Annotated in this window: 41 protein-coding genes, 1 tRNA gene and 2 pseudogenes (2 of these 44 only partly in view); 22 read left to right on the forward strand and 22 right to left on the reverse strand. The window is 62.5% G+C overall.

The genetic code is table 11. From position 1 onward, the window contains the following. Nucleotides 1-760, forward strand: the 3' end of a protein-coding gene (locus tag PV375_RS09325; RefSeq protein WP_332107060.1) for an AMP-dependent synthetase/ligase. Its footprint begins 1,106 nt before the window's first position; only the last 760 of its 1,866 coding nucleotides appear in the window; its start codon lies beyond the left edge, outside the window; the stop codon is at nucleotides 758-760. Nucleotides 761-851: 91 nt separating this feature from the next. On the opposite strand, the gene def is transcribed toward PV375_RS09325, so the two are convergent. The 5 genes from def to PV375_RS09350 form a co-directional block, all read right to left on the reverse strand. Then, complete coding sequence (gene def, locus PV375_RS09330; protein WP_201518671.1) at nucleotides 852-1,343, reverse strand: peptide deformylase; 492 nt, start codon at nucleotides 1,341-1,343, stop codon at nucleotides 852-854. A gap of 34 nt (nucleotides 1,344-1,377) precedes the next feature. Continuing rightward, on the reverse strand, nucleotides 1,378-2,805 hold the full coding sequence (locus PV375_RS09335; RefSeq protein ID WP_332107061.1) for a mycothione reductase: 1,428 nt from the start codon (nucleotides 2,803-2,805) through the stop codon (nucleotides 1,378-1,380). A gap of 5 nt (nucleotides 2,806-2,810) precedes the next feature. Continuing rightward, the gene (locus tag PV375_RS09340) at nucleotides 2,811-3,359 is read right to left on the reverse strand and encodes a MerR family transcriptional regulator (protein WP_201518669.1); all 549 of its coding nucleotides are present in this window, start codon (nucleotides 3,357-3,359) and stop codon (nucleotides 2,811-2,813) included. A gap of 284 nt (nucleotides 3,360-3,643) precedes the next feature. Further along, nucleotides 3,644-4,345 carry a transcriptional regulator FtsR gene (gene ftsR, locus PV375_RS09345; protein WP_332107062.1) on the reverse strand — a complete coding sequence of 234 codons (702 nt, stop codon included), beginning with the start codon at nucleotides 4,343-4,345 and terminating at the stop codon, nucleotides 3,644-3,646. Beyond that, complete coding sequence (locus tag PV375_RS09350) at nucleotides 4,342-4,845, reverse strand: FHA domain-containing protein (RefSeq protein ID WP_442903946.1); 504 nt, start codon at nucleotides 4,843-4,845, stop codon at nucleotides 4,342-4,344. The genes ftsR and PV375_RS09350 overlap by 4 nt, the downstream gene beginning before the upstream one ends. Nucleotides 4,846-5,000: 155 nt before the next feature. On the opposite strand from PV375_RS09350, the gene PV375_RS09355 reads away from it, so the two are divergent. From PV375_RS09355 to hrpB, 5 genes are all read left to right on the forward strand, one after another. Then, complete coding sequence (locus PV375_RS09355) at nucleotides 5,001-5,840, forward strand: DUF3097 family protein (protein WP_332107063.1); 840 nt, start codon at nucleotides 5,001-5,003, stop codon at nucleotides 5,838-5,840. Between the two features lie 26 nt (nucleotides 5,841-5,866). After that, on the forward strand, nucleotides 5,867-7,036 hold the full coding sequence (locus PV375_RS09360) for an exonuclease SbcCD subunit D (RefSeq protein ID WP_332107064.1): 1,170 nt from the start codon (nucleotides 5,867-5,869) through the stop codon (nucleotides 7,034-7,036). Next, nucleotides 7,033-10,161 carry an SMC family ATPase gene (locus PV375_RS09365; RefSeq protein ID WP_332107065.1) on the forward strand — a complete coding sequence of 1,043 codons (3,129 nt, stop codon included), beginning with the start codon at nucleotides 7,033-7,035 and terminating at the stop codon, nucleotides 10,159-10,161. Before PV375_RS09360 ends, PV375_RS09365 begins: the two co-directional genes overlap by 4 nt. 18 nt (nucleotides 10,162-10,179) lie before the next feature. Beyond that, complete coding sequence (locus PV375_RS09370) at nucleotides 10,180-12,966, forward strand: cation-translocating P-type ATPase (RefSeq protein ID WP_332107066.1); 2,787 nt, start codon at nucleotides 10,180-10,182, stop codon at nucleotides 12,964-12,966. Nucleotides 12,967-13,084: 118 nt separating this feature from the next. Continuing rightward, the gene (gene hrpB / locus PV375_RS09375; protein WP_332107067.1) at nucleotides 13,085-15,613 is read left to right on the forward strand and encodes an ATP-dependent helicase HrpB; all 2,529 of its coding nucleotides are present in this window, start codon (nucleotides 13,085-13,087) and stop codon (nucleotides 15,611-15,613) included. 106 nt (nucleotides 15,614-15,719) lie between these two features. Here the strand turns inward: hrpB and PV375_RS09380 are convergent. Beyond that, nucleotides 15,720-17,296 (reverse strand): annotated as a pseudogene (locus tag PV375_RS09380) (OFA family MFS transporter). A gap of 252 nt (nucleotides 17,297-17,548) precedes the next feature. Continuing rightward, a complete protein-coding gene (locus PV375_RS09385; protein WP_332107068.1) occupies nucleotides 17,549-18,169 on the reverse strand; it encodes a hypothetical protein in 621 nt (206 codons plus the stop codon). A gap of 82 nt (nucleotides 18,170-18,251) precedes the next feature. Between PV375_RS09385 and amrB the strand changes: the two genes are divergently transcribed. The 6 genes from amrB to PV375_RS09415 all read left to right on the forward strand — a co-directional run bounded on the left by amrB (nucleotide 18,252) and on the right by PV375_RS09415 (nucleotide 24,518). Further along, nucleotides 18,252-19,091 carry an AmmeMemoRadiSam system protein B gene (gene amrB / locus PV375_RS09390; protein WP_332107069.1) on the forward strand — a complete coding sequence of 280 codons (840 nt, stop codon included), beginning with the start codon at nucleotides 18,252-18,254 and terminating at the stop codon, nucleotides 19,089-19,091. Next, the gene (gene amrA, locus PV375_RS09395) at nucleotides 19,088-19,645 is read left to right on the forward strand and encodes an AmmeMemoRadiSam system protein A (RefSeq protein WP_201615159.1); all 558 of its coding nucleotides are present in this window, start codon (nucleotides 19,088-19,090) and stop codon (nucleotides 19,643-19,645) included. The genes amrB and amrA overlap by 4 nt, the downstream gene beginning before the upstream one ends. Further along, a complete protein-coding gene (gene amrS, locus PV375_RS09400) occupies nucleotides 19,633-20,751 on the forward strand; it encodes an AmmeMemoRadiSam system radical SAM enzyme (protein ID WP_332107070.1) in 1,119 nt (372 codons plus the stop codon). The genes amrA and amrS overlap by 13 nt, the downstream gene beginning before the upstream one ends. Nucleotides 20,752-20,762: 11 nt before the next feature. Continuing rightward, nucleotides 20,763-21,659, forward strand: a complete 897-nt coding sequence (locus PV375_RS09405; RefSeq protein ID WP_332107071.1) for a patatin-like phospholipase family protein — start codon at nucleotides 20,763-20,765, stop codon at nucleotides 21,657-21,659. Nucleotides 21,660-21,749: 90 nt separating this feature from the next. Next, entirely contained in the window at nucleotides 21,750-22,901 is a 1,152-nt protein-coding gene (locus PV375_RS09410) for a pyridoxal phosphate-dependent aminotransferase (RefSeq protein ID WP_332107072.1), read from the forward strand. A gap of 87 nt (nucleotides 22,902-22,988) precedes the next feature. Continuing rightward, entirely contained in the window at nucleotides 22,989-24,518 is a 1,530-nt protein-coding gene (locus tag PV375_RS09415; RefSeq protein ID WP_332107073.1) for a deoxyguanosinetriphosphate triphosphohydrolase family protein, read from the forward strand. A 61-nt stretch (nucleotides 24,519-24,579) separates the two neighbouring features. On the opposite strand, the gene PV375_RS09420 is transcribed toward PV375_RS09415, so the two are convergent. Continuing rightward, nucleotides 24,580-25,275, reverse strand: a complete 696-nt coding sequence (locus PV375_RS09420) for an MOSC domain-containing protein (protein WP_201520866.1) — start codon at nucleotides 25,273-25,275, stop codon at nucleotides 24,580-24,582. 71 nt (nucleotides 25,276-25,346) lie between these two features. Between PV375_RS09420 and PV375_RS09425 the strand changes: the two genes are divergently transcribed. After that, nucleotides 25,347-26,006: a hypothetical protein gene (locus tag PV375_RS09425; protein ID WP_332107074.1), complete on the forward strand. Its 660-nt coding sequence runs from the start codon at nucleotides 25,347-25,349 to the stop codon at nucleotides 26,004-26,006. A 671-nt stretch (nucleotides 26,007-26,677) separates the two neighbouring features. On the opposite strand, the gene PV375_RS09430 is transcribed toward PV375_RS09425, so the two are convergent. Then, the gene (locus PV375_RS09430) at nucleotides 26,678-30,139 is read right to left on the reverse strand and encodes a Cna B-type domain-containing protein (protein ID WP_332107075.1); all 3,462 of its coding nucleotides are present in this window, start codon (nucleotides 30,137-30,139) and stop codon (nucleotides 26,678-26,680) included. A 430-nt stretch (nucleotides 30,140-30,569) separates the two neighbouring features. After that, nucleotides 30,570-34,781: a YPDG domain-containing protein gene (locus PV375_RS09435; RefSeq protein WP_332107076.1), complete on the reverse strand. Its 4,212-nt coding sequence runs from the start codon at nucleotides 34,779-34,781 to the stop codon at nucleotides 30,570-30,572. Nucleotides 34,782-35,252: 471 nt separating this feature from the next. On the opposite strand from PV375_RS09435, the gene PV375_RS09440 reads away from it, so the two are divergent. From PV375_RS09440 to PV375_RS09455, 4 genes are all read left to right on the forward strand, one after another. Then, on the forward strand, nucleotides 35,253-35,858 hold the full coding sequence (locus PV375_RS09440) for a DUF2510 domain-containing protein (RefSeq protein ID WP_332107077.1): 606 nt from the start codon (nucleotides 35,253-35,255) through the stop codon (nucleotides 35,856-35,858). 366 nt (nucleotides 35,859-36,224) lie between these two features. Further along, entirely contained in the window at nucleotides 36,225-36,674 is a 450-nt protein-coding gene (locus tag PV375_RS09445; RefSeq protein WP_332107078.1) for a DUF2871 domain-containing protein, read from the forward strand. Continuing rightward, a complete protein-coding gene (locus PV375_RS09450; RefSeq protein ID WP_332107079.1) occupies nucleotides 36,671-38,314 on the forward strand; it encodes a DHA2 family efflux MFS transporter permease subunit in 1,644 nt (547 codons plus the stop codon). The genes PV375_RS09445 and PV375_RS09450 overlap by 4 nt, the downstream gene beginning before the upstream one ends. Before the next feature lie 15 nt (nucleotides 38,315-38,329). Continuing rightward, a complete protein-coding gene (locus PV375_RS09455) occupies nucleotides 38,330-38,809 on the forward strand; it encodes a DUF3817 domain-containing protein (RefSeq protein WP_332107080.1) in 480 nt (159 codons plus the stop codon). A 107-nt stretch (nucleotides 38,810-38,916) separates the two neighbouring features. Here PV375_RS09455 and PV375_RS09460 read toward each other — a convergent pair. Continuing rightward, nucleotides 38,917-38,990, reverse strand: a tRNA-Pro gene (locus PV375_RS09460). Nucleotides 38,991-39,175: 185 nt separating this feature from the next. Between PV375_RS09460 and PV375_RS09465 the strand changes: the two genes are divergently transcribed. The 4 genes from PV375_RS09465 to PV375_RS09480 all read left to right on the forward strand — a co-directional run bounded on the left by PV375_RS09465 (nucleotide 39,176) and on the right by PV375_RS09480 (nucleotide 44,737). Beyond that, on the forward strand, nucleotides 39,176-39,973 hold the full coding sequence (locus PV375_RS09465; RefSeq protein WP_332107081.1) for an SDR family NAD(P)-dependent oxidoreductase: 798 nt from the start codon (nucleotides 39,176-39,178) through the stop codon (nucleotides 39,971-39,973). Between the two features lie 347 nt (nucleotides 39,974-40,320). After that, on the forward strand, nucleotides 40,321-42,561 hold the full coding sequence (locus PV375_RS09470) for a DEAD/DEAH box helicase (protein WP_332107082.1): 2,241 nt from the start codon (nucleotides 40,321-40,323) through the stop codon (nucleotides 42,559-42,561). A gap of 369 nt (nucleotides 42,562-42,930) precedes the next feature. Further along, a complete protein-coding gene (locus tag PV375_RS09475; RefSeq protein ID WP_332107083.1) occupies nucleotides 42,931-43,464 on the forward strand; it encodes a SixA phosphatase family protein in 534 nt (177 codons plus the stop codon). 367 nt (nucleotides 43,465-43,831) lie between these two features. After that, nucleotides 43,832-44,737, forward strand: a complete 906-nt coding sequence (locus PV375_RS09480) for a 3-methyladenine DNA glycosylase (RefSeq protein WP_332107084.1) — start codon at nucleotides 43,832-43,834, stop codon at nucleotides 44,735-44,737. 231 nt (nucleotides 44,738-44,968) lie between these two features. Here PV375_RS09480 and PV375_RS09485 read toward each other — a convergent pair whose 3' ends face one another. From PV375_RS09485 to PV375_RS09520, 8 genes and pseudogenes are all read right to left on the reverse strand, one after another. Continuing rightward, nucleotides 44,969-46,426, reverse strand: a complete 1,458-nt coding sequence (locus PV375_RS09485) for a glyceraldehyde-3-phosphate dehydrogenase (RefSeq protein ID WP_332107085.1) — start codon at nucleotides 46,424-46,426, stop codon at nucleotides 44,969-44,971. Between the two features lie 134 nt (nucleotides 46,427-46,560). Beyond that, on the reverse strand, nucleotides 46,561-48,162 hold the full coding sequence (der, locus tag PV375_RS09490) for a ribosome biogenesis GTPase Der (RefSeq protein WP_332107086.1): 1,602 nt from the start codon (nucleotides 48,160-48,162) through the stop codon (nucleotides 46,561-46,563). Further along, a complete protein-coding gene (gene cmk, locus PV375_RS09495; protein WP_332107087.1) occupies nucleotides 48,159-48,836 on the reverse strand; it encodes a (d)CMP kinase in 678 nt (225 codons plus the stop codon). Before cmk ends, der begins: the two co-directional genes overlap by 4 nt. 39 nt (nucleotides 48,837-48,875) lie before the next feature. After that, nucleotides 48,876-50,000 (reverse strand): prephenate dehydrogenase, encoded by a 1,125-nt coding sequence (locus PV375_RS09500; RefSeq protein ID WP_332107088.1) that lies wholly within the window; start codon nucleotides 49,998-50,000, stop codon nucleotides 48,876-48,878. Between the two features lie 233 nt (nucleotides 50,001-50,233). After that, nucleotides 50,234-50,983, reverse strand: a pseudogene (locus tag PV375_RS09505) (pseudouridine synthase); the annotation flags it as partial. A 211-nt stretch (nucleotides 50,984-51,194) separates the two neighbouring features. Continuing rightward, nucleotides 51,195-51,830, reverse strand: a complete 636-nt coding sequence (scpB, locus tag PV375_RS09510; protein WP_332107089.1) for an SMC-Scp complex subunit ScpB — start codon at nucleotides 51,828-51,830, stop codon at nucleotides 51,195-51,197. Continuing rightward, nucleotides 51,820-52,668, reverse strand: a complete 849-nt coding sequence (locus PV375_RS09515; RefSeq protein WP_332107090.1) for a segregation and condensation protein A — start codon at nucleotides 52,666-52,668, stop codon at nucleotides 51,820-51,822. The genes scpB and PV375_RS09515 overlap by 11 nt, the downstream gene beginning before the upstream one ends. Continuing rightward, nucleotides 52,655-53,593 (reverse strand): AAA family ATPase, encoded by a 939-nt coding sequence (locus PV375_RS09520; RefSeq protein ID WP_442903947.1) that lies wholly within the window; start codon nucleotides 53,591-53,593, stop codon nucleotides 52,655-52,657. Before PV375_RS09520 ends, PV375_RS09515 begins: the two co-directional genes overlap by 14 nt. A 357-nt stretch (nucleotides 53,594-53,950) precedes the next feature. Here PV375_RS09520 and PV375_RS09525 point away from each other — a divergent pair, with 357 nt between their 5' ends. Then, nucleotides 53,951-54,772, forward strand: coding sequence for a hypothetical protein (locus PV375_RS09525; RefSeq protein ID WP_332107092.1), 822 nt, complete (start codon nucleotides 53,951-53,953; stop codon nucleotides 54,770-54,772). 2 nt (nucleotides 54,773-54,774) lie between these two features. On the opposite strand, the gene xerD is transcribed toward PV375_RS09525, so the two are convergent. The 3 genes in view from xerD to PV375_RS09540 are tightly spaced (at most 11 nt apart) and all read right to left on the reverse strand, a layout consistent with a single transcriptional unit that may run on beyond the window. Next, nucleotides 54,775-55,692, reverse strand: coding sequence for a site-specific tyrosine recombinase XerD (gene xerD / locus PV375_RS09530; protein ID WP_332107113.1), 918 nt, complete (start codon nucleotides 55,690-55,692; stop codon nucleotides 54,775-54,777). Between the two features lie 11 nt (nucleotides 55,693-55,703). Further along, on the reverse strand, nucleotides 55,704-56,378 hold the full coding sequence (locus PV375_RS09535) for an NUDIX hydrolase (RefSeq protein ID WP_332107093.1): 675 nt from the start codon (nucleotides 56,376-56,378) through the stop codon (nucleotides 55,704-55,706). A gap of 2 nt (nucleotides 56,379-56,380) precedes the next feature. After that, nucleotides 56,381-57,671, reverse strand: partial view of a CTP synthase gene (locus PV375_RS09540; protein ID WP_332107114.1) — the 3' portion only. It continues 365 nt past the right edge of the window; 1,291 of the gene's 1,656 nt are visible here — the last part of the coding sequence; its start codon lies beyond the right edge, outside the window; the stop codon is at nucleotides 56,381-56,383.

Raw genomic sequence — 57,671 nt, forward strand, 5'->3', positions numbered from 1 at the left:
GCACTTTTATCGTGCGCTCGGGGTGCAGGTGCTTGAAGGTTATGGCCTCACCGAAACCACGGCGCCGGTGTCGGTCAACCTGGCCGATAGTTTCAAAATCGGCACGGTGGGCCCGCCCCTGCCGGGTTGTTCGGTACGCATCGACGATGATGGTGAAATTCTCGCCCGCGGCATCAATGTTTTTCGCGAATACTGGCGCAACCCCGAGGCAAATGCGGGTGCGTTCACCGAAGACGGCTGGTTCCGCACCGGCGATATCGGCCAGCTTGATGCCGATGGCTACCTGACTGTCACCGGCCGCAAAAAAGACCTCATCATCACGGCCGGTGGTAAAAACGTGGCGCCGGCAGTGCTCGAAGACCCGATTCGCGCCGATGTGCTCGTGGGCGAATGTGTGGTGGTGGGCGATGCGCAGCCGTTTGTTTCGGCAATCATCACCCTCGATCACGAAATGCTCGCGTCATGGCTCGAGGTCAACGGACTCGACCCAAAAATGTCGCTCGCGGATGCATCCCGTCACCCGCGCGTGCGTGAGCACGTGCAGGAAGTTATTGACCGCGCAAACCGGCAGGTGTCGCGCGCCGAGTCGATCCGCAAATTCGAAATTCTCGATCATGTGTTTTCAATTGACGAGGGCACGATGACGGCGAAACTTTCGATTCGTCGGCACGTGGTGCTGAAGCAGTACGCAGATGTGATTGACCGCATCTACGAGGGTGTTGAGCGCGCGTACGATCCCGAAAGTTCGAGCTCGCGCTAGGCTCTGCCCGGTCTCGAGGGAACTGCGCCGCCAACCTTGTTAGTGGGCTGGGATTGCTGGTGAGCGAAGCGCCGTGCCCGGCGCTTCGCTGCTAGAACCAGTCGGCGGCGCGGATCTGCCGCAGCGCTTCGCGGCGGTGCTCTTTTGCCAGCGTGTCAACGTACACGGTGCCGTCGAGGTGGTCGCACTCGTGTTGCAGCATCTGCGCCATCAGCCCTTCACCCTCGAGCACCACCTCGTTACCGTCGAGGTCAATACCGCGCACTTTGGCGTACGGGTAGCGCCGGGTGGGAAACCACAGTCCCGGAACCGACAGACAGCCCTCGTCAATTTCGCTGGGTTCTCCCCCGAGTTCGACGATTTCGGGGTTGATGATGTAACCGAGTTTGCCGTCGATATGCCAGCTGAATGCGCGCAGTCCAACACCGATCTGAGGTGCGGCGACTCCCGCCCGGCCGTCCATATCGGTGGTGTCGAGTAGGTCTTGGATGAGTGCCCGCACCTGATCGGTGATTTCGCCAATCGGGTCGGCGGGGGTGCGCAGTACCGGATCGCCGTAGTGGCGAATTTGCCGAACGGTCACGTCTTCCTTTCGCTGGGGTTGTGCGGCGCGCGGCTCAGTGAGCGGCCAGTTGTGCTTCGGCGCGCAGCAGGGCGTTTTCGATAATTTCGGTGGCTGCCGGATGCGGCCAATACTGTTGCCGCGCCAGCCCACGCACGCTCCGCCCCTGACTTGCGGCTTGGATGAGCGGCTGCAGCAAAATCGCCGCATCAGGACCAATGATCTGTGCGCCGAGCAGCCTGCCGCTTTCGCGGTCGACGACGAGCTTACAAAAACTCGTTTCGTCTTCGAGTGCCCAGCCCCAGGCGGTGGCGCCGTAGTCGTGCCGCACCGCGAATGCATCCGCGCCGCGCGCCAGCGCCTGCGAGATTGATTCGCCAAATGAGGCGACTTCGGGGTTCGAAAACACCGCTGTCGGCACCGGCCCGAGCGTATTGCGGCGCAGCTGCTCACCGCTGAGCTCGGCGGCAACATTGTGCGCAACCACTCGTGCCTCTTCGTTGGCGACGTGTTTGAGCTGGTGCGGCGAGCTGATATCGCCGAGCGCCCACACTCCGGGCACCGGTTCGCCATTGCGAAGCACCCGCTGGTAGTCATCCACGACGATGCGGCCGTCCTCGTGCAGGTCAAATTCGACGGCGGCCACTTCGAGGCGGTCGCTATTGGGGATGCGGCCGGCTGCCACCAGAACGAGGTCGGTAATCATTTGCGAGCCGTCGCTCAGCGTCAATTCGACGCCGGCTTCGGTTTCGTGCGCGGCGGTCACTTCGGTGCCGGTGCGCAGGTCCCAATCGGCCACCTGCGCGAACGTGGCCGCCACTTCGCTGTCGACCGATTTCAGCGGCATCGAGCGCACCAACTGCACTGTTTTGGCTCCGAAGCCGTGGAAAATATTCGCAAATTCACAGCCGATTGCGCCGCCGCCGATCACCGTGATGTGCTGCGGCAGCTGTTCGAGGCGCAGTGCCTCGGCGTTGGTAATCACCCGCTGCGACCACGGGAGCGGGTCGAGTTTGACGCTGCGCGACCCGGCCGCGATGATGATGCGTTCGGCTCGCAGCCGGCGCCCCGAGTCGGTTTCGAGTTCGTGGTCGGAAATAAACCGCACGCGTTCTCGGACGAGCTGAATGTTTGGTTCGCCGCTGCGCCGATATTCCTCACCCGAGTTGGATATTGCGTCGATGCGCGTGAAGATGCGGTCGCGCACTGCCGCCCAGTTGGCGCGCACATCGGGCGCGGTGACGCCGAGATGTCGCGCGCTGCGTGCTCCGTGAACAATTTCTGCGGGGCGCACGAACATCTTGGTGGGGATGCAGCCGACGTTGAGGCAGGTGCCACCAAAGTGTTCGCCATCGTCGATGATGGCGATTTTTAGATCGGCAAAACGTTCATCGGGAATGGTGTTTCCCGACCCCGCACCGATGATGATGAGGTCAAATTCGTTTTCGCCGGCGGTTTCGCTGGCTGTCGAGGATGCTTCCAATGCGACTAGCTGGCGCGGTGCTTGCGGCGGCGCGCGGCAAGTTCATCGTGCGGGTGCAGCTCGTCGCTGTCGACATCGACGAGGTTGTCTTCAACCTCACGCACAACCTGGCCGAGGAAGATGCCGAATACGCCCTGCCCGCGACGCACGAGGTCGATGATTTCGTCTTCTTTGGTGCACAGGTAGACGCTCGCGCCGTCTGAAAGCAGCGTGATCTGGGCGAGGTCGTTAATGCCAGCTTCGTGCAGCTGCTCGACCGCGACCCGGATCTGCTGCAGTGAAATACCGGTTTCGAGCAGGCGCTTCACCAGGCGCAGCACCAGGATGTCGCGGAATGAGTACAGGCGCTGCGAGCCCGAGCCCGCGGCGGTTTGGATCGAGGGTTCGACCAGTTCGGTGCGAGCCCAGTAGTCGAGCTGACGGTAGGTGATGCCGGCCACTCGCGCGGCCACAGCGCCGCGGTAGCCGATATTGGGGTCGAGATCGGGAAGGCCATCGGTGAACAGCAGTTCGGCGCGCGACTCCGTGTTGGGAGCGTGCTCACGTGCGCTCATGTTGCCACCTTTCTACGCGATGTGTGGTGTGGGTGAGTTGTGGATGCGCCGATTCGGCACACTCGAGTGCGACTCGCCCGATTCTCAGTGTAGGTGACGCCACCGCCAACTTCGAGGAGCAAAATCACATCGGTGTGATGGTTTCAGCATTCTGTTCACTTCAGCGGCGACGCGCCGCAAGCTTCAAGCAATACTTGAGACCGTAATCCGATTGTTACCGAGGCCGCTGTTGCAACGCCGCGGCGCCAATCAAATAGGGGCCAACTCACTAGAGAGCTAGCACGCTAGAGGCCAGAGTCGGCAACTCCCTGCTGGATGAGTCCACGACGCACGCACGCCAGCTGTTCGGCAACCTCGGTTGCCACCGTCTCAGCGCGCTTTCGTGAGGCAGCGTCATTACGACGTCCCAGCGATGAGACCACCTGCTCGATCAGCCCGAGCTCGTGCTGTACCGAGTTACGAAAAGCCCGCAGGTGACGCGGTTCAATCCCCCGCCGTTCAAGCAGCACCAGCGTCGCCAAAAGCTGCACGTGGGCCTGCGTGTAGTGCTGTTGCCGCGGCAGCAGCTGCGCCTGCAGCGCCTGATCGAGCAGCTCGCGGCTGGCTCCCGACTGGGTCAACAGTTGGTGGCGCGACACCAGTTCGTCTCCGAGCAGGATGCTTCGGGAGGGCGCGGCAGATTCCGCTCCGGGGAGCTTCGGCTGTTCGCCGCGGTCGAGAGCCTCGAGATACTCCCCGATAACGCGCAGCGGCAAATAGTGGTGGCGCTGCAGCTGCAGGATTGTGCGCACCCGTTCGACATCGCGCTCGGTGAACTTGCGATAGCCAGCCGGCGTGCGGTCGGGATTCAGCAGCCCCTGCTCTTCAAGAAACCGCAGCTTTGAGGGCGTAAGGTCGGGGAATTCCGCTCCCAATCTGAGCTGTACTTGCCCGATCGAAAGCGAAGCTGCCGGACGCGTCCGGCGGGCGGCGCTGCTGCCACTCATAGCTCGGGGGCGGCCGGGGTGTTGACGTCGATCGGCGAGGCGTAGAAGGTCAGCCGGTACTTGCCGATCTGCACCTCGCTACCGTTCGAGAGTTCAACCTGGTTGATGCGCTCACCGTTGTAGTAGGTGCCGTTCAGCGAGCCGAGATCGCGCAGCTGGAACGTTGTTCCCTGCCGGGTGAATTCGGCGTGACGACGCGACACGGTTACATCGTCGAGAAAAATTTCAGCATTGGGGTGACGGCCGGCAATTTGCAGGTCGGTGTCAAGCAGGTAGCGAGCGCCGATGTTGTTCCCGCGCCGAACAATGAGCAGCGCCGACCCCGAGGGCAGAGCGCTGATCGAGTCCATCTCTTCTTTTGAAACGCCGCCGGCGATGAGCGCCGCGAGCTGGGCGCTGAAATCGCCAGTAAATGACATGGTTGACGAATGATCCGCCGCTGCAGACGCCTGCGCGTTGTCCGGGCCGTCTGGGAGCAGCCCCTCGCCGCGACCATCCATGGTTGCCATTCGTTCCTCCTGCTAAATGTGAGCATCCAGTTTATCGCAAGCGGCGCATCCAAAAACTGATGATCTGCCCGGTACCGGGGAGTTTTTCAGGCTCTTCTCGGCGCTGCGCTGCGACAAACCTGCTTGCCCACCCTACGCTGACGCCTATGTTCGATGATCGGTACGACGACGACCCGGTCGCCCGCATGCGCGCGGCACGGGTGCCACGCGAGCCACAAAAGTTGCCGGCACAACGTGGGCTTTGGGTCGAAGACACCGTCACCGAGTTCTATGGCGAGCTCGTGCGCGCCGACCGCAACCAGGTAGAGCTGCGTGATGCCGACGGCGCTACCCGCCGCTTTCCGCGCGACACGATCTTTTTGGACGACGACGGCAACGCCGTACAGCTCGATTTCACCCGTCCGCAACCAACCGCTCCCGCCCGTAGCGCTTCTGGTTCGGTGTATGTCAAGGATGCACCGGCGCGGGTCGCGCGGGCCGGGCGCATCTTCGTTGAGGGTCGCCACGATGCCGAACTCGTCGAAAAGGTGTGGGGTCACGATCTGCGCGTCGAGGGTGTGGCGGTGATCTATCTCGAGGGTGCCGACCATCTCGATGAGGTGCTGCTCGAATTCCAGCCGTCGCGGCATCGCCGGGCCGGGGTGCTGCTTGATCACCTGGTACACGGTTCAAAAGAGTCGCGGATCGCGGCGCACATCATGCAGCGGTTCGGCACCGATGCGGTGCGAGTTGTCGGTCATCCCTATGTGGACGTGTGGCAGGCACTTCGCCCCGAACGTCTCGGTTTGAACGAGTGGCCGGTCATCCCGCGCGGGCAGTCTTGGAAACACGGTATTTGTGCGGCGCTTGGCTGGCCGCACGAAGATCAGGCCGATATTGCTCGCGCGTGGCAGCACATCCTTGGCCAGGTGCGCAATTGGCACGATCTTGAGCCGGCGGTAATTGGCCGCGTTGAAGAGCTGATTGATTTTGTGACCGAAGAATAGTCGGAGGCTCGCGCTACGGTTGCGATATGCGCATTCTCCACACTTCCGACTGGCATATCGGACGCACCTTTCACGGCGAATCAGTGCTCGACAACCTCGCACTTGCGCTCGACCGTCTCCACGAACAGGTGCGCGAGCACGGCGTCGAGGTGGTGTGCATCTCGGGCGATATTTTTGATTCGGCCGTCCCCTCGGCTAAGGCGCTGCAATTTTTTGATGCGCGACTCGCCGAATTTGTTGATGATGGTGCGCGGGTGCTGGTCACTTCCGGTAACCATGATTCGGCTGCCCGGCTCGGTTATCTGGCGCGCTGGCTGGGCGAGTCGGGCATCCATATTCTTGCCGATCCGTCTCGACCGGCCGAGTTTATTGAGCTACAGGATGCATCCGGCCCGGTTCGTTTTTATGGCATCCCCTATCTTGAACCGGCGATTGTGCGTTCCCATGCCGAAGGTGACCAGGTCGGTTCTCAGCGCGATGCGATCGCGTGGGCGATGGGACTGGTGCGTGAGTCGCTTGCCGGGTTCGACGGTCGCGTCGTGGTGCTCGCCCACTGTTTTGCGGCCGGGGTGCCCGATACCGGGGTGGCTGACGATATTGAACGCGATCTGAGCGCGGGCGGTATCGATGTGGTGCCGCTGGAGCTGTTTGAGGGTGTCAGTTATGTGGCGCTCGGTCATATTCACAGCCGGTCGAGGCTCAGTGAGCGGGTGCGATATTCGGGGGCGCCGCTGCACTATTCGTTTGGGGAGGCGAATCAGCCCCGCGGTTCGTGGCTCATCGATCTCGGTGGTGCAGGCAGCGATACCGCCGATGATTTTGCCTGCCAGTGGCTCGAGTTGCCGGTGCCGAGGCTGCTGGTTGAGCTCACTGGCACGCTACAAGAGCTCGAAACCAGCGCAGAGTTTGCCGCTCACACCGAGAGCTGGGTGAGTGCGCGGCTCACCGATGGCGATCGGCCGGTTGATGCGATGCGCCGCCTGCGGCAGCGGTTCCCGCACGCCGTGCATCTTGAGTATGTGCAGCGAAGCACCACCCAGCAGGCTCGCCGAACGCTGCCCCGCGCTACCTCTCCTGAGGAACACACGGATGCGTTTCTCAAACACGTTCGCGAGGCGCAGGGCCTGACTCAGTTTGAAAATGAAGTGCTGACCGATTTACTGAGCGAAATCCGCAAACAGGAGGCCGAGCGATGAAGGTGCTGAACCTGAAGGTCGCGGGTTTCGGCCCCTACCGCAGCGAACAATTCGTCGACTTCACACGCTTTGACGGTGACGGGCTCTTCCTCATCGCGGGGCCCACGGGCGCGGGCAAATCGAGTGTGCTCGATGCCATCATGTACGCCCTGTATGGCAGCACTCCGCGCTATGACGACACCGGCACCGGTGAACAGATCCGCAGTAATTTTTGCGGCCCGACCGACCCCACGCAGGTGACGGTCGAATTTGAACACGGCGGTGTGTACTACCGGATGAGCCGGTCACTCGCCTATCAGGTGCCGAAAAAAACGGGCGACGGTATGCGCACGGTTGCCGGCAAACTCGCGTTTGAACGCCGCGAAAGCGATCAGTGGCACACGATCGCCACCAAGGCCAAGCAGGTGGCGCAGGAGTTCGCGGCGGTGTTTCCGCTACGCGCCGAAGAGTTCTTGCAGGTGGTACTGCTGGCACAAAACGCCTTCATGAAATTCCTCGATGCCAAAACTGGCGAGCGCCAGGAGGTGTTGCGAAAGCTCTTCCGCACTTATCTCTACCGCGATCTGATGGATGCGGCGAAATCTCGCGCCGATGCGGCTCGCGTTAGCGTCGACGAAACCCGCGGCGCCCTTGATGTGGCTGTGGCTGAAATTGAGCGGCTGCGCGGCAGTGTTTGCGCTGCGGCTGAAGGGATTGCCGCCGATGCTGCTGCCGATGCCGCTGAGGTCGCTGCTGATTCGGGCTCTGCTGATGCGGCTGCGAGCGACGACGCCCCGACCGCTGACGACAGCGCCGCGGCACCCTCACCGGAACAGCTGGTTGCGGCTGCCCTGGCCGAAATTGCGGCGGCGCAGGCGTGGGTGCGAGATGCCCGCGATCATGCAGAGTTGGTCGCCAATGCGGATGCACAGCGTGCCGCGAAAGCAAAAGAGCAGCGTCAGCTGCAGCAGCTGCGCGACCAGCTGCAACAAGAGCGCGATGCGCTGCAGCAGCAGTCACAGCACATCGAAGATCAGGTCGTCCCCAAAATCGCCGCGGCTGAGGCGGCGGCACCGCTACTGCCCTATCTTGACAGCGAAGAACGAGCCGGCACGGCAGTTGCCGAAGCTGCGGACGAGCTCAGGGCCGCTCGCATCCGCCTGGCAGATGTTGACACCGACACCGAGCTTGCTATCGGTCGGCAGACAGCCGACACCGAAGAGTCTGGCGTGCTATCGGACGAGCTCGTGGCCAAGCACACCGGGGAGCTTGAGCACGCGCGCGAATTTTTGGGAGTGCTGCGCGAGCGCGCCGACGCTGAGACAGAACTCGAGCAACTCGAGCAGCGCCAACGAGAGACCAACGAACTTGTCGACTCGCTCGCAGAGCAGCTTGACCGACTGCAGCGTGAAGCAACCGAACGCCCGGCAAAACTCGCCGAACAACAGGCCAAGCACACTGAGTTCACCAGGCTCGCCGCGCTTGTTGCGGCTCGCACCGAAGCGGTGGAGCAGGCAGAGCGGGTCTGTGCCGCGGCACGCGAACTGCCAGCCGCCGAAACGCGGTGTGAACAGGCAGCGGCCGCCTATCGCAGCGCGCTTTCCGAACGCGAGCACGCCAATCAGCAGGAACGTGAGCTCGCCGAGCGCCGCTATCGCAACGCCGCGATCGAACTAGCCTCGCAGCTCACCCCAGGCGATGCCTGCGCCGTTTGCGGTGCCACCGACCACCCGAACCCGGCGCACGCCGGCGATGTACAGCAGCAGCCGGTAAGCGATGCCGAACTGGCCGCGGCACGCGAGCGCTCACAGCTGGCGCATGACCGCGTCAGTGCCGCACACGATGAATTACAGACGCACGAGCGGGAACGTGATGCCCTGCGTGAGAGGTCGGGCGGCACCTCCCTCGATGCGGCCACCGCCACGCTCACCACCGCCCGCGCCGAACTCACGGCGGCCCGCGAGGCAGATGCGGCGCTCGAAGCGTGCAATGAGCGGATAGAGGCCCTCAAACACGAAATCGACACCGATGCGCAGCGACTTCGCGAAGCTGAAACCGCGCTCGTTCAGGCACGCAGTTCGTTCGACACCGCGGCCACGGCGAACCAATTAAAGCGCACCGAGGTCACCCGTTTACGAGCCGGTCAGCCGACCATCGCCGAGCGCATCGAGCTCATTTCAGCACTCGTGACGGCCACCGACTCGCTGTTGCAATCAAATAGCGCCGTGCGCAACACCAAGCAGCAGCTTAAGGCGGCCAGCCGCCAACTCGATGAGCGGCTCGCCAGCTCACCGTTTGCCGATCGTGATCGGCTCGTGGCAGCCGCGCTGCCGGCATCCAAAGTGGCCGAGTTGCGTGAGCAGGTCCACCAGCATCGCGAGGCTGTCGCCGAGGTGCGTGCCAAACTCGCCGATGAGCGTTTTGCCACGCTCCCCGACATTCCCGTTGACAGCGACGCCCCCGCAGCTGTGGCCCGAGCAAGTGCCGACCGACTCACCGAACTCAACCAGCTCGCCGGATCGGTTGGCTCTGAGCAGCGCCGAGCCGCCGAACAGGCCAAGCAGTCGCGCGGGCTTATGGCAAGCCTCGGCGAAGAGGGCGCGCGAGCCGAAGCCATGTCGCGTTTTGCCGACACGCTGCGGGGCGCCAACGCCCGCAAACAAAATATTGAGGTGTTTGTGCTCGCAAGCTGGCTCGAAGAAATCATTCGGGCAGCCAACGCACATCTCACCCAGCTTTCGTCCGGCCGCTACCAGCTCGAGGTGGATGAGTCGATCGAGGCGCATGGACGCCAGTCGGGGCTCGGTATCGCCGTATTCGACAGCTACAACGGCGAGCTGCGAAAACCGCAATCGCTTTCGGGTGGCGAAACGTTTCTCGTGTCACTGGCGCTCGCGCTCGGTCTCGCCGAGGTGGTTTCGGCGCAGGCTGGCGGTATCTCACTCGACACGCTGTTCATCGACGAGGGTTTCGGCTCGCTCGATAGCGAAACGCTCGAGGTGGCGATGCGCAGCCTCGACCAGCTGCGGCAAAGCGGGCGCACTATCGGTGTGATCAGCCATGTCGAGGCAATGCACCAACGCATCCCGGCGAAGCTCGTGGTCGAACGTAATCCGGATGGTTCCAGTCGCCTCCTGGTTGAATGAGTCGGCTAGCCTGCCACCGTGAACACTTCCGTCACCACACCATCCACATTCCCCTGGCACGCCCGGGAGCTCACCGAAGTGGCGGCACAGCTACAGACCGATTTTGACAGCGGGCTCACCGCTGACGAGGCTCATCGACGTCGTCAGGAATATGGCGATAACGAATTGCGTAGCGCGCCTCCAGTGCCCGGCTGGCGACGGTTCCTCACGCAGTTCCGCGATCCACTCGTGTATCTGCTTTTTGCGGCGGTCGTCATTTCGTTTTCCGCTTGGCTAGTGGAGGGATCAACCTCGGTTCCGGTCGATGCGCTCGTCATTCTAGTGATCATTCTGCTCAATGCGGTCATCGGTTTTGTGCAGGAAGAGCGCGCTTCCACCGCCGTTGCCGCGCTGGCAAAAATGAGTTCGCCGCAGGCCACGGTCATCCGTGGCGGGGCGCGCCAACAGGTACCGAGCATCGAGCTCGTGCCGGGAGACATCATCCTCCTCGAAGAGGGAAATACAGTGCCGGCCGATGCGCGCGTTTTAGAGGCGGCCCAGCTGCTGGTGGAGGAAGCGTCACTGACCGGTGAATCGGTGCCGGTAGAAAAGGATGCGACCGCGACAGTCGCCGAGGATGCGGCGCTGGGCGATCGACACACCATGGTCTTTTCGAGCACCGCGGTCTCCCAGGGAGTTGCCCGCGCGGTGGTGTGCACCACCGGGATGCGCACCGAAGTGGGCAAAATTGCCGAACTGCTCGATGCCACCGAGGTCGAAGCAACGCCGCTTGAGCGCGAAATCGCCGCGGTGGGCAGGGCACTCACCGTGCTGGTGCTGCTGATCGCTGTGGTGGTAATGGTCACTGTTTATGCGGTTACGCCCGACCATTCCGCTGCGAGCCTCATCACTATTTTGCTGCTCGGTGTCTCATTGGCGGTGGCTGCCGTACCCGAGGGGTTGCCAGCGATTTTGTCACTCGTGCTGGCGCTCGGCGTGCAGCGGATGGCGGCCCGTCGAGCCATCGTAAAACGGCTCAGCTCAGTCGAAACACTCGGCTCAGCCACCGTCATCTGCTCGGATAAAACTGGCACCCTCACCCAAAACGAGATGACCATTGAGCGTGTCGTTACCGTGGGGCAAACGGTAGACCTCTCGGAGGTTTCGCGCGACGGACGTTCGTTTGGTGACGCTGATGCATCCGAGGCCGCACGGGTGCTGCAGCTTGGCACCATCGTCAACAATGCAGAGGTGCGGTTTAGCGGTGATGCCGCCCCCGAAATCTTCGGCGATCCCACTGAGGCCGCCTTTCAGCTCGCACTCCATCGGCACGGCATCCCCTCGCCGCAGGTGAACCGGCTGCGCGAGGTGCCATTCACTTCGGCCCGTAAGCGCATGTCGATCCTGGTCGCAACCGATGCGGGCGATCGCAGCGTTGTCGCCAAGGGCGCACCGGATGTGCTCATCGAACGCTGTGACCGGGCACTGGTCGACGGTGAGGTGGTGCCACTCACCCCGCAAATGCGCAGCACCATCCTGAAACAGGTGACCGGGCTATCCGAGCGGGCCTATCGCACCCTCGCAGTTGCTGCCCGCCCGGCGGCGGCAGCAGACGAGCACGCCGAAGATGATGAGCTTGAGTCGCGGCTCATCTGGCACGGCGTGCTCGGCATTGTTGACCCACCGCGCACCGAGGTTGCCGCCGCTATTACCGAGGCGAAGGGCGCCGGCATTCGTATCGTCATGATCACCGGCGACCATCCCCGCACCGCCAACAGAATCGCCGCCGATCTGGGCATTGTCGATACCGCAAACGCTGCAGTGCCATTCACCGGCCCGCAACTTGACCGCCTCAGCGACGAGGAGTTTGCGGCGGCCGTGCGTGAAACCTCGGTATTTGCGCGCGTGGCACCCGCGCACAAGCTGCGGATTATCAACGCGCTACGCGCTGATGGAGAAGTGGTTTCGATGACCGGCGACGGCGTAAACGACGCGCCCGCACTCAAATCGGCGGATATTGGGGTCGCCATGGGGATCACCGGAACCCAGGTCACCCGCGAATCGGCCGATATGATCCTCGCCGACGACAACTTTGCAACGATCGTGGCGGCTGTACGCGAGGGCCGCGGCATTTTTTCGAATATCCGCAAATTTTTACGCTATCTGCTGTCGTCAAATATGGGCGAGGTGCTCACCATGCTGTTGGGGGTACTGTTTGGCGCGATGCTCGGACTGCGGCTCGATGACGGCACCGTGATCCTGCCGCTACTCGCCACACAGATTCTGTGGATCAACCTGCTCACCGATTCACTGCCCGCGCTGGCTCTGGGAGTCGACCCCACCGAAACCGATGTGATGCAGCATCCGCCGCGTCGGCTCACCGATCGCGTAATCGACGGCCAAATGTGGTTCACGATTGTGTTTGTGGGGCTGGTCATGGCCGCAGCCACCCTCTTTGCCTTCGATTTTTTCCTACCCGGCGGCCTCATTGACGGCCCGCACACCACTGACGAAGCCCACGCACGCACGGTTGCGTTCACGGTGCTCGTAGTCGCCCAGCTGTTTAACGTGTTCAACTGTCGTTCGGATGCGCGCAGCGGCTTCAACGGAATGTTCCGGAATCGCTGGCTGTGGTGTGCCATCAGCCTTTCGGTGTTACTCCAGGTGGCGGTGGTCTACGTGCCGCTGCTCAATCAAGCGTTTGGCACCGTTCCCCTCAACACAGAGCAGTGGGTGATGGCGATCGGGCTTGCCTCGACGGTGCTGTGGGCCGATGAGCTGCGCAAGCTGGTGCATCGCGCAGTTGTCGGCAATCGCAACGAATAGCCCCGCCGCCTCACACAGCAGCTACCCGGCGGGCACTGTCGGCCACGCGCCAATCGCCACTGCCGGCGGCCCGATATGGTTGGGAGCATCCGATCTCCCGCCTGAGGATTGTGCTCACTTGACCAGTTTTGATGTCGATGCCATCGGCCGCGACCTACCGGCGCTCGCGCTAGCGGCACCGCTGCGTTCGGCGATCACCGAACATCGCGCAGCCGTGATCACCTCTCCCCCGGGTTCTGGTAAAACCACGGTGGTGCCGCCGGTGCTCGCCAACCTCAGCACCGGTCGCGTGCTTGTCGCTCAGCCCCGTCGGGTGGCGGCGCGGGCCGCGGCGAGGCGCCTCGCATCCCTCACCGGCACCGCCCTGGGCGACCTTGTGGGCTACACGGTGCGGGACGACAGCAAAGTGTCGCGGCACACGCGCGTCGAGTTCGTTACCGCGGGTGTGCTCGTGCGCCGGCTGTTGCACAGCCCCGACCTTCCGGGTGTGTCGGCCGTGGTGCTCGACGAAGTGCATGAGCGCAGTATCGATGCCGATCTCGCGTTTGCGTTCAGCCAGCAGATTGCACAGCTGCGTGACGATCTCTCCGTGGTGGCGATGTCGGCAACCCTCGACGCTGCACAGTGGGCGACACTGCTCGGCGATGCGCCCGTGCTCTCGGTGCCGATGGAATTGCATCCGCTCACCGAACACTGGGTGCCGTTCGCCGGCCACCGGCTGGATGAACGCGGTGTGCGCCGCGAGTTTCTTGACCATGTCGCCGCCACCACGCGCGAAGCGATGGCCACGCATCCCGAACATTCGGCGCTGGTGTTCTTGCCCGGCCATCGCGAGGTCGAGCGGGTGGTGACAAGTTTGCGTGCCGACGGAGTCGAGGCGGTTTCGCTGACCGGTTCGCTCTCGCCCGCCGAACAGGATGCCGCACTGCGGCCGGCGCCGAACGGTGCGCCGCGCGCGGTTGTCGCCACCGCGGTTGCCGAATCATCGCTCACGGTTCCCGATATTCGCATCGTGGTTGACTCGTGTCTTACGCGTGAGCCGCGGCTTGATCTTGCCCGCGGCATCTCGGGGCTGGTGACCGTATCGGTGTCGCAGGATTCGGGTCGGCAGCGTGCCGGCCGTGCCGCGCGCGTTGGCCCGGGAGTCGTGTATCGCTGCGTGAGTGAGGCGCAGTGGGCGAGTTTTGCTGCCGTACGCAAACCCGAAATCGACACCGTCGATCTCACCGAAACGGCGCTGCTACTGGCGCTGTGGGGTGATCCGTTTGCTCGAGATCTCACGTTCCCCGACCCTCCCGCACCCGATGCCCTGCGCCGAGCACAGCGGACGCTGCAACTGCTGGATGCGGTCACGATTGCCGCCAACGAAACGGTCACGATTACCGACCGCGGCGAACACCTGGCTCGGTTTCCGATGCATCCTCGCCTCGCCCGCGCGCTCATCGACGCCGCGCCGCGCATCGGGCCGGCTGCGGCCGCCGAATGTGTTGCCACCCTGCAATCGACCCAGCGCGCACCACGCGGTGATCTCGCGGCACTCGATCGGCAACTACGAAACGGTGATGGTCTGGCCGCCCGCCAGTGGCGCCGCGAACGCGACCGGCTGCAGCGGCTGCTCGGTAGCGTCACGAATGCCGCGGAGTCGACTGATCTCTCGGCAGAACAGGCACTGGCGTTCGTGGCGGCCGCCGCGCATCCCGAACGCATCGCCTGCGCCCGCGGCGGCGATGGGTCGTATCTTTTCGCCGGCGGCACCGGCGCGCAGCTGCACCGTGACGCGGCGCTGATGGGTCAGCAGTGGCTGGTTGCCACCGATGTGACTCGCGGTCACGCCGCGGATGGTTCGGGGGCGCAGATTCGCGCCGCGGTGCCTATCACCAGGCAGCTCGCGCTTGAGGTGGCCCCTTCGATGCACACGACCGCTACCGAAACTGCGCTGGTTGACGGTCGGGTCAGCGCCCGCCAATATGAGCGGCTCGGAGCGATCACGCTTGCCGAAACGGCGGTGTCGCCCGCACCCGATCAGGTGCTGGCGTGTGTGCGTGATGAGTTCGCCCGGCAGGGACCGCAGCTGCTGCACTGGTCGGCAGCGGCCCAGCAATTGCGCAACCGGTTGGCGTTTGTGCATCGCTATTTGGGTGCGCCGTGGCCGGATGTTTCGGATGCGGCACTTCGCGAGCTGGGTGCCGATTGGCTCGGCCCCGAGTTTGCACGGGTCGCGGACGGTGCCTCGCTGCGCTCGCTCGATCTGCTGCCGGCACTGCAGCGGCTGCTGCCCCGGCCCGAGGCCGCCGGGCTCGCCGATTTGGTGCCGGAATATTTGCAGGTGCCCACCGGCTCAAAAATCCGCATCGAATATCCCGAGGCGGGCGATGCGGATGCGCCGGCGCGCTGTTCGGTGAAGCTCCAGGAGTGTTTCGGGATGCTCGACACACCTCGGCTGGTTGGTGGCCGTGCGCCGCTAGTGATGCAGTTGTTGTCACCGGCACAGCGGCCGGTGGCGATCACCGAGGATCTCGCCTCGTTTTGGCAGCAGGGGTATCCGCAGGTGCGGGCCGAGCTGCGCGGCCGCTATAGCAAGCATCCCTGGCCGGAAGATCCGTTGACTGCACCGCCGCAGCGGGGCACGAAAAAGTCGGGCCGGTAGCGGCGTAGGCCGGTACCGACCCACGCCCGTGCACCGAATTCGGCAGCAAAAAACCGTTCGGCCCGCACCGGGAACCGAACGGTTTTTGCTACCGACTGGCTAGCCGTTAGTGGATGAACAGCCGCGCCGCGGTGATGGCGGTGAGGATCACACCGTAGGCGAGGATGCCGCTGACGATCAGCCACGAGAATACGAGGCGACCGGCGCCCGGTAGTGATTTGTCACCCACCTGCTCGATTTCGCTGCGTCCGTTGAGTTCGTCGAGGTGTGCTTTGACAACATCTTCGGGTTCGTGGAAGCGCGAGTCGACCGCGCGCACCAGCAGGTTGGCGATGAAACCGACCGCGAGCACACCGATCATGATGAACAGCGCAACCCGATAGGCACCGGCATCGAGTTCGCCGGGCTTGCCCTGCGCATCGAGCACCGCGTTGACGATCAACGGCCCGGCGACACCCGCGGCCGACCAGGCGGTGAGCAGGCGGCCGTGGATGGCGCCCACCTGGTAGGTGCCGAACATGTCACGCAAATAGGCGGGGATAGTGGCGAAGCCACCGCCGTAGAACGACAGCGCAATCACGGCGAACAGCACGAACAGGGCCACCGAGGTGTGGCCGAGTAGCGCCAGGCCGGCGAACATCAGCATCCCGACGCCCAAATAAATCATGTAGATCGGTTTGCGGCCGATCTTGTCTGAGGTTGACGACCACACGAATCGGCCCGCCATGTTGAACAGCGATAGCAGGCCAACAAAACCGGCGGCGGCTGCCGCGGTCACAGTCGAGGTGCCATCGGGCTGGCGGAAGAAGTCTTGGATCATGGGGCTGGCCTGCTCGAGGATGCCGATACCGGCGGTGATGTTGGTGAACAGCACGATCCACAGCAGCCAGAACTGCGGGGTGCGGATGGCATTCTTTGCCGACACCGACTTGTCGGTGATCATCGAGTTGCTCTTGGCGGGGGCGGGCGTCCAACCTTCGGGTTTCCAGTCGGGATGCGGCAGGCGGATGTTGGCGACACCGATGAGCATGAGCACCAGGTAGATGGCAGCGAGGGTGACAAATAGCAGCGCCACCGCCGAGCCGCTGACCACCGCGGCTTTATCGCTGGGGTCGAAGGCGGGGTCGTAGAGGCTCATGAGCTGGCGCGAGATGGGGCTTGCCACCATCGCACCGCCACCGAATCCCATGATGGCGAGGCCGGTTGCCAGGCCCGGCCGGTCGGGGAACCACTTGATAAGGGTTGAGACCGGTGAGATGTAACCGATCCCGAGACCGATGCCGCCGATGAACCCGTATCCGAGGTACAGCAGCCACAGCTGTTGCGTGGCGATGCCGAGTGCGCCGATGAGGAAGCCCGTCACCCAGAAGCACATCGAGAAGAACATGGCTCTGCGGGGACCGTTGCGGTCAACCCAGGTGCCGAGCACTGCGGCCGAGACGCCGAGCATGACGATGGCGATCGAGAAGATCACACCGATTTCGGTGGCCCCACGCCGAAGTGCGCGGCGAGCGAGGTTTTGTACACGCTGGTTGCGTACACCTGACCGATGCTCAGGTGTACGGCGAGAGCTGCGGGTGGGATGAGCCACCGGTTATATCCCATAGGTGCGATGATGTTGCGCCGGTCAAGGTATCCGGCGAGCCCGCCGCGACGCGCGGTGGATGCTGGTGCAGTAGACATAGAGGTTCTCCCGACTACGACCGATCGCGCCGATGCGATCGGTGCCAATAGTTAATCGGACAGCACGATACGTTGATTTGGCCAATATTTCGAAATCAACGCGCGAATTTCGCGCTGACGACGAATTTACAAACCGCATTCATTTCGCCGCGTGATTACTTTGCCCGCACCGGCCCAATAGGCAGCGGGCCCAATAAGCCCCGGTCCCAATAAGTACCGGCCCGTTAAGCACCGGCTAAATAGCACTGCGCGTTAGCCACGGCCGAATAGCGATCGGAACGGCGAGGTGACGCGAGCCCAGCGTTCGCGACGGCGCTGCCGCAGCTCGTGTTTGTGGGCGTCACGACGCAGGTCATCCACAAGCCCCATGAGCCGGTTTTTGCGTTCAACCGGGTCGTCTTGTTCCGGCGGAATTGCCGTGTCTTGCAGCATCCGCGCCCGGAACATTTCGTCCATCGCGTCTTGCCGTGCCTGGGTGGCGACTTCAGATCGGAATTGTTCGTCGTCGCGCTGGCCGCGCAGCAGCTTCGCAAGCGCGGTTTCGGCTTCGCTACGTAGTTGCAGCGAAGCGGGGTCGAGGTTTTCGGCGGGGTTCCCGCGGTAAGCCTGGCTGCCCTTGGTGCGAACGAGATTTCGGGTGGCGGTGAGCCGCTCGGCGGCCGCATCGCTTTCTTCGGCCAGCCGGTCGATTTCAGCGAGCACGAGTTGGTCGTAGTGGCTTCGAGGCAGCCGCTGATCTTTGCCCATCACTTCGACGATGATTCGGTTTTTTACGCGCATCCGCAGCACCGAACGGGCAATCATCAGGCCCTCGGTTGCGAGTCGATCGACTTCAGCGTCGAACTCAGCCGACCTCTCGGCAGCATCGGCCATCTCGACTCCTTTCAGCTCTCCCATTATGCCGCAGCGCGAGGGCGTTGCGGGGCCACTCAGCCACGGGTGCCATTCTGGTCATATGAGCAGCGTGCGCCAGCCGGCCGTCGCCGGAATGTTTTATCCCGCCGAACCGGGCGAGCTGCGCGCGCAGGTCGATCAGCTGCTGGCACAGCACCCGCACGCCACGGTGCCAAATTTGCGGGCGCTGATCGCTCCGCACGCTGGCTACCGGTTTTCGGGAGCGATTGCCGCATCCGGGTATAACTGTATTCCGGTTACCGGGCCCCTTCGGGTACTGCTGCTCGGGCCCACGCATCGGATGGCGATTCGGGGTGTTGCCGACCCGGCGGTGGCTGCGTTCGCCACTCCCCTGGGCGAGGTGCCGCTCGATGCCGAGATGATGACCGCGGTGCGCAAGTCGCCAGCTGTGGTGGCGGCGCCGCAGGTGCACGCGCAGGAGCATTCGCTCGAGGTGCACCTGCCGTTTTTACAGCGGCTGGCCGCGAAGGATGAGGTGCCGCTCACGGTGGCGCCGCTTGCCGTGAGCGAGGTGACGCCGGCGCTCGCCGCGCAGGTGATCAGCCGGGCACTTGCCGCGGTGCCGGATGCGCTCGTGCTCGTATCGAGCGATCTATCGCACTATCTCGACTATGCACAGGCCCGGCTGCGCGATGCGCAAACTATCGAGCGGATGCTGCGCTGTGAGGCGCAGCTGCTTCCCGGGGATGCGTGTGGGGTGCGCCCAGTGAACGGCCTGCTGCACCACGCCGCCGCATCCGGCTGGCAGGCTGAGCTTGTTGCGGCCGCGAACTCAGGCGATACGTCCTATGGTGATCACGACCGAGTTGTCGGATATGCCTCGCTGACCTTTACCGCACCACGACCCGATTCAATGACACAGCAGGGGGATGCTGAATGACGCACGCACTCACTGACGAACAGGGACAGGAACTGGTGCGGCTCGCGCGGGCCGCGATCGCGTCCGAGCTCGGCGCGCACACCGATTGGCCCGGTGGTGATGATGCGCTGCACCATCCGGGTGCCACTTTTGTGACCCTCGAAATTGATGGCGCGCTGCGCGGTTGTATTGGCACGCTTTCGGCGTATCGCAGCATCCGTGACGATGTCATCGAAAATGCGCTGGCCGCAGCGTTTAATGACCCGCGGTTTGCGCCACTGCGCGCGGCTGAACTCGAGCGGGTGACGGTGAGTGTGTCGCTGCTTACGACACCGGTTGCGATTGAGTACGGCGGCACCGAGGCGGGGGCGATCGCGGCGCTGCGGCCCGGTATCGACGGGGTGATTCTGCGGTCGGGGCGTCACCGGGCCACCTATCTTCCGCAGGTGTGGCAGCAGCTTCCCGAACCGGCACAGTTTTTGCGCAGTCTGAAACGCAAAGCCCGGCTCGACGAGCATTTTTGGTCGCCGAACATTGAGTTGCAGCGCTATGAGGTGCGAGAGTGGAGCGAGTAGCGGCCCGCTGGTGGCATGCGGTTGACGATGGCCGCCTGCAGTGTGATCTGTGCCCTCGCGAGTGCAAATTGCGCGATGGTCAGCGCGGTTTTTGTTTTGTGCGGATGCGCGATGGCGAGCAGATCGTGCTCGACACCTATGGCCGCTCAAGCGGGTTTTGTATCGATCCGGTTGAAAAAAAGCCGCTGAATCATTTTTATCCGGGCACCTCGGTGCTGAGTTTTGGCACCGCCGGCTGTAATCTCGGCTGCAAATTTTGCCAGAACTGGGATATTTCGACTTCGCGCGAGATCGACAGCCTCGCCGATCAGGCCACGCCCGAGGCGATCGCGCAGGCAGCGCTTCGCACCGGCTGTGATTCGGTGGCGTTCACCTATAACGATCCGACCATTTTTGCCGAGTATGCGATCGATATTGCTGCCGCCTGCCGTGAGCGCGGTGTGAAGTCGGTTGCGGTGAGTGCGGGGTATATTTCACCGCAGCCGCGCGCCGAACTGTATGGCGCGGTTGATGCCGCGAATATCGATCTCAAGGGCTTTAGCGACGACTTTTATCGTCGAATTACGGGTGCCCGGTTGCAGACGGTGCTCGACACGCTGAGTTTTATTCGGCATGAAACCGATTGTTGGTTAGAGATCACCACGCTGCTGATTCCCGGCCATAACGATTCGGATGCCGAAATCGAGCGGATGGCGAATTGGATTGTGAACGAGCTGGGGCCGGATGTGCCGCATCATTTCACGGCCTTTCATCCCGATCACCGGATGCGCGATGTTCCGCGCACACCACCGGCAACGCTTTCGAGGGCTCGCCAGATCGCCATCGATGCCGGTGAACGTTTTGTGTACACCGGCAATGTGCGTGATGCCCGCGGCGGGACCACCTGGTGCCCGGGGTGCGGTGTCGGGCTGATCGTGCGCGATTGGCATCGGGTGCGCGAATATCGATTGACAGCCGACGGCTGCTGCCCGGATTGCGGTCGCGCGGTGCCGGGACGATTTGCCGAGCGGCTGGGAAACTTTGACGGCCGTCGGGTCCCGGTGCGGATTACATCCCGGCGCGGTTCCCATCCGTTGGTCGCCGGCAGCCGTAACCGAGTCTTGTAACAATGTTCGACATGACGCATTCTGACGCTCTGGCAAAAACGGCTCTCATTTTTGAGGGTGGCGGGATGCGCGCCAGTTTCACTTCGGCGGTAGTGGCGCGGCTGATTGCCGAGGGGATTGATTTCCCGTGGGTGGGTGGCATTTCTGCCGGCGCGAGCTGCACCGCGAACTATTTGAGCCGTGATGTTGCCCGTGCCCGCGAGTCGTTTGTGGATTTGGCCGCCGACCCCCACTTTGGCAGTTGGCACACCTGGATGCAGGGCAAGGGTCGTTTTCATGCCGAATATATTTATGAGCAAACCGGGCTTCCCGGTGAGGCGCTCCCCTACGACTGGGAGGCGTACCGCGTGCATCCGGCGCAATTTGCGGTCGGTGCGGTGCAGGCCGACACGGGTCGGATGGTGTATTGGGGCCGCGATGATGTGCAGGATTTGCACGATCTGATGGTGCGGGTGCGTGCCTCGTCGACGCTGCCGGTGTGGATGCCCCCGGCGACGATTGACGGTCACATGTATTTTGACGGCGCGCTCGGCCCCACGGGCGGGTTTGCGCTGGATGCGGCGAAGGCTGCGGGATTCGAACGCTTTGTGGTGGTGCTCACACGGCCTCGCAACTATGTAAAACCGCTCGGCGGCAGTGTCACGTCGGCGGGGTTACGGGCGATTTTCCGCCGCTATCCGGCGATTGCGGATGCGGTGGTGAAGCGTCCGCTGCGCTATAATCGCACCCGTGCCGAACTGTTTGATCTGGAGCGCAGCGGGCGCGCCTACCTGTTTTGCCCCGAGGGGTTGACCGTGTCGAATTCCGAAACGGATGTGCGCAAGCTGCAGCGTATGTATGAACTCGGCGGCGCGCAGATCGAGCGCGAGTTGCCGGCAATACGTGAGTTTCTTGAGTTGCCGGCGTAGCGAGCTGTCAGCGTGACGGCCTGCGGCGCGGGTGACGCCGTGTGACTCGCTCAGCACGGTTGCCGTTCGTCGTGTCAGTAGCATGGGTGCATGAGTGAGCTTGTGTCGCGGATGCGCCGGTTTGGTACGACGATTTTTGCCGAGATGTCGGCGTTGGCGGACGAGCACGATGCCGTAAATCTGGGTCAGGGGTTCCCGGATACTGCCGGCCCGCAGCCGGTGTTGGATGCGGCGATCGCGGCGATCGATGCGGGCCGCAACCAGTATCCGCCGGGCCCCGGTGTGCCGCAGCTGCGTGAGGCCATCGCCGCGCATCAGCGCCACTGGTATGGCCTTGATTGGGATGTCAACTCGGAGGTGCTGGTCACGGCGGGTGCCACCGAGGCGCTGGCGGCGGCGATTTTGGCGCTGTGTGAACCGGGTGATGAGCTGATTGCGTTCGAGCCGTTTTATGACGCTTATGATGCGGATGCGGTGCTGGCGCAGGCGACGCTCGTGCCGGTGCGGCTCGACTGGCCTGAGTTTGCGCTCAATATTGACCGGTTGGCGGCGGCAATCACGCCCAATACGCGTGCGATTTTGTTGAATACCCCGCATAACCCCACCGGCCATGTGTTTTCGTGGGCCGAGCTCGAACAGATTGCCGAATTGGCTGTCGCACACGACCTGATCGTGATTACCGACGAGGTGTATGAACATCTGGCGTTTGATGAGCATCGGCATATTCCGATTGCTTCGCTACCGGGGATGCGCGATCGCACCCTCACGATTTCGTCGGGTGGTAAAACGTTTGCGACCACGGGCTGGAAGATTGGCTGGGTGACCGGTGTCGCCGAACTGGTGTCGGCGGTGATGGCGGTGAAACAGTGGCTCACCTATGTGAATGCCGGGCCGTTCCAGGAGGGTATTGCGGCGGGCTTGGCGCTGCCGGACGCCGAATTTGCGGCGATTCGTGAGCAGCTGCGTGCCGGCCGCGATCTGCTGGTGCCGGCGCTTGTGGATGCGGGTTTTGCGGTGGCACCCGTGAACGGCGGCTATTTTGCGGTGGCTGATGCGGCACCGCTGGGTGTGACCGATGCGGCGCAATTGTGCCGCGAGCTACCCGAACGTATTGGGGTGGCGGCGGTGCCACTGTCGGCGTTTTATCGGGATGCGTCGGGTGCCGAGTCGCTCGTGCGGTTCGCGTTTTGTAAACGCCCCGAGGTGCTGCGGGAGGCTGCCGCGCGGCTGCGGCGGCTGTAGAGGGTGACGGTTCGCTGGTGCCGCGGATTGTTGCCGGTTGCGCGGTAGTGTGGCAGCAGCCGCTTTCCGATATCGCCGAGGTTGTTCATGAAGCCGCATTCCCGCACCTCTCGCCGTTTCGCCGATGCTGTTGGCGGTCACGAAATTGCTGATAGCGACACCGAGTTTCGACGCGATCTGGAGCGCATCCGGTTTTCGCCGTATTACGCGCGACTGTCGGCGGTGACGCAGGTGATTGGCCAGACGGGCGCTGGCCCGCTAGTGCACAATCGCCTGACGCATTCGTTGAAGGTCACTGCGGTGGCCCGCACGATCGCAACCCAGCTGGTTGCCGATCTCGCGCCGCTGGCTTCGACGAATCCCAAGTTTTGTTGTGATCCTGTGGTGGCGCAGGCGGCGGCTGCCGCGCACGATCTTGGCCATCCCCCGTTTGGACATTTGGGTGAGCAGGTGCTCGACCGGGTCGCTCGCGAGACGCTCGGGCTGCCGGATGGGTTTGAGGGCAACGCTCAGACCTATCGCATCATCACTGCCCTGGATGTGTGGCACGACACCGATCACGGCCTGAATCTGACGGCCGCTTCTCGCTCGGCAACCGCAAAATATCCGTGGACCCCGGCGGTCACGGTAGACGACCCCGAAGCGGTGCTACCGCCGGGGCTGCGCCGTGTTGATGGCGAGCTGGTGGTGCGAAAGTACTCGGCCTATTTTGTGGATGCGGCCGATCTTACGGATGCGCGTGCCGGTTCGGCGGGGCTGTTGCCGTTGCAGCAGTCGCTCGAGGCGACGGTGATGGATATTGCTGATGACATCGCGTATTCGGTGCACGATGTTGATGATTTCTATCGGGCCGGGCTATTGAGCCAGAGTGCGGTGGCGCGCGAACTTGGCACCTGGCTTGAGGATGCGTGGACGCTGCGGCATTTGAGTGGCGAGCAGCTTGGCGGCCAGCGGCAGCGGCCGGGGGCGGCGCTGGAGTTGTTGCGCCGGAAGCTGCATGCCGATGATCCGTGGATTGCTAATGATGGTGCGTTCACCGACGCGGTGCGCCTGGTTGCGGATGATCTGGTGGATGGGCTTTTGGCGGAGGATTTTGATGGTTCGCTCACCACCGAGCGGGCGCTGTCGTCGTTCACGAGCCGCTGGATTGGACAGCTGCAAAATTCGGTGGTGTTGGCTCCCGAGAACAATCCGCGCACGGGGCTTGTGACACTGGATGTGTCGGGCTGGCATGCGGTGAATGTGCTCAAATTTGTGCACCGGCACTTTATTTTGAACCGCCCCGATATTGCGATGTATCAGCGTGGGCTGAGCCGGGTGTTGCTGCGGATTGTGAACGGGTTAACTTCGTGGCTTGATGACCGCCATGACCGTGAGCGGGTGCCGCCGCGGCTGCGTGAACTGGTGGCGTTGGCGACGCGACAGCAGCTGGAGTTGATGGAGGATTGCCCCGAGGGGGTGCCGGTGCCTGATTCGGTGGCGACGGCGCACCGGCTTGGTGTGGGGCGTGGGGTGCTCGACTATGTGTCGTCGCTTTCGGACGATCAGGCGTTTGCGCTGTCGGAGGCAATTGATGGTCGTCCCGACCGGCTGTGGGAGATCGGCCGGAGTTTGTAAGTGCAGCTGGCGCGTGCATCCGCTGGCGTTTGTAGCCCCTGGTTCTGTTAGCTGGTTCTTGTTAGCTGGTGCCGAATAGTCGTGCCGAGTCGTCTTCGTATTTGCCTTCGAGTCGGCGTTCGAGCATCCCCCGCCAGCGTTCGGGGAGTTCGGGTGATGCGAGCAGCCGGTGGATGCCGGCGATATCGTCACGGTCGACGTTCATGATGCGGTTGGTTTCGGCCACCGATACCGAGTTGTCGAGCCGTTGGATGAGCCGCAGGGTGTCTCCCTGGGCGACGGTGCCGGGTTCGAGCACGCGAAAGTAAAAGCCGGTGCGGTTGGTTGTTTGCATGAGCCGCGGCAGTTCTTTCATGCTCCAGCGCGCGGATACGGTGGCGCAGGGACGGCGTGGCTGCGTGACCTGTACGCGCAGATCGTCGAGCTGGTAGATGTCGCCGAGGTGTACGTGCCTGTCGGTGAGCCCTTCGAGGGTGAGGTTTTCGAAGAGGGCGCCCTCGGGTAGTTCGATGCCGTCGGCTCGCCACTGGTCGAGGAATTCGTAGGGGTAGCAGCAGATGGCTTTGTTTGGGCCGCCGTGTACTTTGAGGTTGCCCTGTTCGTCGCCGTCGAGCCCTTGGACGCTGACGGGGATGCGCCCGTCGCGGGGTGTTTTAGCGGCGCCGGTGTTGATGGTGCGGCCGCTCCACTGCTGGGTGGTGACTTTGCCGGTGCGCACTCGGCGAACTGTGCCGATGAGCGTGTGCGTTTGGGTCATGCTGCGAGTTTGTCACGGCTCGCTGGCTGCGGTCTGAGTTGGTGGTTACGCTCCCCCGTTAGCATGTGCGCATGCGATTTCAACGACGTGCTGCTCTTGTTGGGTCTTTGTTGCTGGCGTTGCCGCTGGCGGCCTGTGCGTCGGAGGAGTCGGGTGGTGACCCGGCGCCTGATTTGAACAGTGTGTCGCAGATTCCCGAGTCGTGGTTGCAGCAGACTGCGGATGGCTGGGAGTCGTCGGATGGGTATGGGCAGCAGTATCCGGTGTTGAGCGAGGGTGATTGCTTGTTGGCCGATCAGATGCCGCGCATCCTTGATAAGCGACCGCGGTTCACGGATGTAGGTTGGGGTAGTTTTGCGAGCGATGATGATGGCTATCGCTATATTTGTGATTTTTGGCGCCGGGATTTGTATGCCGGTGAGCTGCAGCTGATCCAGGCGTCGAGTGCGGCTGATGCTCAGGCGGCGTATGACGATTTTAAAAACACGACGAGCATCCCTGAGCAAGACAACACTGTTGAGACGGTGACGTCGGGAAATCTTGAGGTGCTGGTGTTGACGCGCTGGTATCCGACGAATCCGCAGGGCTATTACAGTGCGATGTATTTCGATGAGGATGCGCAGGCGCTGTTCACGATTGAAATTAATTCGCTGAGCAAAGAAAACTTTGATGCGATTTCACCGCAGGATGTTGCGGATCTGCTGGTGGGGTTAATGGCGTCGGCACAGTAGCGAGCTGTGGCCCGCCGTTGGCGCTGTTGGTGTTTCTTTTTGGCGTGGTTGTCGCGGGTGGCGAATCGTGACGTTGGTGGCAGGGTTTTGGTGATATCGGTGCCGGTTGTGCGCAGCTTGCGGTCTCGGAAGGCAGTTTCGGCGTAGGTGTGGGCGGCTTCGCTGCACAGGTTTTCGTCAGCGTTGATTGATGTGAGTTCGATTTTGAATACGACGTCGTCGTTGACGGGGGTTCGTTCGGCGCTGTGTTGACTGCGGTAGTCGGTGCAGAGGTCGAGGTAGCTGCTGCGGTAGCCTGAATGAGCCCATGGGAGCGGAGGTTTTCGTCGCCGAAAGGGTGTTGAGGGTGGTGGCGTCGCGGATTGCGCCTTCGAGGAACTCGCGTGCGACGGTGATTGATGCGGTTGCGAAGAGTGCGTTGAGGTCGCGTACTCGCTTTTGTCGGTGATGGCCCCGACGATGGTGTAGGTGTGGAGTTTCTCGCGAACCCCTATCCGCGAAGCCCTCATCATGCTCGCCTACACCGTCGAGCCAGGGCCAGAACCAATCGGCTAACAATGACAAGGGCTGGGCATGGACTTCAAAGTCCATGCCCAGCCCTTAGCCATTCCTAGTCGCGGAGGCTAACGCCGGCAGTTCATTTTAGCCCTGCGGGTTCTCACCCAGCGGCTTCACTGCTTGCGTGGTCGCCTCAACAAGAACAACCCACCGCCAAGCAACGTGACTGCAATCGCGAGGAAGCCTGCAACCTCCACACCAGTTCGGGCCAATCCCTCCTCAGGAGCCTTCGGTTTCTCCGGCGTCGGCCCTGGCGTCGGCTCCGGCGTCGGCCCTGGCGTCGGCTCCGGCGTCGGCCCTGGCGTCGGCTCAGGAGTCGGATCCGGTGTCGGATCCGGTGTCGGATCCGGTGTCGGCTCAGGTGTCGGATCCGGTGTCGGCTCAGGTGTCGGATCCGGTGTCGGCTCCGGCGTCGGCTCCGGTGTCGGCTCCGGCGTCGGCTCCGGCGTCGGCTCCGGCGTCGGCTCAGGAGTCGGATCCGGCGTCGGCTCAGGAGTCGGATCCGGCGTCGGCTCCGGTGTCGGATCCGGTGTCGGCTCCGGTGTCGGCTCCGGTGTCGGCTCAGGTTCACGTGTATTCGTGACCGTCACCTCGAAGACGCTACCGGCGTCTACCACCTTGACCTGCGAGGTGTAGTCTTCGACCGAGTCTTCCTTCACCGTATAGCTGACCGGCTCGTCATCGATCACGGCTGGTAGCGATTCAAACGTGTGCTTCCAGTCGTTGGCGCCAGAAAGCTCAACCTTTTCGCCCACCGGAGTGATTTCGTCACCTTGCTGGCGCATTAGCTGCACCTGCACCGATTCCGGAGTCTCCGTAAGGGCTTCGCCGTTCTCGTCCTTCCACACCTTCTCAACACGAACCTCGACTGGTGTGCGCACCGTGAACTGTGCAGAAGTACGCATCCGCAGCTTGGTGTTCTCAGCTCGGCCCACGGCCTTGTTGACAACAACATCGCCTAGCTGCGCTTGATGCAACTCAGTCTTCACCGTGATGGTCTGCGTATCCCCATACGCCAGCGGAGCTTCGGTGATAACACGGAGCGCTGTCGCGTCCTCCTTCACGCCCTCTTCCCAGATAGCGGACGGAGTACCTGTGCCACCGTTAACCTTGGCATTCGGGTCTTCATCGATCTCAGCTGGATCCACAGTGGTGCTGTAGATCTTAGCGCCTTCGGCGCCTTTAACTCCGGTCACTTTGAGCGTGCCGTCAAACTTCGAACCCTGCGAATCACCGTTCGATGGGAGCACATCGATCACATCAGTGAGGTTCGAACGCGTGGGGTCATTCGAGGTGAGCTTCAGCGTCCACTCGTTTGCTGCAACCCCGTTTCGGGTTGTTTCAACAACAGATGTTTTCACATCCTTCTTCAACGACGTGTAGCCCGCGCGCGGAACCGTCACCTTAGCTTTCGCCTTACGGGTGTGGCCCTGGCTCGATGCCGCGACCTCGTTGATGTATACAGCGCCAGGCTTCGCATCCTTAGGGAGCGTCGCCTTGTAGTTGATGACATAAGCATTGCCGTCCTCAAAGACGCGGATATTAGGTTCAACGCCATCCTTCGTCCACGTCAGGACTTGCTGGCCATTAGAGTTGGTCTTCACATCAGGTTCAACGTCCGCGGTACCCGGAACATACTCCATACCTGCCGGCAAGGTGTCTTCAATAACCACCTGGTCGTTAGGCATGTTCGCGATCTCAGATTCGAGGCCATAACGAATCGTGTATTCAGCTTCCGCACCCGGACCATACTCTGGCTGGGCGACGTCCTTGGCTACAACAGGTAGCGAGGGAACCACCCGCAAGAGGTCACGTCCTGGGCCAGCGTATGGGTAGCGGACTCCATCAGTAACCACGCCAGGGGATGCGAACCCAGGAGTAATCTCACGTTCATTGGTCACGCGGTCATAAGCAATCTTCGCGTTGATATCCATCTTCCACTCAGTGTGCGTCTCGTTAAGGACGGAAGTCCACGTCCACACGTCCGCACCGATCTCTACGTCATCGTGAATCTTCTGTTCGATCACCAGGTAGAAGTACGACTGCGGGAGCTTCGACAAGTGGCCCTTAGCGCGAGGCACACGCAGCTTGACAGCCTTCACCGTCGAGAGGTCGGCAGGCTTGGTGTAGCTCCAGCCGTCCTTTTCGTCCTTCCCTTCATCAAACGGGGTTTCCGTGGTACCGCATTCGAAGAGGTTGGGGTCCTTGACCTCACCCGTGTAATAGAGGATGTCAAGGCCCTCCACGTTCTCGCCGTAGTAGACGTTCGGCTTCGCGTAAGGGTCAGCAACCACACGGGCGTCGACGAAATCGACGCGCTCAGTATCTAGGGTGTTGCAAATCCAGTTGTCAGAGAAGCCCTCAACGCGCGGAGGAGCGATTCCGGACACCGACATCACAGTAGCGCCCACGGGAGCACGCGACGTGTCAGACCATCCGATACCCGGGTATGCCTTCGGGTACTGGGACCCAACAACCCATGCACCCGTCCAGTTGCCGCGGATCATCGGGGCGCGGTTCTGGTTGTTCGACGGGTCGTCATCACTCGTCGACCCATCGACGGCGGTGTACGTCGGCGCCGATGCCTTCAGCGTCACGTTGGTCTTGGCGTTCGAATTTGGCCCGGCAACCATATACGGAACCTTGATGCGAAGCTCTCCAGCAGCGATCACCTCGCGCGGATGCTTCGGCTGAACCTGAGGCAAACGGACACCATTCGAGTCAAGCTCTGGACGCTTCGAAACATAATCCAGATCAGACAAGGTCAAACGGAAAGTGTTCGTCTCAGCATCAACCAGAGTGAACTCACATGTAGGGAACTTCGCGGTCTGCGCTTGAGGCTTACCTGACGCGGAGTACGGGTAGCCGGAATGCACACGATCAATTGGTGCGCACGCTAGATCCTGCGTAGTGATCCTTTCCCCGCGAACACCATTGATCGTGATGTCATAGCTGACGCTTTCCGGGCCCGCCGCGGAACCCGTTGCATGTGCCAACGAGAACGGGAAAGACATGAACTGGTACGTGTCTGGCTGACCAGTCAACGAGCTCGGTGCACCAGCATCGAACTTGGCGTCCATGATGAACGGCGCGATGATCGGGATCTCTGGCAGCTTAGCTTCAAGACCTCGGAAGGTCGCCTTCGCAGAGACCGTTGACCCTGCTGGGCCGTCAACTTTAATGCCCGACAACACCATCTGGGCGGTACCCTCATCGCGCTCACCGATGTCACATGTCAAGGTGCGCTGATCTTCTGAAATCTCTGAAGCTCCCTTGTCTCCACTGAGACATTCAGCGGGGATCTCGCCAAAGTGCGCGTTCTCCACTGTGACAGCCAGGAGGTTGTCAGTGGTCGGTTCATTGCCTGGCGCTGGCGCCGAATCGTTGATATCCAGGTGCCACACCATAGAAAGTACATCGAGGCCCGAGGTGACCACATCGGGTTGGCCCTTCCACACACCTTCTAGCTCGTACGCTTTGGTGCCACCGCTATTATCGACGCTGCCAAAGGCATAAACCGCTTGCGATGCGAAAACCATGATGACCGCGATAAACGCGGGGAGAATTGTGAACAAGGTTCGACATGTTGAACGGTTCCTGTGGATTGACCGTGCCATCAGCCACACCCTTTCTGTTGTCTGCTAAGAATCGCGCTGAAGAAGCCGTCCGTTACCGTAGAAAACTCTCCAGCAACGTGATCTCACCAAACGCAGGACTAATAGTAATTACACTGCAGAGTTATCGCTAGGTCGCTGTGGCTAGATTTAGGGGTTTGTTCGACTGGGCTTCAGTACCGAGCACTATGCGCACACCGCTCCGACCTGTCACGCCGCATGAATGCAACACAACTACCGCCAGCGGCAATCACATTGACACCGATAACCCGCGGTGTGGATCCGGTCGGGCGCCGAGTATTTGCCCGCACTCCCCCGGAAACACTTGTGGGGTGGGACCGCATTGCGATCCCACCCCACAAGCTATACCGATACGTTACCGGTCAGGCGATTAGCTCTCGTCACCTGCGCGGCGACGGCGCGTGAACGCGAGGCCGAGGCCCGCTGCGATCATCGCGGCCGCAATACCGGCCACACCAGCAACCTGTGCACCCGTCTGAGCGAGTCCACCTTCCTGGATGACCTTCTTGCCACCGTCAGCCTCTGCCACCACGAAGTGTGCGGTAGCAGTGTCAGTGCTGCCATCGGGGTAGGTGAAGTTCACCTTGATGTCAGCGGTCTGACCAGGCTTCGCGTCCTTGCCGGGAACCACAATCAGCTTGCAGTTCTCGCCAATGGTGACGTTCCAACCAGCCGGCACAGTGCTCGTGTCGAGCTCGCACTTGGTGCCCTCAGGCAGGTCGCCAGGTGTCAGCGGGATCTCGGTCTTCTCACCAGGCTTACCCGTGCTGTCGGGGTATTCAGGCTGGTACTTGTCCGAGTCCTTGCCCTTGTCGCCAGGGGTCGGCTGTTCGACCTCAACGACTACACGGTCGATCTCGTTGTCGTCCTTGTCCTTGACGATGACAACGATCTTGTCACCAGGCTTGGCGTCTTCATCGATGTCGACAATCAGGTTGCCGTTCTCATCGATTTCAGCCGTACCTGGGCCCTCCGTCTCAACGGTGGAGCCTTCCGGCACATCGCCACCGGTGTTCGGGATCTCAACCTTGTCGCCAGGCTTACCTTTGTCGTCCTTCCAGTCAGGCTTCTCGGTCTCCGGAGCGTCAGGCTGCTCAACGGTGACAGTGACGTCAACGTTGTCCTTCGAACCATCCGGGTAAGTCACCACAACAGGAACAGTGATCTTGTCACCAGGCTTCGCATCCTCAGGGATGGTCACCGTGATCTCACCAGTGTTCTCGTCGATAGTCACACCATCAGGAGTGTTCTCACCAGGAGTGAACTTGGTGCCCTCAGGAGCAGTGGTCGGGTTACCGTCCTTGTCCTTGAACTCAGGCTTCTCAACCTTGACGTCCTCACCCGGCTTACCCGAGCCATCCTCATAACCAGGCTCGAACTCATCGTTCTGCTTGGTGTCAGGAGCGTCAGGCTGCTCAACCGTAACCGTGACGTCAACGTTGTCCTTCGAACCATCCGGGTAAGTCACCACAACAGGAACAGTGATCTTGTCACCAGGCTTCGCATCCTCAGGGATGGTCACCGTGATCTCACCAGTGTTCTCGTCGATAGTCACACCATCAGGAGTGTTCTCACCAGGAGTGAACTTGGTGCCCTCAGGAGCAGTGGTCGGGTTACCGTCCTTGTCCTTGAACTCAGGCTTCTCAATCTTGACGTCCTCACCCGGCTTACCCGAGCCATCCTCGTAACCAGGCTCGAAGTGATCGTTCTGGTTCGGAACCTTCGGGTTGCTGTCTTCGCCGTCCGGGATGTCGTCACCGTCATCATCCGGATCCGTCACATCAGGGTCACCGTCGTTATCGGTGTCCAGCTTGAAGTTCGCGTCCGTCTTGTCTTCGCTACCGTCAGGGTAGGTCACCGTGACCGGAACATCGAACTCCTCAACGGTGTCCTTGTTCAGCTTCGACTTGTCAGGGAACGTAACGGTGATCTCACCGGTGTTCTCGTCGATCGTGACGACGTAGCCCTCAGGAGCAGTGAAGCCATCAGTGATCTTGAACTTCGACCCCTCAGGAGCCTTCGCGTCCTTACCGTCCTTATCGGTGAAGGTCGGCGACGACTTGGTCTCCTCACCAGGAACAACCAGCTTGCCCTCGTACGCAGGCTCGTAGTTCTTGCTGTCGACGGTTTCGAGCTCAACGAAGAGGTTAGGCGTGTTGCCCGTGATCTGAATCTCAGCGCCGTCGCGGAGCTGGCTATCCTTCTTGAGCTTCAGTTCATCCTTGTTGATGTCGTCGAGGCCGGCGACCGAAACCGTGTACTTGCCCTTCGGGATGTCCTTCAGGCCAAAGTTCTGAACAACCGGGTAGTCCTTGGCTCCGCGCCAGGTTTCACCGTTGTCGTTCGACTTGTACTCGGTTCCGTCTTCCGCGGTGAGCGTCACAACAACATCGCGCACCGACTCAGGGAGTTCGTTAGCGGTGGCGTTGTCGCCATCCGACTTGACGATGTTGCCGTCGATCTTGACACCGAAGGTCACGTGCTGCGAGTCAGCCTCAGGTGCACTCGGGTCGTCTGCTACACCGTCGTTGTCACCGTCGGGGTCAGGTGCAACACCGTCACCATCGTCATCCTTCACAACGTTGACTTTGGCTTCAACCTTGTCGATCGTGCCGTCAGGGTAGGTCACAGTCACAGGAACCGTGATCACATCGCCGACCTTGACATCCGCTGGAATCGGGACGATCAATGAACCGTCTTCAGCGACCTCGACGCCGTCCTTGTCGGTCGAGAACTTGGTGCCCTTAGGCGTGTCAACGACCTTGCCCTTGCCATTCTCGTCCTTGAAGGTCGGAGCCTTAACCGGGGCCTTAGTGCCAGGAGCGCCCTGGCCGTCTTCATACGCTGGCTCGAGCTCGTCAGCTTCCTTAGTTACCAGGACAGACCATGCTGCGACATCGTTATTACCCGATACGACAACAACGTTGTAGACGTCACCCTTCTGGGCATCCTCGGGGATGTCGAAGGTGCAGGCCGCGACCTGATCCTTGGCGTTCTTCGACTGATCGAGATCGCAGGTCTTGACGACCTTGCGGTTCTTGTCACGCCATTCGATCTTCGAGGGCAGGCTCGACAGTTCGCCGCTGAACTCCGGGGTCACCTTGGTGCCCGGAGCTGCCGGCTTGTCGGTCGCGTTGTAGTCAGCCTTGATCGACACCGGAGCATACGGCATCAGTGCGTGACGGACGTTGTAGATCGAGTTCACCGGCTTGCCGTAGCGCGGGGTGTTCAGGTCTTCCACCCTCGAGGTGACGGCCTGGTTTTCAGCCGGAACGGCGTCCGCTGGCTTGAAGTTACCACCAGCGTCGAAGCGCTGGAAGATCGGGGTGTGGAAGCCGGTGTAGCCGTTCTGGACGACACCATCCTTGTTCTCAACCCAAACGAACACGTGGTTCGGGTTGAGGAAGTCCTCACGGGTCTGGTTCTTGTCCGTGTAGTCACCGAAACGCAGCGAATAGTTACCGGACGGGTCAGTCTTGCCGTAGACCGTCTTGAGGATGTACTCGGGGTGAGCCTCGAGCATCTTCTTGGTCTCTTCGGACAACTTGTCGGGATCGTTCTTGAACTGCTCGTGCAGCTTCGCGTTCGCCGCAGCACCGTCCTTGGTGAGGGTCGAGGCGTATACGGTGTAGCCATCGGCAGCCGGGTCCTGAGTGACGGAGTCGCGCTTCGGACCAGTTGCGGGGAAGCCCCAGTCAGGGCTGCCACCGGTTTCGAGCCATACCTGGCCAGAAAGGACATTTGATTCACGAAGCTGGACAGATGCATTATTGATAGGACCCTTTGGATCCTCAACGAGCTTGTCGCCCTTGGCAGCCATCCAGCTGGTTTCGTGGTTCGGCGGAACCTCGCGCATGAATGCAGCCATCAGCTGCATGTTGCCGTCAGCTGCAACGAAGGAGCCCATCGGACCATCAACGACACCGTTGAAGGAGCCCGGAGTCCAGCCGTTGGCCTGGCGGAACATCTCAACACGGTTGCCGTGCTTGTTAGTGTACGGCTCAACCCAGATGCGGTGCTTCTGGTCGGTGCGTGCCGCCCAGGTGTGCTCGCGACCGAGCTTGTCGGTCCAGGTAATGCCCTTTTTGCCTGTACCGAACGCGAAGGTACCCTTACCGCCGTTACCGCCAACGACATCCGGGAGGGTGTGCGTCTTCGCGCTGAAGATCGGCGAGTAGGAGCCGTCCTTGTCACGGAACTGTGCGTAGACCGTGACACCGTCCATCTTGACGTTGCCGTTGTCATACGAAGCGCCCGGGTTGCCGTTCGGGGTCGCCAGATACACGTGACCCGAGATGAGACCCTTGCCGACACCGTGTGCGTCGGTAAGGTTGGCAGCCTTGGTGACACGGCCGCTGGCGATCATGTCAGCGTCGATGATCGTGTTCTGATCAGTGGCGTTTGCCGGAGCCTTAGCCAGCTGATCGACAGCGGTCTGGGCCATCTGAGCAGCGGCAGCCTGGTCCACACCACTCGGCAGGAAGCTTGGCGTCAGCGTCGTAGCCAGCGCTAGCGCCAGCGCGGCCGATCCCACGCGCACCGGCCGGCACTGCAGCAGCCCAGGCGATTCTTTTTTAGCCATGAGATAGAGGTCCTCTCGTTGCTTTCTCAAGGAGGGGCGAGAGCGTGCCAGTGAATCCGCAAACAGCACGACCGAACCCGAGAAGCAGAGACGAACCAAACTTCTGGCTGATCATGGCCAGACTCAGAGAATACTCTCAGGACTAATAGTAGGCGTTAGATGCATGAGCCGCAAAGCTATGCCAGCCGCCAATTTTTCCGGTTTTCCCACCACATATTTATGAAATGGCTACAAAGTTCCCACGAAGAAGCAGCTGGCCTGGTATGGCCCGGCTACTAACCTGGTGGCCATCTCCCTGAACGACAGCAGGGCCCTCGCACACGAATGACTGTCCGCGGCAACTCCACCGCACCGATAAATCGCCGCTGCCCCACGATCGACCACCCGGCCACCGAGCCCCAACCTGAGGCCCATATCCCAGTAGAATTGGATGAATCACTCACTCCACTTTTTGCCGTATCGGAGGTCGCCGTGAACACTTCTTCTCCCACCGGGCTGGGCTGGTATCCCGACGAGCAAACCGGCGGCACAAAATTCTGGGACGGGCGCCAGTGGACCGGCGACCTGCGGCCACCACGTAAACGATTCGCGGCAGCCGCACACCACCGCGGCGGCGGCATCACCGCGTGCATCATCGGCGCGCTCTGCTTCTTTTCGTCTCCCAGCCAGCTAACGAACCCCTCACCCGAGACAACCGACCCGGCCGCCAGCTTCGTTGCTGCTCTGGTGCTCTCAGCCGCGCTCGTGGTCTGGGGCGTCTACCTGCTGCGGGGCCAAGGCCCCACCACCAAGGCTGTGCTCGAACGCATCCGCCGCGAACGGCTCGCCAGTGATGCTTACGGCACCCCGCCGGCGCACTCTTATTTCGAGACAGCTCCCGCCTTCAACAGCGCCAGCAACAGCAACGCCACGACGGATCAAACGGCAGCAGCGACGATCACCGCCGCACAAATTCAAGCGATCTCCAACCCCGAAACCGCCAGGGCACTACAAAACCTGCAAGCCCTGCTCTACACGCGCACCATTTCACCCGAAGAGTTCCAGCGGGCAAAAAACAAGCTGCTCGGCGACAACTAACCGCATACGCAGACACCCTCACTCAGTGCACTCAAGGCACTCAAGGCACTCAAGGCACTCATGCCCAGGGTGAACCGACCCTGTCTGCCGTGCCGTGATGAGTTTTTCGGAAGATTTTGGCCCCAGGATTATGCTCAGCGCATCCTGGGGCCAAAATCTTCCCCGCAATTCACGCCGGATCATCCACCGGCCCGCTGCCAGCGCGCACATCAACCAAACGGTTGAGATCGAGTTCAACTCAGTTCGCGATGCCCCGCAGCGAGCCAAGTGATGAAGTTAACAACACGATCACCCGGTGCAGCCGGCCGCATCCGGCCACAGCGCCCGAGCTTTGTCTCGGCACGAACCCGTTTGAAAGGACCCACCGTGAAAAAAATTTTCAACGCCGCATTCATCTATCTGATTGCCGGGCTCGCAGCGGGTGTGTTCTACCGTGAGTTCACCAAAATCAATAACTTCCCCGAAGGCCAGTTCACGCAGCTCGGCCTCGCCCACACCCACCTGCTGACGCTCGGATTCCTCGTACTGCTCGTGGTGCTGGTGGTCGAAAAAGTCTTCACCGTCTCCCGCAGCCCGAAGCTTTTTGGCTGGTTTTTCTGGCTCTACAACGTCGGCGTTGTGATCACCTCGGCAATGCTCATCTGGCACGGCAGCCTCACCGTTTTGGGCCAGCAATCCAACGCCATGATTGCCGGCATCGCCGGGCTCGGCCACATCGCCATCTCGGCAGCCCTCATCATCTTTTTCATCGCGCTCGGCCGCGCAATCAACGCCCAAACCCCCGCGCTCACAACCACCGAATCGACACAATCATGACCAACACCCACACCGCACAAGCCCCTGCCCCAACGAGCAGGGACTGGCTCGGCCTCACCGTCCTCGCGGTGGGGCTCGGCCTCATTGTGCTCGACGGCACCATCGTCGGGGTCGCTCTCCCCGCCATCATCGGCGACCTGCATCTCACCCTCACCGACGCCCAGTGGGTGAACAGCCTCTACGCCGTGCTGCTGGCGGCACTGCTGCTCTCAACCGGCAACCTCGCCGACCGCCTCGGCCGCAAACGCGTCTTCCTTGCTGGCCTGGTGGTATTCGTCGCCGGCAGCGCATTGGCCGCTGCCTCCACCACCGCCGGCACACTCATCGCGGCCCGCGCCATCCAAGCCGTCGGCGCAGCCGGCATCATGCCAGCAACACTGTCGACTGTGAACGCCGTATTCCGCGGCAAATACCGGGCCGCCGCATTCGGAGTGTGGGGCGCGGTCATTTCGGGCGCGGCCGCGGTGGGCCCGCTGGCAGGCGGAGCGCTCACCCAGTGGACCACCTGGCACTGGATCTTCCTCGTGAACCTTCCCATTGGTGCTCTCGTGTTTTTCACCGCCCTGTTCACCGTGCCCGAAACCCGCGGCCACAAAACACGCCCCGGCGTCGACGTCGACGGCGCGCTGCTCAGCGCCATCGGGTTCGGCGCCCTCGTATTCGCAATCATCGAGGGCCCGGAGCTCGGCTGGTGGCAACCAAAAACCGAACTCAACCTGTTCGGCTGGGTGTGGCCGGCGGATGCATCCATCTCGATCGTTCCCGTAGCGTTCGCCGTCGCCGCAATTGCGCTCATCCTGTTTGTGGTGTGGGAACGGCACCGTGAAAAAGTGCAGCGTGAAGCACTGCTTGATCTGGGGCTATTCACCTATTCGACGTTCTCGTGGGGCAACCTCACGGCCGCAATGGTCGCCGTCGGCGAATTCGCGATCGTATTCGTCCTGCCGCTGTACCTGATTAATGCGCTCGGCCTGAACGTCATGACAGCCGGCCTCGTGCTCGCCGCGATGGCATTCGGAGCATTTCTTGCCGGCGCATCCGCCCGCCATCTCGCAACCCGGTTCGGACCACCCGGCGCCGTGCTCATCGGACTCGGGCTCGAAGTTGTCGGCGCGCTCACACTGGCGCTGCTGGTTGGCCCCGCCACCCCCGGCTGGCTTATCGCCCTGCCGCTCGTGGTGTATGGCCTCGGGCTCGGACTCGCATCCGCACAACTCACGGGCACCGTGCTCCAAGACATTCCGGTGGCGGTTTCGGGCCAGGGTTCGGCCACGCAGAGCACCGTCCGCCAAGTGGGATCGGCACTCGGCACTGCCTTCGCGGGCGCCGCGCTGTCGATTTCGCTGGCGTTCACGCTGCCATCAGCACTCAGCGACGCCGGATTCACCGGGCCCGCCGCTGACTCACTCGCCGACGCAACACGTCAATCGGCCGGCACGACACTGCTGCAATTGCGCGCACAGGGCGCCCACAGCAGCCTCGGCGATCACACCGACGCCGCCGTGCAGGCACTCACCAACGGTTTTGCGGATGCAACCCGCTCGGCAATTCTCATCGCCACCATATTTCTCGCCCTCGGATTCATCGGCGCCATAAAACTGCGCCGGGCATCGCGCACCGCTTCGTCACCCAATAACTAGAAAGACACTCAAACTATGACCACAGCCGCAAAAACCAAACCAATCAGCCCACGCATCCTGTTTCGCAGTTTCGCAATTGCCGAAGTGTTCACCTGGGCGGGACTGATCACCGCACTCATTCTGCGCGCACTCGACGTCACAAACATCGTGCCAATTGCCGGCGGCATCCACGGATTCATATTCCTCAGCTACGCCACCTCAACCGTGTTCGTGTGGGTGAACCAAAAATGGCCTGCTCGCCTCGGCATCATCGGGGTACTGCTGGCGATCGTACCGTTTGCCACCGTGCCGTTCGAAATCTTCGTCGACCGCAGAGGGCTGCTCGAAGGCGGCTGGCGTTTGGCACCGGGCGGGGATGCGCCGAGCGGCTTCGTAGAGCACGTGCAGGCATGGGTGCTGCGCAATGTGTGGCTCGCGGTGCTGCTGCTGGTCGCGTTGGTCGCCGCGCTATTTGTGACGCTGCTGTGGCTCGGCCCGCCGGTGCCGCGCAGCTAGCGCCCCAACGTTTAGTTCGAGCCGTGACGCTGCGCTAGCACCACGCCACGCAACTCCGCAAAAAAACAACGAGGCCCCGGTGAGTAAAACCCACCGGGGCGTTTCTGTCGGGATGACAGGATTTGAACCTGCGACCCCTTGACCCCCAGTCAAGTGCGCTACCAAGCTGCGCCACATCCCGTTGGCCGAAATACATCCGACCGTTAACCGAATAACATCGGGCAACTCCGACAGCTTAGCGCATTTTGCGGCTGTGCGCGCCAACTCGACACGCCCGCACAGCGGCGGCCCCGCGAGCGGGCCCCCGCACGACGCGCGCTTCTACCCACGCGCTCCCTCTCACCGCCCAAGACATAAACTCACCGTATGAGCAGCAACGAATCACCCGTAGCCATCGTCACCGGAGCCGGAGCCGCCGACGGCATCGGGTTCGCCGCAGCCCGGCAGCTGGCCGACTCCGGCTTCCGCGTCATGGTCGCCGCGACCACCGACCGCATCCGCGAGCGGGCCGCCGAGCTCGCCCAAATTCATCCCGATGCATCCGCAAGTTTCATCGGCGACCTCACCAGCGAAACCGCCGCCACCGACCTCATCTCGCAAACCGTCAGAGAATTCGGGCGCATCGACGCCCTCGTCAACAACGCCGGCATGACCTCGCAACACGACCCGCTCAGCGACCGCGAAGCCGCCACCGCAATCGACCTCGACCGCACCGGCTGGGAACACTCACTCACCCGCAATCTCACCACCGCGTTCCTTGTCACCCGCGCCGCTCTCCCCCACCTGCTGCGCTCACCCCACCCACGCATCGTCAACGTCGCGTCAGTATCGGGGCCCGTGCTCGCCTTCCGAGGTGACGTGGGCTACCACGCCGCAAAATCAGGGCTCGTCGGCTTCACTCGCGCACTCGCCGCCGACCACGCCGCCGACGGACTCACCGCCAACGCCGTTGCACCCGGCTGGATTCACACCGGCTCGGCCACCGCCGAAGAAATTGAGCTCGGCAACCAGGTGCCAATGCGCCGCTCGGGAACACCCGCCGAAGTCGGCGCCGCAATCTCCTTCCTCGCCTCCCCCGCCGCCTCGTATATCACCGGACAGGTCATCGTCGTCGACGGTGGAAATTCCATCCAAGAAGACCGCGCCACACTTTCGCTCTCATAACCTCTGCGCTAGGCTTGCAAGGTTGATGCGGCCCGGCGAACCATCAAAATCGCCCGCGCCCCTCGCATCAGATCCGCTGCCACCGGACCGGTGGCACTAGCTCAGCTCGCGCCCGGTAATCAGAACCGGAACCGAGCACGGCCAAGCGCCCAGTGTGGCACCGGCCGCGCGGCGAATTTTTGCCGCCAAAACTCAATACCGGGCCCCACAAGGGCCGGATGCGTCCGCGACGAATGTGCTTGACCGTGCCGGTGATCGTCCCCTTCGCATCCCGATGATCACCAGCGCAACAACCGTTGCCGCAATAGCTGTGCCCACGGACACAGCGCAGAAAGGTCGCCTCCGCGATGACGCAACCAACCGAATCCACGAACAACGAAGCAGCGGGCCACGAGGCCGCGAGCCGCGAGTCGATGAGCGCCCGGGCCGAGAGCACCGAGGCTGCGAGCGCCGAATCAGCAAGCCGCGAACACGAAGTCACGTTCCGCGAACTCGGCCTCAGCGAACCCGTTCTCAACGCAATCTCCAGCATCGGCTTCGAACACCCCAGCCCCATCCAGGCCGCCACAATCCCGACCCTGCTGGAAGGGCGCGATGTAGTGGGGCTAGCCCAAACCGGCACCGGCAAGACCGCGGCGTTCGCGCTGCCGATCCTCAGCCGCATCCAGCCCGGCGCGTCGGTACCGCAGGCACTCGTGCTCTCACCCACCCGCGAACTCGCAATCCAGGTGGCCGAAGCCTTCGAAAGTTTTGCCGCCGAAATGCCCGAACTGCGCCTACTGCCCGTTTATGGCGGCCAGTCATACGGTGTGCAATTGTCGGCACTGCGCCGCGGAGTTGACATCGTGGTGGGCACGCCCGGCCGAGTCATCGACCACCTGCGCCGCGGCACTCTCGACCTCACCGAGCTCAAATATCTCGTGCTCGACGAAGCCGACGAAATGCTCAAAATGGGGTTCGCCGAAGATGTCGAAACGATCCTCGCCGACACCCCCGACTCAAAACAGGTGGCGCTGTTCTCGGCAACTATGCCGAAACAGATTCGCCGCATCGCCGAGCAATACCTCACCGATGCCGCCGAAATCACCGTCAAGTCGCAAACCCAAACCTCGTCGAACGTCACCCAGCGCTACCTCATCATCGCCCACCAGCGAAAAGTGGATGCCCTCACGCGCATCCTCGAAGTCGAAGAATTCGACGGGATGATCGTGTTCGTGCGCACCAAGAGCGAAACCGAACAGCTCGCCGAACGGCTGCGTGCCCGCGGGCTGGCCGCCGCCGCCATCAACGGTGACCTCGCCCAGGCCGCCCGCGAACGCATCATCGACGACCTCAAGGGAGGCAAAGTGGATGTGCTAGTGGCAACCGATGTGGCAGCGCGCGGCCTCGACGTTGATCGCCTCAGTCACGTCGTCAACTTCGACATCCCCACCGATCCCGAATCGTATGTGCACCGCATCGGACGCACCGGTCGCGCGGGTCGCAAGGGCACCGCAATCAGTTTTGTCACCCCGCGCGAACGGCGCCTGCTGAACATCATTGAACGCAACACGCGGCAGCCGATGGAACAGCTGCAGCTGCCCACCGCCGCCGATATCAACGAATCGCGGCTCAGCCGCTTCGACGACGCAATTACCGCGGCGCTCGAACAAACCGAGCGGATCGAAGCATTCCGCGACATCATCGACCACTATGTGCGTCACCATGACGTGCCAAACGAGGATGTGGCGGCGGCGCTGGCGGTCGTCGCGCAGGGTGACACTCCCCTGCTGCTCGACCCCGAAAAAGACGACCTCGACAACTTCAACAAACCCCGCCGCGAGCGCGACCGTGCCCCCAAGCGCGAGGGACTCGTGCAGTACCGCATCGAGGTGGGCCGACGCGACCGAGTGCAGCCGGGATGGATCGTGGGCGCGATCGCCAACGAGGGCGGCATCAGCCGCGACGACATCGGTCACATTCGCATCATGCAGTATTTCTCGCTGGTTGAGCTGCCGGAAGATCTTGGCCCCGAGGTGATTGCGCGGCTGCAGGACACCGAGGTGGCGCACCGGCCGCTCGAGCTGAAGCTCGATGACGGGCCGCGCCGGGATGGTGACCGGGGCTCTGGTCGCGGTCGTGGGGACCGTGGTTTTGGTGGTGACCGTGGTTTTGGTGGTGACCGTGGTTTTGGTGGTGACCGTGGTTTTGGTGGTGACCGTGGTTTTGGTGGTGACCGTGGTGGTTTCCGCGATGACCGCCGTGGTGGCCGCGGTTTCGGCGGTGACCGAGGCGATTTCCGTGACGATCGCCGCGGCGGCCGTGGTGGCTTCCGTGATGACAAGGGCGGCCGAGGCGACCGGGGTTTCAGCGGTAACCGTGGCGAGCGTGGGCACCGCGGGGCCTACCGCGATGACAAGAGTCGCGGCGACCACCGTGGCGGTGCTGATGGCCGAGGCGACCGACAGCGCCGCGACTCCGGTGGTGACCGTGGCCGCCGCGATGACAAGGGCGGTTTTCGCGACGACCGGGGCGGCCGAGGCCGTAACGACCGGCGCGGCAGCGGCGGCTGGAACGGCAAACGCCGCGGCCGCGACAACTGGCGCTAGCCGCGGCGCCAGTGCGCTGACTTAGAGGTGGTGGCGCGATGCTCGCATCCCGCCACCACCTCTTTTCTCTCCCTCCCACCCCGCAGATTTTTGTTTCCTGACTGCATCCCAAAACTGAAAATTGTTTCCTGACTGCATCCGGATGCAGAAATTTGTTTCCTGACTGCAAAACCGGCTGATTCGCCTCAATCAGGCCCCAAATCCCCTGTTTTGCAGCCAAAATTCTGATTTCAGGAAACAAAAATCCGAGACCAGGAAACAAAAATCCGCAGCCCATACGGCAACCGAGCCAGTAACCGAGCAACAACCTGACAGGCAACCCAGCGCCCACCCCGCACTTTGTCAGCAGCCACGACCTAGCCTCGAAGTATGGACAATCGGGATGCGCGCAGCAATAACCAGCACACGCTCATAGTGATGCGACACGCGAAATCGGCCTGGCACACCGGCGCGACCGACCACGCCCGACCGTTGAACGACCGCGGGCTGCGCGATGCCCCGGCCGCTGGCAAAGTGCTCTCCGAGCTCGGCCAACCCATCGATCGCGTGCTGTGCTCGAGCGCACTCCGCACCCGTCAAACATGGGAGGGCGCCGAACGCGGCGGGGCGCGCGCATCCGAGGTGACGCATCACGACGAAATCTACGAATCGCATCCCGGCGAAATTCTGCAACTCGTGCAGCAACTGGACGACAGTGTCGGATGCGCGCTGGTGGTGGGTCACTACCCCGGGGTGGCGCTACTCGTGCAGGGACTTGCCGAAGGCAGCAACCACCGCGGCATCGCACAGATCACCGAGAAATACCCCACCAGCGCGATCTCAGTGCTGCGGTTCGCGGGCAGCTGGGCCGACCTCGAAGTTGGTGGTGCCGAGCTAGTCGACTTCGTCATCCCCCGCGGCTAGCCTCTCCGCGCGCCGCTCGCACACGCCCACCGCGTAGCCGCACCGCCCCTCAGATTTTTGTTTCCTGACTGCATCCCACTGCGGAATTTTGTTTCCTGACTGCATCCCAAAACTGAAAATTGTTTCCTGACTGCATCCGGATGCAGAAATTTGTTTCCTGGCTGCAAAACCGGCTGTTTCGGCTCAATCCAGCCATAGATCCCCTGTTTTGCAGCCAAAATTCTGATTTCAGGAAACAAAAATCCGACGCCAGGAAACAAAAATCCGAGACCAGGAAACAAAAATCCGCAGGCAGGCACACAGTAGCCAGCCCAGCAAGCAAGCAAGCAAGCAGCCCAGTAAGCACCGCAACTAAACTGGCACCATCATGATGCAGCGACTCTCCTCGGCCAGGTGGCAGCAACTCGCAGCCGAACACGCGCACCGGGCAGATGCGCTCACGGCCGAGTATCGCAGCGCACGAGCCGCGGGCCGCCGCCACGCCATCGACGACTTCCTGTTCACCTACTACTCGTACCGCCCCTCAGTGCTGCGCAAGTGGCACCCGGGCATCGGCATCGCTCTCGACGACGCCGACGAGTACGCCAACAAGCGCTGGTACCGCACCAATAACGATGGCACGGTGATGGTGGATGCGGCCGCGTTCCTCGCCGACCGCGGGCACGTGGCCCGGCAAATACGCGCGCTCAGCGAGGCGATCGCCGGCCGGCAACCACGCTTTAGCTGCTTCGGGCTGCACGAGTGGGCGATGGTGTACCGGCAGCCCGAACACCGCCACCCCATTCCGCTGCGCCTCGGCCAGGCCGGCACCGATGCCGTCGTCGAATCGCACGATATCAACTGCACTCACTTCGACGCCTTCCGATTTTTCACCCCGGATGCGCGACCGCTCAACCAGCTTCAACCCACCCGCGCCACCCAGTGCGATCTCGACCAGGCCGGTTGCCTGCACGCCAATATGGACCTCTACAAATGGGCCGTGAAACTCGGCCCGCTCGTTCCGGGCGAGCTGCTGCTGGATACCTTCGAACTCGCCCGCGAAATCCGCTGGACCGATATGCAGGCCTCACCCTACGACGTCAGCGACTACAACGTCCCCGCCATCGCCATCGAAACCCCGCAGGGCAAAGCCGAGTATGTGCAGCTGCAGCGCGGCTATGCCGAGCGGGCACAGCTGCTGCGCGGCCGGCTCATCGAGGTGATTCGGGCAGCTCAACAGGCCACCACTGCCGAAACCGAGGGAGATTCTCGGAAGATTTTTGCCGCAGGATAACCCACAGCGCATCCTGGGCCCGAAATCATCCGCTGAGCTCACGGTCTCCGACAACGGCGCCGCCTAACAGCAACCCAACGGCCGCCCAAGCGCCAACAGCCATCAAAACGCCAACAGCTCCACGTGCCAACAGCACGGCATTTCAACAGCGGCCCAACAGCCACAAAACCTCACAAAAAACCGGCGGGCCCGATCCAAAGACCGAGCCCGCCAGATGCTAAGCAGCAGCGATTACACCTCGAGCACGTCGCGACGGTGCGGCAGCACCGCCGGGTGCACCCCACCGAGGTGTTCAATGATGCGCACAACCTGCTTCGAGTAGCCGTACTCGTTGTCGTACCACACGTAGAGCACGAGGCTGGTGCCGTTCGCGATGGTCGCGAGACCGTCAACGATGCCGCAGCGCTCGTGGCCAACGAAGTCGGTCGACACAATGTCGGGCGACTCAACGTAGTCGATCTGCTGGCGCAGGTTCGAACGCAGCGACACCTCGCGGAGGTAGTCGTTGACCTCTTCGCGGGTCACCTCGCGGCCGAGCTCGAGGTTGAGCACCGCCATCGAAACGTCCGGGGTGGGAACGCGGATGGCGTTACCGGTGAGCTTGCCGGCGAACTCGGGCAGCGCCTTCGCAACGGCCTTGGCGGCACCGGTTTCGGTGAGCACCATGTTGAGGGTTGCGGCGCGGCCACGGCGGGCAGCCTTGTGGTAGTTGTCGATGAGGTTCTGGTCGTTGGTGAACGAGTGCACGGTCTCGACGTGTCCACGCACCACACCGAACTTCTTGTCGAGTGCGTGCAGGGTGGGGGTGATGCCGTTGGTGGTGCACGATGCGGCCGACAGAATCTTCTCTTCGTCGGTGATGTCGTTGTGGTTGATACCGAACACAACGTTGCGAAGGTCGCCCTTACCGGGGGCGGTGAGCAGCACACGACCGATGCCCTTCGACTGCAGGTGCTGCGAGAGGCCAGCTTCGTCGCGCCAGCGGCCGGTGTTGTCGACGAGGATGGCGTCGTTGACGCCGTACTGGGTGTAGTCGACGGTGGCGGGGTCGCTCGAGTAGATCACCTGGATGAGCGTGCCGTTGGCGAGAATCGTGTTGTTCTCGTTGTCGACCTGGATGGTGCCGTTGAAGGGGCCGTGCACCGAGTCGCGGCGCAGCAGCGCGGCACGCTTTTCGAGGTCGTCGTCGCCGTTCTTACGCACCACGATCGCGCGTAGGCGCAGGCCGGGCCCAGTGGCGGCCTGTTCGATGAGGATGCGGGCAAGCAGTCGGCCAATACGACCGAAACCGTAGAGCACCACATCTTTACCCTGACCGTTTACGTCGGCGGGCTTCACCTCTGCCAGCTGCTCGGCGAGGAACGCCGCGATGTCACCTTCGCCGCCCTGTTCGCGGTAGAGGCGGGCGAGCTCACCGAGGTCGACCGAAGCGGTGTCGAAGTTCATCTCTGAGAGCGCTTCGAGCAGCTTGATGGTGAGGTCGAGCGACACCACCTCGCCCTGCACGCGACGCGCGTAGCGGTGCGCCTTGATCACGTCTACCGCCGAACGGTTGATGAGGCGACGGCCGTGAATCGAGGTGACAATGTTGTGCTCGCGGTAGAGCTTTGAAACCAGCGGAATCACCCGCTCGGCGGCCGCAACGCGTTCAAACCATTCGGCTTGAGCCTGGGTGTACTGATCGGTCATCGGATCGTCCCTCCATCGGGTGTCGTGGCACTGCGAAGTGCACCGCAGCGGCGATTTTTCCTGCTTTCAGCTTACCCAACCAAGTCAATGATGCGCGCAGCTTTCGCGATCAAAAGCGACCCGGTTGGCGGGTGTTATTTTTTCCGGCGACGTTCGCGCACGCGCATGTTTACGACGATTGGCGTGCCCTCGAAACTGAACACTTCTCGTAGGCGTCGCTGGATGAAGCGACGGTATCCGGGGTCGAGGAAGCCGGTGGTGAACAGCACGAATGTTGGTGGGCGGGTTTGTGCCTGCGTGGCGAACAGGATGCGTGGCTGTTTACCGCCGCGCAGCGGGTGCGGGAATTCTTGCGCGAGTTCAGTGAGGAAGGCGTTGAGCTTTCCGGTGGGGATGCGGGTGTCCCACGACGCGAGCGCGGTTTCGAGCGCCGGCACGAGTTTTTCGAGGTGGCGCCCGGTGCGCGCTGAGATGTTCACGCGTGGAGCCCACGACACATGCGCGAGGTCTTGTTCGATTTCGCGTTCGAGCTGCCAGCGGCGCTCGTCGTCGATGAGGTCCCATTTGTTGAATGCGAGCACGAGCGCGCGGCCCGATTGCAGCACCATTTCGACGATGCGCACATCCTGCACGCCCAGCGGTTCGGTGACGTCGAACACCACGATCGCCACTTCGGCTTTGTCGAGTGCGGTCGCGGTGCGCAGTGATGCGTAGAAGTCGGCGCCCTGCTGCAGGTGCACGCGTTTGCGGATACCGGCGGTATCAACGAATCGCCACAATTTGCCGCCCACTTCAACGAGCGAGTCGACCGGGTCGCGGGTGGTGCCGGCGAGGTCGTTGACCACCACGCGTTCTTCGCCGGCGGCCTTGTTGAGCAGGCTCGATTTGCCCACGTTGGGTCGGCCAACAATCGCCACCCGGCGCGGCCCGCCCACTTCGCGTTCGGCGACGCGAGATTCTTGTGGCAGCACCCGCATCACTTCGTCGAGCAGGTCGGCCACACCACGCCCGTGCAGCGCCGAGGTTGGCCAGGGTTCGCCGAGTCCGAGGCTCCACAGCGGTGCGGCGTTGGGTTCTTGTACGACGTCGTCGATTTTGTTGGCGGCCAAAATCACGGGGCGGTCGGTTTTGCGCAGCATCCGCACCACGTGTTCATCGGTGGCGGTGGCGCCGACGTTCGCGTCCACTACGAACAGCACCGCGTCGGCGAGTTCGATGGCAATTTCGGCCTGTTCGGCAACCGAGCGGTCGATGCCTTTCGCATCCGGTTCCCAACCGCCGGTGTCGACCACGGTGAATCCGCGCCCGCCCCACTCGGCTCGGTAGCTGACGCGGTCGCGGGTGACGCCGGGCACGTCTTCGACCACGGCTTCACGGCGGCCGAGGATGCGGTTGACAAGCGCCGACTTCCCCACATTGGGGCGCCCCACCACTGCCAGTACGGGCAGCGCGGACAGGTAGTAGACGTCGTCTTGACCAGCCGCGTCGGCTTCGAGCATGGCGAGGTCGTCGTCGTCGAGTTCGTAGTCGTGCAGGCCCTGCCGCAGCATTTCGGCGCGTTGGTCGGCGACATCATCATCGATCGCTGCCACTCGGTCGACAAAGTCTTCGGCACTTTCGGCGTAGTGCACCTCGATGTCGTGGTCGTCGGCAACCAGTTCGGGCTGGTAGGGGGTGTGTTCGCGCGGGCCCTCGGGGTCACCGAGCGGCGCCATCGGGTTGTGCTGGTCGCTCATTGTTGTGCCTTTCGGATGAGTTCAATCACGGCCGTAATCGCGGCGTCAAGTGTCAGGTTGGTGGTGTCGAGTTCGACGACCCCGTCGGCTGCGCTGGTGAAATTTGCCACCGTCGCGTCGCGTGCATCCCGTTCACTAATTGTGGCTGCCACTCGCTTAGCGTTGTCTCCGGCACGCTCGGCCTGCCGGCGGCGGATGCGTTCGGCTTCGCTGGCGGTGATGAGGATGCGCAGCGGTGCGTCGGGCACCACTACCGTGGTGAGGTCGCGTCCCTCGGCAATAATTCCGGCGGCGTTGTCTTCGTGCAAAATCTGCCGGAATCGTTCGTTGACGGCGGCGCGCACTCGCAGGTTGGTGGCGACGCCCGATACGAGCTCTGAGATGCGCGTTTCACGGATCGCCTCGGTGATGTCGGTGTCGCCGATGCGCACCCAGCGCTCGTCGGGTTCGAGCGACAGCCGCCACTGCGCAAAAAACTCGGGCAGTAGCGCCACGACTGCGTCTTGGTCGGCGGGGTCGATCTGCCGGTCAAGCGCGAACCAGGTGAGGGCCCGGTACACCGAGCCGGTGTCGAGCAGATGCCAGCCAAGCTGCTTTGCCGCGGCGCGTGAGACGGTCGATTTACCCGACCCCGAGGGGCCGTCGATCGCGACAATCAGGTGGTTTGGCATCATTTTTCTTTCGTAGGGCCGGTTACGGGCGTGGCTCTTGGGTTATTGCGCTACCCGCCAGCCGCGGCTGTCGAGTTCGTCGACCAGGCGCTGGCGCACCTCGGGCAGCACCCACACTTCGACGAGGCCGAGGTTTGCGCCCGGCGAGTGTTCGAGCATGATTTCTTCAACGTTGATATCGGCCTCGCCGATTTCATTGAACAGCCGCGCGAGCTGACCGGGGCGGTCGTCGACCATCACGGTTACCGAGGCGTAGGTGCGTCGTGAGCCATGTTTACCGGGGATGCGGGCGACACCCTCGTTACCGGCGCGCATCTGGTCGGCGACAACGCGCCGAGCGCCTTCGGCTTCAATATCGTCGAGCGCATTGGCGAGCGTGCCGATATCGCCGGCGATATTGCGCAGGATGCGGGCCACGCGCGATCCGTTCGCGGCCAGAATCTGGTTCCACATGGTTGGGTCGCTGGCGGCGATGCGGGTGACGTCGCGCAGTCCCCCGCCAGCGAGGTTGGCAGCATCCAGGTCGTCGCCGAGCAATTGTGCCGCCATCACGCTCGACACGAGTTGCGGCACATGCGAGATGAGCGCCACCGATTCATCGTGGTCTTCGGCGGTGAGGTTGACGACGGTGGCACCCAAATCGAGCGCCATTCCCTCGACTTCTTGCAGACTGTCGACCGTGGTTTCGGGGGTGCTGGTGATCACCCACGGGCGCCCGAGAAATAGGTCGGCGCGGCCCGAGAGCGGCCCGCCGGTTTCGCGGCCGGCCATTGGATGCGAACCCACGTAGCGGCTCACATCCCCGCCGCCGGCGCGCAGCACCTCGAGCGGTAGCGTTTTAACGCTGGCAACGTCGGTGACAATGGCGTCCGGCCAGTTGCGCAGCTGTTCGAGTACGACCGCGCCCACCGCGTCGGGCGGTACGCACACGACCACGAGCCGTGGGATGTCTTCCGGCTGCGCGTCGGCCGCGCGCTCGGCGGGTGCGATGCGGCCGGCGCCGTAGTCGGCGGCAAGTCGCATCGCCGTTGGTGAAAGATCGCGCAGCATCACGTCGACACCCAGCCGCCGCAGCCCCAGCCCGATCGAGGTGCCGAGCAGGCCCGTACCAACCACGAGCACCGGTGATAGGGTGCGCACCGGTGCCTTTGCCCGAACGCTATTCATCGTTTGCCTCCACCGCGCTTACCGCCACCGTGCTTGTTGCCACCGTGCTTGCCTCCGCCGTCGCGGCGCTGCTGACCGGATGCACCGCCGCGCCGACCCCGCGGCTGGCTGCCGCGATCGCCGCGGGCTTGACCGCCGCGGGTGCCTCCGTTTTTGCTGCGCGGATGGCCGCCGTGACCGCCGCGCTTACCGCGGCCGGGCTGGCCGCCGCGCAAGTCGGTGCGTTCGCCGCGCTGCTGCTTGGTGGGGTTTTCGGCGGGTTCGCCACTGCTCAGGCGCAGCAGCTGACCGAGCTCATCTGAGGTGAGTTCGCGAATCTCGCCCTGGCGGAGCGTGCCCAGGTGCAGCGGCCCGAAGCTACGCCGCACCAGTTCCCGCACCGGATAGCCCACATGCGCGAGCATCCGGCGCACAATACGGTTTTTGCCCGAGTGCAGGGTGATTTCGACGAGTGTCGATTTGGCGGATGAACCGGCCGCGAGAATCCTTGCCGAGTCGGCCTGAATGAATCCGTCTTCGAGGTCGATACCGTCACGCAGCTGTTGCACCGCGGCAGCAGGCATCCGTCCATCAACCTTGGCGACATAGGTCTTCGACACCCCGAACGATGGGTGAGCGAGCACGTGCGCGAGTTCGCCGTCGTTGGTGATGATGAGCAGACCGCTGGTTTCATAGTCGAGACGGCCGACGTTGTAGAGCCGCTCGGAATACTGTTCGGTGAATTCGCGCAGATCGCGTCGGCCGTGTTCGTCACGCATTGACGAGACGACCTTCACGGGCTTATTGAGGATGAGGTACCGCTTGGTCTGGTCGAGCTGCACGGGCGTGCCGTCGACCACCACGCGGTCGTTGTCGGGGTCGATGCGGGTGCCGAGTTCGGTCACCACCGAGCCATTCACTTTCACTCGGCCCGCGGTGATGAGCTGCTCGCACACTCGGCGGCTGGCAACGCCGGCGTGTGCGAGTGCTTTTTGTAGCCGCATCCCCTCGGGTAGTTCTTTCGCCGGGGCCGCATTGGCGGGTCGGTGGCCGGGTGGGAACGGGATGTCGTCAAAGTCGCTGAGCTGATACCCGCCGGCTGGGCGCTCAGCCTCGGCACGGGCCACTGCGGCGGCGAACTGTGCCAGCTCGCGGGCATCGTCGCCAGTGCTCGAAGACTCCGAGCCCTGCGAATACTGGGTGTCGTCACGACGCTCAGTCACTGAATCCGTCCCTTCCGTCGTCCAAGAATGGTGAAATTTTTGGTAGTTCGTCTATCGAATTAATTCCGAGGTGTTCGAGCAGCAGTTCGGTGGTCTCGTACAAAATCGCACCGGTTTGTGGATCATTACCGTTTTCAGTGATGAGCCCGCGCGCCAACAGGGTGCGCACCACCGAGTCGACGTTCACCGCGCGCACCTGCGCAACCTGCGACCGAGTCACCGGCTGGCGATACGCGATCACCGTGAGTGTTTCGAGCGCCGCCTGTGACAGCCGTGCCGGCTGCCGCACCGCGACAAAGTCGCCCACGATGTCTTCGTAGCCGCTGCGCACATACATGCGATAGCCGCCGCCCACCTCTCGCAGTTCAAAACCGCGCGGTGTCGTGCCGTTTTCTCCATCGTAGTCGGCGCACAGCCGGGCAAGGGCTTCACGCACCCTAGCGACCGGCTGCGACACTGCTGCCGCGAGCGCCACCAGCGGCACCGGTTCATCACTGATGAACAAAATTGCTTCCAGCGCCCGATCGAGATCAATCGTGCGCTCGGTGTCGCCAGCCACCGTCGGTTCGGCAGCAGCATCTGCCGCATCGACGCGGGCCGCAGATTCGGCGATTGGTTCATCCCTCATAGTCGGCCCCCAGTGTGCCAAGTTCTTCATCACTCCAGTGTTCGGCCTCCCAGCTCACCGTGAGGGGGCCCAGCGGTTGTTCCTGTGCGAGCGCGACCGCTGCCCGTCGATACAGTTCGAGCACCGCCAAAAACCGCGCGATGACCACGCCGGGGCTGTCGGCATCGGCCACCAGTTCGGTGAACGGTGCCGGCCCGTTATCGCGCAAGCGCCGCACGAGCACCGTCGCCTGCTCACGAATCGACACCAGCGGGGCGTGCAGGTGATCGAGCCCCACCGTCGGGATTGCTTTCGGTGTGAACACAATTGCCGCGAGCGCGGCAAAATCGGCGAGGCTGAGCGGAAACACGAGTTCGGGTTCGCGCTCACGCAGCTGCGGTTCGAGAGGCACGGTGCGCCGATAGCGGTGCTCTTCGGCAGCGAATTTTGTTTGCAACCACTTCGCGGCTTCTTTATAGGCGCGGTATTGCAGCAGTCGTGCGAACAGCACATCGCGGGCTTCGAGCACCGCCACATCCTCGGCGTCGACGTAGTCGCCCTGTGGCAGCAGGCTCACGAGCTTCATATCGAGCAGTGTCGCGGCAACCACAATAAATTCGCTGGCCTGATCGAGCTCGCCCGCGGTTTCGAGGCTGGCGACGTGGCTGATGAACTCGTCGGTCACTTTTGAGAGCGAAATCTCGGTTATGTCGAGTTCGTGTTTGGCGATCAATTGCAGCAGCAGATCGAATGGCCCCTCGAATACTTCGAGTGATACCTGGAACGAGTCGGAGCTTTCGACGCTCGGGTCGTTAGGTGGGGCGTCGTTAGCGAGCGCCGCGGGGTCAGGCTGCTGCACCGCGCGCCACCAGTTCGCGGGCGAGCTGACGGTACGCCTGTGCGGCCGGGTGATTGGGTGCAAAGGTCACGATTGGCACGCCAGCAACGGATGCATCGGGGAATTTCACGGTGCGGCCAATCACGGTGTCGAACACCTTGTCGCCGAACACTTCGTAGACCCGATCGAGCACCTCGCGGGCGTGCAGGGTGCGGCCGTCGAACATAGTTGGCAGGATGCCGTCGAGTTCGAGTGCCGGGTTGAGCCGCGAGCGCACCTTTTCGATCGTTTCAATGAGCAGCGCCACACCGCGCAGTGCGAAGTATTCGCATTCGAGCGGGATCATGACGCCGTGGCTGGCGGTGAGCGCGTTCACGGTGAGCAGCCCCAGTGAGGGCTGGCAGTCGACGATGATGACGTCGTATTCGCCGGCCACCTGCCGCAGCAGGCTCGCGAGAATCTGTTCGCGTGCGACCTCGGTCACCAGGTGCACTTCGGCGGCCGACAGGTCGATATTGGCGGGGATAACGTCAAGGCCCTCGAAGTCGGTGGGTTGAATCGCGTTGTGGGGGTTGTTTTCGCGCCCGATCAGCAGGTCGTAGATGGTCGGCACATTGTGGGTTGAGATGCCGAGCCCCGCCGAGAGCGCCCCCTGCGGGTCGAAGTCGACGCATAGCACCCGTCGCCCGTAGGCAGCCAGTGAGGCGGCGAGGTTAATCGAGGTGGTGGTTTTGCCGACGCCGCCTTTCTGGTTGCACATGGCGATCACTCGCGCCGGCCCGTGCGATTCGAGCGGCTGCGGGTCGGGGAATTTGTTGTACAGCCGCGTGGATACCGATTCGGCCGAGCGGATCTGACCGGGTTCGCTGCCCTCGGCATAGTTGATGCGTTCAGTTCCCGCGGTCAGCAGCGCTTCGGGCACTTCCAGACCCGGCAGTTCGGGCATATCAGTGTCTGGTTTCACGATCGGTGCCCCTTTCCTGTACTTTCGGCCTGTACTTTTCGGGTTTGCCGGGTTACAGCTTCGTTCTATCCGGCAGCGCGTGATTTTCACAACACTGTCGGGGTGTTGCTGGCATGCTATCGCCGTCCGAGAGTGTTCCCACTTTCGCTTTAAGGGTGTCGGCGATTGGGCTTCAAGCAGTGGTTGAAACTGTCGCCGCTGGTTGCCATTTGCCATCCGGATGCATGGCGCTACTGGCTGTCAGACCGTCCCCTCTGCTGCCGGCCTAGCCGCTCAGCTCTCGGCGCGGCACGTGGACGAGTTTCAGTGCGTTTCCGTTCAGCGATTATCCTGGCACTCATGTCTTGGCCGTTCCCCGTGATCACGCGCGCGTTCAGCGCGCTCGTCGCCGCAGTCGCGACAGTCACGGTCATCGTCGGAACACCCAATATCATCCAGGCTGAAGACGATCGAGCACGCATACAGCGGCAGCACGAACATATCGATCGCGAACTTGCCAACGCCTCCGGTGTTGCCAGCTACTCGGTCAGCGAGCTCGATCAAGACCCCTCGTCGACCGTGGTGCTCGGCACCCATGTGGTGGTGACTCTGGCCACCAACTACTCCCCCGATCAGCTCGGGCAGCTGCTTACCAAACTCTTTGGTGAATGTTGCGATGTTTCACTGGTGCGGCTCGAGTTCGGCCCCACCTCTAGCCTCGAGGTGGTGCACGCGCAGCGCGATGCGCAGCAGTGGGCCGAGCTCGTCGACAGCGTCGACCAGCTTGAGTATGCCCGGATGCGGCTGGCGCAGTTCGGGCCCGACAGCATTGCGCAATTTCAGCTCGAGGTCAGTTCACAATCGCAAGACGTGATTGCGGCCTACGAACAATTGCACAGTCAACCGATTCCCAGCTGGGTTGCGCTCGGGCAGCTTGAGCTTGAAACCATAACCGGCACCTGGCCCCGGCTCTCGGTGCACGCCGAGCGGGCAGTAACTGCCGCCGAGTGGCAACAGTTCTGTGACCGCGTTGCTGAACTGCGTGAGGCCACAGAGTCGCAGCTGCATTTTTCGCTCAGCATGACCGCCACCGATTCCGGCAGCGAAGCGCAGTTTGAAGAGTCGATTGTGCCGGCCCCGCCACCGCAGTTCACTCCCGACCCAGATCAGCCGCAGCCGTAAAACTAGCCGCGTGCTCGCGGGTGGCTCGTCAGATACATATCGCGCAGCGCATCCGCCGTCACCCTGGTATAAATCTGTGTTGTCGATACCGAGGCGTGCCCGAGTAGCTCTTGCACCACACGCACATCGGCGCCGCCCTGCATCAGATGTGTCGCAAACGAGTGGCGCAGCACATGCGGCGACACATGTTCACTCAGCTGCGCCCGCTGCGCCACCTGCTGCAGGATATTGAACGCGCCGGTACGGCTGAGCCGCTTGCCACGCACCCCCAAAAACAGTGCCCCGCCAGATCGTCCAACGGCCGCGAACTGGGGTCGGGCTCGCACCAGATAGGCGTCGAGCGCCTGCCGCGCATAGCTTCCCAGCGGCACAATTCGCTGTTTATCGCCCTTGCCTCTGACGCGGATCATGTCTTGGTCGATGACATCATCCACATCCAGCGCCACAGCCTCCGAGATCCGTGCGCCGGTGGCATAGAGAAGTTCGAGCAGCGCGCGGTTGCGCAGCTGTTCGGGTTCGTCGCCGCCGCTGGCTTCGAGCAGCTGCTCTACCTGCGTGATCGTGAGCGCTTTCGGTAGCCGCGCCGGCAATTTTGGCGTCACAATATCGGCCGTCGCATCCTCTTCCACGAGCTGCTCATCGAGCGCAAAACGGTGCAGACCCCGCACGCTCGAAGCGATACGTGACACCGTACTCGCCGCCAGCGACAAGCCACCCTCAGCGCGCGGGGCTCGCAACCAGGCAATAAACTCTTGCACCTGCGCGGGGGTAACCCTCTCGAGGGCGGTCACCTGCTGTTCGGCGAGCCAATCACGGTAGCGGTTGAGATCGCGTCGGTAAGCGGCAACCGAGTTATCAGACAGCCCGCGTTCGATGGTGACATGACGCAAATACTGCTGAATTTCGCGGTCGAGCGTCAGCCGCTGCCCGGTCAAGCTCGCCGCCCGCCAGCAATTGCTCGGGGCAGCACCGACTGTGCTTCGGGGCGGGTGTCCCAGGGCGTGTCGGCTGGACGCAGCGTCGCCCAGTTTTGCCGGCGCGACTCATTGGCGGCAAAAAGCGCCTGCAACGCCGCGGGGTTATGCAGCTGGCCGGCAAAAATGCGTTCGATCGCTTCATCGAGTCCGATCCACGCCAACCGAATATCGGCCTCTTCCGCTTGCCGGTCAAACGCCTCGGCAGTGGATTGCAGGCCGCGAGCCAAATAGATGCGAATTGACTCGTTCGATCCGCCGGGCGAAGTCCAAAAATCAAGCAGCAAATGCCACTCGGATGCCTGCAGATCGGCCTCTTCGGCCAGTTCCCGCTGTGCCGCGGCCAGCGGATCTTCACCCGGTGCGTCCAAAAGCCCCGCCGGCAGCTCCCAATCGCGGCTGCGGGCCGGATGCCGGTATTGCTGCAACAACAGCGCGCGATCATTTTCGTCAAGCGCCAGCACCGCCACCGCCCCTGTGTGTGCGATGAATTCGCGAGTCAGTTCGGTGTCGCCATAGCGAAACGACTCCGACACCACGTTCCACACCCAGCCGTGATGCAGCATCCCGGTTGCGGTAACCGGATGCGATTCGGGCTGGTCGGCAACCGCACCCGACTCAACGATTTGCATGATTATTCGGCGATATCAGCGTCGTCGATTTCCACGAGCCGGCTTGCCCGCTGGCGCTCAAGCGCCGCGGCCACGAGCCCGGCAAATAGCGGATGCGCGCGGTTGGGTCGCGATTTCAGTTCGGGATGCGCCTGGGTCGCCACATAGAACGGATGCACGTCGGCCGGCAGCTCAACAAATTCAACGAGTTTGCCGTCGGGCGAGGTGCCCGAAAAACGCAGACCGGCCTCGGTGAGCTGCTCTCGGTAGGCGTTATTCACCTCGTAGCGGTGCCGGTGACGTTCTTCCACATCGGTGCTGCCGTAGGTTTCGGCCACCACCGATCCGGCAGTAAGCACCGCCGGGTAGGTGCCGAGCCGCATCGTGCCGCCGAGATCACCGTCACCAAGAATCGCGATCTGCTCTTCCATCGTGGCCACCACCGGTGACGGGGTTTCGGGATCAAATTCGGTGGATGAGGCGTCTTCGATACCGGCAACATTGCGGGCATACTCGATCACCATCGTCTGCAGGCCGAGGCACAGCCCCAGCAGCGGAATCTTGTTTTCGCGGGCGTATCGCAGCGCACCGAGTTTGCCTTCGATGCCGCGAATACCGAAACCACCCGGCACGCACACACCGTCAACATCCGAAAGCTGTGCTGCCGCGCCCTCAGGAGTGGCGCATTCATCGGCCGCCACCCAGCGCAGTTCGACCTTGGCCTGGTTCGCGAACCCACCGGCACGCAGCGCTTCACCCACCGATAGGTAGGCATCGGGCAGGTCAATGTATTTGCCCACGAGCGCAATCGTGACGGTGTGCTTGGGGTTGTGCACCACATCCAGCAGTTTTTGCCAGCCGCTCGAATAGTCGAACTCACGCACCGGCAGGTTGAGCTGGCGAATGATGACCTCATCCAGCCCCTGTTCGCGCAGTTTTGCCGGAATGTCGTAGATCGACGAAAGGTCAGGGGTGTTAACCACCGCATCCTCGTCGACATCACACATGAGCGCGATCTTCGCGCGGTTCGATTCAGTCACCGGCCGGTCGCTGCGCAGCACCAGTGCATCGGGCTGAATACCCGCCGAGCGCAGCGCGGCAACCGAGTGCTGAGTAGGCTTCGTTTTTTGTTCGCCCGAGGCGCCCATGAACGGCACCAGTGACACGTGCACAAAGAACACATTGTTGCGGCCGAGCTCGTGACGAATCTGACGGGCCGACTCGATGAACGGCTGCGATTCAATGTCACCGATCGTGCCACCGACCTCGGTGATGATGACATCCGGGCGCGGGGTCTCACTAGCTTGCAACCGC

Origin of the sequence: Gulosibacter sp. GYB002 (genome assembly GCF_036577665.1) — a bacterium.
Classification (GTDB): domain Bacteria; phylum Actinomycetota; class Actinomycetes; order Actinomycetales; family Microbacteriaceae; genus Gulosibacter; species Gulosibacter hominis.

Excerpts from the sequence above, each read along its gene's own strand:
- PV375_RS09340 (WP_201518669.1), bottom strand. The coding sequence starts at position 3,359 with ATGAGCGCACGTGAGCACGCTCCCAACACGGAGTCGCGCGCCGAACTG.
- ftsR (WP_332107062.1), bottom strand. The coding sequence starts at position 4,345 with ATGAGTGGCAGCAGCGCCGCCCGCCGGACGCGTCCGGCAGCTTCGCTT.
- PV375_RS09350 (WP_442903946.1), bottom strand. The coding sequence starts at position 4,845 with ATGGATGGTCGCGGCGAGGGGCTGCTCCCAGACGGCCCGGACAACGCG.
- PV375_RS09355 (WP_332107063.1), top strand. The coding sequence starts at position 5,001 with ATGTTCGATGATCGGTACGACGACGACCCGGTCGCCCGCATGCGCGCG.
- PV375_RS09360 (WP_332107064.1), top strand. The coding sequence starts at position 5,867 with ATGCGCATTCTCCACACTTCCGACTGGCATATCGGACGCACCTTTCAC.
- PV375_RS09365 (WP_332107065.1), top strand. The coding sequence starts at position 7,033 with ATGAAGGTGCTGAACCTGAAGGTCGCGGGTTTCGGCCCCTACCGCAGC.
- PV375_RS09385 (WP_332107068.1), bottom strand. The coding sequence starts at position 18,169 with ATGGCCGATGCTGCCGAGAGGTCGGCTGAGTTCGACGCTGAAGTCGAT.
- amrB (WP_332107069.1), top strand. The coding sequence starts at position 18,252 with ATGAGCAGCGTGCGCCAGCCGGCCGTCGCCGGAATGTTTTATCCCGCC.
- amrA (WP_201615159.1), top strand. The coding sequence starts at position 19,088 with ATGACGCACGCACTCACTGACGAACAGGGACAGGAACTGGTGCGGCTC.
- PV375_RS09405 (WP_332107071.1), top strand. The coding sequence starts at position 20,763 with ATGACGCATTCTGACGCTCTGGCAAAAACGGCTCTCATTTTTGAGGGT.
- PV375_RS09410 (WP_332107072.1), top strand. The coding sequence starts at position 21,750 with ATGAGTGAGCTTGTGTCGCGGATGCGCCGGTTTGGTACGACGATTTTT.
- PV375_RS09415 (WP_332107073.1), top strand. The coding sequence starts at position 22,989 with ATGAAGCCGCATTCCCGCACCTCTCGCCGTTTCGCCGATGCTGTTGGC.
- PV375_RS09420 (WP_201520866.1), bottom strand. The coding sequence starts at position 25,275 with ATGACCCAAACGCACACGCTCATCGGCACAGTTCGCCGAGTGCGCACC.
- PV375_RS09425 (WP_332107074.1), top strand. The coding sequence starts at position 25,347 with ATGCGATTTCAACGACGTGCTGCTCTTGTTGGGTCTTTGTTGCTGGCG.
- PV375_RS09435 (WP_332107076.1), bottom strand. The coding sequence starts at position 34,781 with ATGGCTAAAAAAGAATCGCCTGGGCTGCTGCAGTGCCGGCCGGTGCGC.
- PV375_RS09450 (WP_332107079.1), top strand. The coding sequence starts at position 36,671 with ATGACCAACACCCACACCGCACAAGCCCCTGCCCCAACGAGCAGGGAC.
- PV375_RS09455 (WP_332107080.1), top strand. The coding sequence starts at position 38,330 with ATGACCACAGCCGCAAAAACCAAACCAATCAGCCCACGCATCCTGTTT.
- PV375_RS09465 (WP_332107081.1), top strand. The coding sequence starts at position 39,176 with ATGAGCAGCAACGAATCACCCGTAGCCATCGTCACCGGAGCCGGAGCC.
- PV375_RS09470 (WP_332107082.1), top strand. The coding sequence starts at position 40,321 with ATGACGCAACCAACCGAATCCACGAACAACGAAGCAGCGGGCCACGAG.
- PV375_RS09475 (WP_332107083.1), top strand. The coding sequence starts at position 42,931 with ATGGACAATCGGGATGCGCGCAGCAATAACCAGCACACGCTCATAGTG.
- PV375_RS09480 (WP_332107084.1), top strand. The coding sequence starts at position 43,832 with ATGATGCAGCGACTCTCCTCGGCCAGGTGGCAGCAACTCGCAGCCGAA.
- PV375_RS09485 (WP_332107085.1), bottom strand. The coding sequence starts at position 46,426 with ATGACCGATCAGTACACCCAGGCTCAAGCCGAATGGTTTGAACGCGTT.
- der (WP_332107086.1), bottom strand. The coding sequence starts at position 48,162 with ATGAGCGACCAGCACAACCCGATGGCGCCGCTCGGTGACCCCGAGGGC.
- cmk (WP_332107087.1), bottom strand. The coding sequence starts at position 48,836 with ATGATGCCAAACCACCTGATTGTCGCGATCGACGGCCCCTCGGGGTCG.
- PV375_RS09500 (WP_332107088.1), bottom strand. The coding sequence starts at position 50,000 with ATGAATAGCGTTCGGGCAAAGGCACCGGTGCGCACCCTATCACCGGTG.
- scpB (WP_332107089.1), bottom strand. The coding sequence starts at position 51,830 with ATGAGGGATGAACCAATCGCCGAATCTGCGGCCCGCGTCGATGCGGCA.
- PV375_RS09520 (WP_442903947.1), bottom strand. The coding sequence starts at position 53,593 with ATGCCCGAACTGCCGGGTCTGGAAGTGCCCGAAGCGCTGCTGACCGCG.
- PV375_RS09525 (WP_332107092.1), top strand. The coding sequence starts at position 53,951 with ATGTCTTGGCCGTTCCCCGTGATCACGCGCGCGTTCAGCGCGCTCGTC.
- PV375_RS09535 (WP_332107093.1), bottom strand. The coding sequence starts at position 56,378 with ATGCAAATCGTTGAGTCGGGTGCGGTTGCCGACCAGCCCGAATCGCAT.